Here is a 57,671-nt window from a genome sequence, read left to right as displayed (position 1 = left end):
CAGTGATTCGGACGCGGTCGGTTTGGCCTTGGCCAAAGCGCTCAAGCGTTCCGACAGCAAGCTGCGCAAGGTCGCCACTGCGGTGGCCGGCTCCTCGGTCATCACCAAGATCATTCAGATGCCCGCCGATATGCGCGAGCTGGAGATGGAGGAACAGATCAAGCTGGAAGCTGATCAGTACGTTCCTTACCCGATTGACGAAGTCAATCTGGATTTCCAGCTGCTTGGCCCGACCGCCAATTCAGCAGACACCGTCGATGTCTTGCTCGCGGCGTGCCGTACCGAAACAATTGACGAGCGCGTGCTTACGCTTGATCAGGTTGGCCTGGAGGCGGTGGTGGTCGACACCGAAGCCCAAGCCCTGGAGAACGCGTGCGCACTGCTTCACCCGCAGATGCCCAATAACGGAGAGAACTCCACCTGCGCAGTTATCGACGTTGGCGCGATCAACACGGTGTTTATGGTCATGCATGACCGCAAGGTCATTTACCGTCGCGAACAGGCCTTTGGCGGCCGCCAGCTGACTGAAGACATCATGCGCCACTACGGCATGTCCGAAGAAGAGGCCAACAACGCCAAGAAAATGGGCGGCTTGCCCGAAGACTACGACAGCGAAGTGCTGCCGTACTTCATTGATGACCTGACCCAGCAGATTGATCGCTCGCTGCAACTGTTCTTCGCCAACTCGCCCAAGTTCAGCGAGATTGACCAGATCATCCTGTCAGGCGGCACCGCGAATATTCCTCATCTCGCCGAGCGTGTGCAGGAGAAGCTGGGCGTAGCGACCGTCATCGCCAACCCATTCAAAGGCATTCCCGTTGCCAACAAAGCGCGCCCCCGCCAGCTTCAGCAGGATGAATCGTCCTTGCTTCTGGCCTTCGGTCTCGCCATGAGGGCCTTTGACTGATGATAAAAATTAACCTGCTTGATTGGCGCGAAACGCAGCGCCAGGAACGACAAAAGCAGTTTTTCATATCGCTTGCCGTCGCCGCGCTGATTGGCGCCGGTGTGGCGTATGCGATGAACGCCAAGGTCGTCGGCGACGTCGATTTCCAGAAGAGTCGCAATGAGCGCCTCAAGCAGGAAATCAGCTTGATGGACAAGCAGATCAAGGAGATCGACTCGCTAGAGAAGGTCAAAGCCGATTTGCTGGCGCGCATGCGCATCATCGAAGAACTCCAGCGCAGTCGCACTGAGATCGTGCACTTCTTTGATGAACTGGTGACCACCGCACCGGCCGGGCTGTACCTCAAGAGCCTGCAGCAGAAAGACCGCACCACGAGTGTGAATGGTGTCGCGGAATCCAACGGCCGCGTATCCACATACATCCGAAATCTGGACGGTTCGCCGTGGTTCGAAAAATCACGCCTGATCGTGATTCAGTCGCAAAAAGACAATCGACGTCGCCACAGCGATTTCCAGTTGCAGTTCCAGACGTCCAAGAAAAAAGAGGAGGACGGCCAGTGAATTTTCGTGAGGCCCTGGACGAACTCCAATCCCTTGATCCGAACAATGTCGGCGCATGGCCCGCATTCGTCTATATCGGCGCGTGCATCATCCTTGCCACAGTCATTATTGTCGGCTCTTACTACTACGTGGTCATTCCCAATCTCGATCTGCTAGAGCGGGAGCGACGCACGGAAGTCACACTCAAGCAGGACTTTGAGAAAAAGCAGAAGCGTGCAGCGAACCTGGATGCTTACCGCGCCCAACTAGAAGAAATGGAGCGTTCGTTTGGCAGCATGCTGCGCCAGCTGCCCAGCAAGAGCGAAGTCGCCAATCTGTTGAATGACATTTCGCAGACGCGTGTGGCCGCCGGCCTGGAAGAACAACTGTTTCGGCCGGAAAATGAGCGCCCGCGCGACTTCTACGCCATCCTGCCCAACCGGATTGTGGTCACCGGTAGCTACCACGAGATTGCTGAATTCGTGAGCCGCGTTGCTGCGCTACCGCGCATCGTGACGGTGAATGACGTGAAGCTTAGCGCCGAGGGCAACTCCAGCGATTTGCGTATGGAAGCCATCATCACCACCTACCGTTACCTTGACGAGTCGGAGGGCGAATGATGATGCGATCCAAAATACGCCTAGCATTGCCGCTGACTCTGCTCACAGCGAGCCTCGCTGTTGGTGGCTGCGCCCGTGACATGAGCGACCTTGACGCCTATATCGCTGATGTAAAGGCTCGCAAGGCCGGCCCGATTGACCCCATTCCGCAGATGACGCCGTACGAGCCCTTCGCTTACAGCCGTCATGGAGAACGCACGCCGTTTGAACCGTTCGACCAGGACGAACCGGAACAACTGGCGGCAAACAATCTGCCACTCAACACCCTGCGCCCGGATTTGACCCGCAACAAGGAACCTCTGGAAGAGTTCCCTCTGGATGGCATTCGACTGATGGGCACACTTGAAATCCGGCAGCAAACCTATGCGCTGCTGAGCGCACCGGACGGCATTGTGCACCGTGCGACCTATGGCGATCACCTTGGCCAGAACTACGGCAAGATCGTCAAAATCACCGACGCACAAATTCAATTGGAAGAAATCGTTCCGGACGGTTTTGGTGGCTATGTGAAACGGCCCGCTGTCGTGGCCATATCAGACGAAAGGTAATCATGTACTTGCGTATCACACATCAGACTGGCAGTACCGCAGGTACGGACTTTGGGGGGCACAAAGTGAGAAATAACATGGCGACGCACGTCAAAAACACCATGCGCGCAGGCGTCGGCCTGCTGCTGGCGATTGCCCTGCCAGCAAGCGCTCAAGCCGCGCAGCAACTGCTCGAAGTTAAAACTTCGCCGGCTGGTAAGAATCGACACTCCATCGAGCTGAAACTTGATGGCGCAGCGCCTCAACCTTCGGTATTTGCTCTGGAAACGCCGCCACGCATCTCCATTGACCTCGCCGACACCAAACTCGCGCTCGACAAACGGCGCATCCCTCTCAACGTCGGTCCCGTCCAGACGCTGACGGCGGTGGAAGCCAGCGGTCGCTCCCGCGTTGTTCTCAGCCTTAGCGAGCTGACTCCCTACACCGTGCGCGCCGAAGGCAACAGTGTTGTGGTCGAACTGGATGGCCCCTCTGGCGCCAGCGCACGCGTTAAGCAAGCTGCTGCAAGCAACATTGTTAAGACCAGCGCGCCGGCACCGGCTGCTGGACGCGCCACGCCCGGCCAATTCTCCGACATCGATTTCCGGCGCACGGAAACCGGTTCCGGGCGACTTGTGGTCGATTTGGGCGTTGACACCGCTGAAGTGGATGTTCGCAGCGAAGGCGGAAAAATCGTTGCCATCTTCCGCGGCATCGCGCCCAGCGATGACATGCTCGCGCGCATGGATGTGCTGGACTTCGCCACACCGTTCAAGTTCATTGATGTCTCACGCGATGGCGATGACGGTCGCATTGCGATCACGCCGGTCTCGGGTGCGCAGTTTGACCAGGTCGCCTATCAACTGGGTGGCAGCTTTACCCTGGAACTCCAGCCGCTGAGCCGGCAGGAGCAGGAAGAGCGCGCACGCGAGGAGCCGCAATTTCAGGGCGAACGCCTGAATGTGAACTTCCAGAACATTGAAGTGCGGGCGCTGCTGCAGATCATCGCCGACGTGGCCGGCAAGAACCTGGTGACGTCGGACTCGGTTTCCGGCTCCATCACCTTGCGCTTGGAAAATGTGCCGTGGGATCAAGCTCTGGACATCATCCTACGCACCAAGGGCCTGTCGAAAAGCGAAGCCGGCAACGTGATCTGGGTCGCCCCCACCTCGGAAGTTTCTGCGCAGCAAAAGCAGGAGCTCGAGGCCATGAAGCAAGCTGAAGAACTCGCACCGCTGGTGAGCGAAATCATTCAGATCAACTATGCCAAAGCCATTGATATTGCAGGCCTGCTTGCCTCGGAAAATTCCTCATTCATCAGCGACCGCGGCACGGTCACTGTGGACCAGCGCACCAACGTCCTGATCGTGAACGACACCCGCGAAAAGCTCGCGGGCATTCAGAGCCTGGTCCGTCGTCTCGACATCCCGGTCCGTCAGGTACTGATCGAGTCGCGCGTGGTTGTCGCCAACGATGACTTCAGCCGTTCGGTTGGTGCCAGCTTCGGCGCAACCTTCGGTGACGTGAACGGCGACACCGTCATTGGCGGCTCCGGTTCGCTGCTTGGCGCGGACATCGTCACACAGGGCTTGTCTGCCGGTATTCCGCTGCTTCCCACGGTGGGCAACCGCTTGGCGACCAATTTGCCTGCATCCACGGATGGCACCAACGTGCCGTCCTATGGCATCTCCATTCTCGGCTCGGATTTTCTGGTCGACCTTGAGCTGTCTGCCCTGCAGGCCGAAGGCAAAGGTGAAGTCGTCTCCAACCCGCGCGTGATCACCGCTAACGGCAAGGAAGCACTGATCGAGCAAGGTGAGGAAATTCCCTATATCAACACGGTCACCTCTGGCGGCGGCGCCGCTCAGCAGACTCAGTTCAAGAAAGCTGTGCTTTCTCTGCGAGTAACCCCGCAGATCACACCGGATAACCGCGTGATCATGGATCTGGAAGTGTCCAAGGACACCCGTGGCGCACTCGCAGCTCAAGGCCAGCCCGCCATCGATACCAGCAGCGTCAACACCCAGGTGCTGGTCAACAATGGCGAAACCGTTGTGCTGGGCGGGATTTTTGAGCAGTCCACTGAGGAAGGCGTGAACAAGGTGCCGTTGCTCGGAGACATTCCGATTCTCGGCGTGTTGTTCCGCAATACCATCCGCCGCAACGACAAACGTGAGCTGCTGATCTTCGTCACACCGAAGATTCTCAGCGACGGTATCAAGACCAACTGATCCGTAACCCCACCCCGAAAGGCCCCGATCGTTATAATCGGGGCCTTTTTATTTGCGCGGCTTGTGCCGCACCGGTTGTTTTGAACGACTCGCCACCCGTCTTTCTGGTTGGTCCCATGGGGGCCGGCAAAACCACAGTTGGTCGTCATCTCGCGCGTTTGCGCGGCATGCAATTCATCGACGCCGACCATGAACTCGAAGCCCGCACCGGCGTGGATATTCCGTATATCTTCGACAAGGAGGGTGAGGCTGGCTTTCGTGACCGCGAAGAGCAGCTGATCGACGACCTATCGCAAGAACGCGGAATCGTGCTCGCCACCGGCGGCGGCGTGGTCATGCGCGAAGCCAATCGCACGCATCTCAAAAACCGCGGCCGCGTGGTCTACCTCTATACTGAAGTCGAGCAGCAGTGGCGGCGCACGCGCAAAAGCAAGAACCGCCCGTTGCTGCAACAGGACAACCCGAAGAAAATCCTCAAGGAGCTGATGGCCTTGCGTGACCCCTGGTATCGCGAAGTCGCAGACCTGATCATTCCAAGCAAGGCCCAGTCAGCCCGCTCGCTGGCCATGCTGATCAACCAGAAACTGACGCAAATGGAGCCCAAGTCTTGAACCCCATGCGTGTGGATGTCGACATTCCGGGCAAGCACTACCCGATTCATCTGGGCCGCAACCTGATCGCCAATGCGCAGCTCTACCCCGAAGGCGCGCGCAATGGCCGTGCTTTCGTCATCACCAATGACACGGTGGCGCCGCTGTACCTGAATCAGGTTCAGGCCGCACTGGGCGATCAGCTACCGGTTCACGTCATGCCGGACGGCGAGCGCTTCAAATCGATGGAGCAGCTCAGCGCGGTGCTCGACAAGATGCTGGCGCTCAAGCTCGGCCGTGACACCACAATCATTGCTCTGGGCGGCGGCGTGGTTGGTGATCTGGCCGGCTTCGCTGCCGCGGTCTACCAGCGCGGCATTCCTCTGGTTCAGATTCCGACCACACTGCTGTCGCAGGTGGACTCGTCGGTGGGCGGCAAAACTGCGGTCAACCACCCGCTGGGCAAGAACATGATCGGTGCGTTTCACCAACCGGATTGTGTGCTCACCGACCTGAATACCCTGGATACCCTGCCCGCACGCGAGTTCAAGGCCGGGGTGGCCGAGGTCATCAAGTATGGCCTGCTCGGCGACATCGATTTCTTCACCTGGCTGGAAAGCCACATGGAGGCGCTGCTGGCGCGCGACGGCGAAACACTTAGCCATGCCATTGCCACATCCTGCCGCCATAAGGCCCAGGTCGTCTCGGCTGACGAAAAGGAAAAAGGCCAACGCGCCCTGCTCAACCTCGGACATACCTTCGGTCACGCCATTGAAGCCCATCTGGAATACCGCGACTGGTTGCACGGTGAAGCCGTCGCCACCGGCATGTGCATGGCGGCTGAGCTGTCGCAGCGCCATGGCTGGATCAGTCGCGCCGATTGCCAGCGCGTCGACGCCCTGATCAGCAAGGCCGGCCTGCCCACTGCGGTGCCCTCCGGGCTATCGGCGGAGCGCATGCGCGCCCTGATGCAGGGCGACAAGAAAACCGCAGCCGGTCGGGTTCGCCTGGTGCTGTTTCGAGCCCTGGGCGATGCCCTGCTCAGCGCCGACTATGACGATGCGCTGCTGATGCAGACCCTTCAGCACTACTGCCGCGACTGACATGAACCTCGCGCCTTACGCAGCCCACCCCGAACGAAGCCGCGGCCGCAGGCATCCCGAGGCGGCGCCGCAGATGCGCACCGAATATCAGCGCGACCGCGACCGTATCGTGCATTCCACGGCATTTCGCCGTCTGGTCTACAAAACACAGGTTTTCGTCAATCACGAAGGCGACCTGTTTCGTACCCGTCTGACCCATTCGCTGGAAGTGGCTCAGATCGCACGCACGATCGCGCGCAATCTGCAGCTCAACGAGGATCTGACCGAGACCATCTCACTGGCCCACGACCTCGGACATACGCCGTTCGGTCATGCCGGGCAGGATGCGCTCAATCATTGCATGCGCGATCACGGCGGTTTCGAGCACAACCTGCAGTCACTGCGTGTGGTCGACGAGCTGGAGGAAAAATACGCCAGCTTCCGCGGCCTCAACCTGTGCTTCGAATCGCGCGAGGGCATACTCAAGCACTGCTCGCGCAAGCATGCACGCGAGTTGGGTGACATCGGCGAACGTTTTCTGGCGCGCCAGCAACCGGGCGCTGAAGCGCAATTGGCCAATCTCGCTGATGAAATTGCCTACAACAATCATGATGTCGACGACGGCCTGCGCGCCGGTCTCTTGAGTATCGAAGGCCTGCGCGACACCGCACTGTTCCGGCGCGTGCACGACAAGGTGCTGGGTCAGTACCCGCAGGTCGGGGAGCGCGCGCTGCGCCATGAAATCATTCGCCGCATGATCAACGAGCTGGTGGTCGACCTGACCCGCGAAACCACCGCCCGGCTCAAGGCGCTGGCGCCGCAGCATATCCAGGACATCCGCGAGCACAGCCAGGCGGTGGTGGCCTATTCCGACAGCATGGCTGCGGAGTCACGCGAGCTTAAGAGCTACCTGCTCAAGCACCTGTATCAGCACTACCGGGTGCACCGCTCCGGGCGCAAAGCCCAGCAGGTCATAGGTGATCTGTTCCAGGCCTTTCACAGCGATCAACGTCTGCTTCCGCCCCGCCACCAGGACGCCGCCGAGCGTTATGGCCTGGCCCGCGCTGTGGCCGATTACATCGCCGGCATGACCGACCGCTTCGCGATCGAAGAACACGAACGCATGTTCAACCCGCGAAAGCTCTGAACACGGGCTTTCAACTGTACGCCGGCGTATGGAAACTGGCGCAAAATTTGCTGCGGCGCACATAGGTTTCTATAATTGATCGGCTCAGCGCGGAGAATTGCCGCCCAGCGGCCTTCGCCTTCAACCGATTGACGCTGCCGGACGACGGAGGCTTTGTCCGAGAGCGCAAAACAAATCAACACCTTGCGACCCGATCGCCGCCATGCTGGTGACGTCTCGGTTCGCCCCACCGATTGCTGGCAGGTGAGCATGATGCAGAGTGGTCTGTACCGCCCCGAATTCGAACACGACAGCTGCGGCTTTGGGCTGATTGCCCATATTCACAACAAACCCAGCCATTGGCTGGTCGAAACCGCGGTCACCGCCCTGGCGCGGCTGACTCACCGTGGTGCAGTGGCTGCCGACGGCAAATCCGGGGATGGCTGCGGCCTGCTCATGAAGCGCCCCGAAGCTTTCCTGCGCCAGGTTGGCCAGGATGCCGGCCTGCGCGTGGCCAAGAACTTCGCCGCGGGCAATGTGTTCCTCAACACCGACGATGCGCAGGCTGAACAGTCGCGCGCCGCCATGAAAGCCGCTGTCGAGGCCCAGGGCCTAGAGCTGGCCGGCTGGCGCGAAGTGCCGGTCGACACTGCCGCCTGTGGCGAGCAGGCTCTGCGCCTGCTGCCCAAGATCGAACAGGTCTTCGTCAACGCGCCGGACGACATGGAGGCCTTCGATTTCGAACGCAAGCTGTTCTTTGCCCGGCGCACCGCCGAGCGCGAAGTCGCCAAGTTCGACCATGAATTCTACGTGTGCACGCTGTCGTGTCGCGTGCTGCTGTACAAGGGTCTGGTCATGCCCGCCGCATTGCCGGCGTTCTACCTCGACCTGAACAATCCGGCGCTGGAATCGTCGATGTGCGTGTTTCACCAGCGCTTCTCGACCAACACCCTGCCGCAGTGGCGTCTGGCCCAGCCGTTCCGCTTCCTCGCCCACAACGGTGAGATCAACACGATTCAGGGCAACCGCTACTGGGCCAAGGCTCGCGCCAAGAAGTTCCAGACCAAGGACCTGCCCGACATCAGCGCCATTGAGCCGTTGGTTACGCAGAAGGGTTCTGACTCGCAAAGCCTGGACAACATGCTCGAAGTGCTGCTCGCGGGCGGCCTCGACGTGTTTTCAGCCATGCGCATGATGATTCCGCCGGCATGGCAGAACATCGAGCAGATGGACCCCGACCTGCGCGCCTTCCACGAATACAACTCCATGCACATGGAGCCGTGGGATGGTCCGGCCGGCATCGTGTTCACCGACGGTCGTTATGCGGCCTGCTCGACCGACCGCAACGGCCTGCGCCCGGCGCGCTACGTCATCACCGATGACGATCACATCACCTTGGCCTCAGAAGTCGGCGTATATGACTACAAGCCGGGCTCGGTGATTGCCAAGGGCAAGCTTGGTCCCAGTCAGATGATGGCGGTGGACACCGAGAAAGGCGAAGTGCTGACTTCGGACGAAATCGACCGCCGTCTGGCCGCGCGCCATCCGTACAAGAGCTGGCTCAAGCAGAACGTACGCCGTCTGGAATCGGTTCTCGCTGAAAGCGAGCACGAGACCATGGCGCCGGGCACCGTGCGCATTTTCGAAAAGCTCTTCCAGATCACCTACGAAGAGCGTGACCAAGTTTTGCGCGTGCTCGCCGAGGCCGGCCTGGAAGCGGTCGGCTCGATGGGTGACGACACCCCGCAGGCGGTGCTGTCGCACAAGGTGCGCCCGCTGTACGACTATTTCCGCCAGGTCTTTGCCCAGGTCACCAACCCGCCGATTGATCCGCTGCGCGAGCAGATCGTGATGTCGCTGGAGTGCTGTCTGGGTGCCGAACGCTCGGTGTTCGAAGAAACCCCGGAGCGGGCCTCACGCCTGCTGGTCGACTCGCCGATCCTGTCGGAAGGCAAGTTCCGCGATCTGCTGTCGATCGACAACCCGGCCTATGCGCACGAGATCATCGACCTCAACTACGACGCCAGCGGCTCCCTGCAGGACGCGCTGAACGCGATTTGCGATCAGGCCGAAACGGCCGTGCGCAATGGCAAGGTCGTACTGGTGCTGACCGACCGTCACATCGCCAAGGACAAGCTGCCGGTTCACGCCCTGCTTGCCACCGGCGCGGTGCAGCATCGCCTGGTCGCCAAGGGCCTGCGTTGCGATTGCAACCTGGTGGTGGAAACCGCCACCGCGCGCGATTCGCACCAGTTCGCTGTGCTGATCGGCTACGGCGCCAGCTGCGTATTCCCCTACCTGGCCTATGAAACCCTGCGTGACATGGCCCGGGTTGGCGAGATCAAGAACCGGACCGCGTCCGAGCTTGAGCGTGCCTACCGCAAGGGCATCAACAAGGGTCTGTACAAGATCATGTCCAAGATGGGCATCTCGTCGATCGCCAGTTACCGCGGCGCCCAGCTGTTCGAGATTGTCGGGCTCGCGGATGACGTGGTCGAGATGTGCTTCAAGGGCACCACCTCACGCATCGGTGGCGCCGAGTTTGTCGATCTGGAAGACGACACCCGCGTGCTCAACCAGCTGGCCTGGAACGCGCGCAAGAACATCGACCAGGGCGGCCTGCTCAAGTATGTGCATGGCGGCGAATACCACGCCTACAACCCGGATGTGATCCAGACGCTGCACACCGCAGTGAAAAGCGGTCGTTACGAAGACTTCAAGGCTTACGCCAAGCTGGTCAACGAGCGCGATCCGATGACCCTGCGCGACCTGATGGCGCTCAAGACCGACAACCCCATCGCGTTGGACGAGGTCGAAGGCATTGAAGACATCCTGCCGCGTTTCGATTCGGCCGGCATGTCGCTGGGCGCACTGTCGCCGGAAGCCCATGAGGCGCTGGCCCAGGCCATGAATCGTCTTGGTGGGCGCTCCAACTCGGGCGAAGGTGGCGAAGACATCCGCCGCTTCGGCACCGACAAGATGTCCAAGATCAAGCAGATCGCCTCCGGTCGCTTCGGTGTCACGCCGCATTACCTGGTCAATGCCGAAGTGCTGCAGATCAAGGTGGCTCAGGGCGCCAAGCCGGGCGAAGGTGGCCAGCTGCCCGGCCACAAGGTCAATGACTACATTGCCCAGCTGCGCTACTCCACCCCGGGCGTGGCGCTGATCAGCCCGCCGCCGCATCACGACATCTACTCGATCGAGGATCTGGCCCAGCTGATCTTCGACCTCAAGCAGGTCAATCCGCAGGCCCTGGTTTCGGTCAAGCTGGTGTCCGGTCCGGGTGTGGGCACGATCGCTGCCGGCGTGGCCAAGGCCTACGCCGACCTGATCACCATTTCCGGTTATGACGGCGGCACCGGCGCCAGCCCGCTGACCTCGGTGCGCTACTGTGGCACGCCGTGGGAACTGGGTCTGGCTGAAACCCATCAGACGCTGCGTCAGAATGACCTGCGCGGCAAAGTGCGGGTGCAGGCTGACGGCGGTCTCAAGACCGGCCTGGATGTGGTCAAGGCCGCGATCCTGGGCGCCGAGTCTTTCGGCTTCGGCACCGCGCCGATGGTCGCGCTGGGCTGCAAGTACCTGCGCATCTGCCATCTCAACAACTGCGCCACCGGCGTGGCCACGCAGAACGACACCCTGCGCGAGAAGCATTTCATCGGCGAAGCCGAAATGGTCATGAACTATTTCCGTTTCGTGGCCGAGGAATGCCGCGAGCTGCTGGCTCAGTTGGGCGTGCGCTCGCTGGGCGAGCTGATCGGTCGCACCGATCTGCTCGAGCTGTTGCCGGGCAAGACCAACAAGCAAGGCAAGCTCAACCTGCAGCCGATTCTGGATGCCGCAGGCATGGTCAGCGATGCGCCGCATCAGTGTGCCGAACCGCGCAACCTGCCGTTCGACAAGGGCGAGCTGGCCGAGGACATGGTCCGCGCCACCTTGCCGACGATTGAAAGCATGAGTGGCGGCGAGTTCGCCTTTGATGTGCACAACATCAACCGCTCGATCGGCGCACGTGTTTCCGGCGAAATCGCCAAACGCCACGGCAACCAGGGCATGGCCGGCAATCCGATCACGCTCAAGCTGACCGGCACCGCCGGCCAGAGCTTCGGCGTGTGGAATGCCGGCGGTTTGAATCTGGACCTCACCGGCGATGCCAACGACTATGTCGGCAAGGGCATGGCCGGTGGCCAGATCGTGATCCGCCCGCCTGCCGAATCACGCTTCACCGCCAAGGACGCCACCATCATCGGCAACACCTGCCTGTATGGCGCCACCGGCGGCAAGCTGTTCGCAGCCGGCCGCGCGGGCGAACGCTTCGCGGTGCGCAACTCCGGCGCCATCGCGGTGGTTGAAGGCGTGGGCGACCACGGCTGTGAATACATGACCGGCGGTGTGGTCACCGTGCTCGGCCCGGCCGGGGTCAACTTTGGCGCGGGCATGACCGGCGGTTTCGCCTATGTGCTCGACACCGATCGCCAGTTTGTCGATCAGTACAACCATGAGTTGATCGACATCCACCGCATCGCGGCGGAGCACATGGAAGCCTACCGTAATCACCTGCGTGGCCTGCTGATCCAGCATCAGGAAGCCACCGGCTCGGCCTGGACGGCACAGATTCTGGATGATTACCGCGACTTCCTGACCCGCTTCTGGCTGGTCAAACCCAAAGCCAGCGAAATCAATTCGCTCCTCGACACCATCCGTCAGGCGGCCTAAGGCCGGCCAGGACTGAACATGGCAAAGAACGCTCTGCAATTTCTCGATCTGCCCCGGCACGATCCGAAGAAAACCCAGGTGGAAGTGCGTATTCACGACTTCCGCGAAATTTACGGCCAGTTCGACAAGGAACAGGCGGCCAACCAGTCCGGTCGCTGCCTGTCCTGCGGCAACCCGTACTGCGAATGGAAGTGCCCGGTGCACAACTACATTCCGGACTGGTTGAAGCTGGTTTCGGAAGGCAACCTGTTCGAAGCGGCCGAACTGTCGCACCGTACCAACACCCTGCCGGAAATCTGCGGCCGGGTGTGCCCGCAGGACCGTCTGTGTGAAGGGGCTTGCACCCTCAACGACGGCTTCGGCGCGGTGACCATCGGCTCGGTCGAGAAGTACATCACCGACACCGCCCTGGAGCAGGGCTGGCGTCCGGACATGAGCGGCGTCACCCCAACCGGCAAGAAAGTCGCCATTATCGGCGCCGGCCCGGCCGGCCTGGGTTGCGCCGACATCCTGGTGCGCAATGGCGTCGAAGCCGTGGTGTTCGACAAATACGCCGAGATCGGCGGCCTGCTGACCTTCGGCATCCCGCCGTTCAAGCTGGAAAAGGACGTGGTCAAACGTCGCCGTGAGGTGATGGAAGGCATGGGCGTGGAATTCCGTCTGAACACCGAAATCGGCAAGGACATCCCCTTCCAACAGCTGGTGGATGACTACGACGCCGTGTTTCTGGGCATGGGCACCTATGCCTACATGAAGGGCGGCTTCCCGGGTGAAGACCTGCCCGGCGTCTACGATGCCCTGCCTTTCCTGATTTCCAACATCGACCGCGAACTGGGTCTGGAAAAGGACCCGGCCGACTTCATCGACATGCGCGATCAGCAGGTTGTGGTGCTGGGTGGTGGCGACACCGCCATGGACTGCAACCGCACCTCGATCCGTCAGCAAGCCGCACGCGTGACCTGCGCCTATCGTCGCGACGAAGAGAACATGCCGGGTTCGCGCCGCGAAGTGGCCAACGCCAAGGAAGAGGGCGTGCGCTTCCTGTTCAATCGTCAGCCGGTGGAAATCGTCGGCGACGGCAAGGTCGAGGGCGTCAAGCTGGTCAGCACCCGTCTGGGCGAAGCGGACGAGAACGGCCGCCGCCGCCCCGAGGTGATCGAGGGCAGCGAAGAAATCGTGCCTGCAGATCGTGTGCTGGTGGCCTTTGGCTTCCGTCCCAACCCGCCGCAGTGGCTGGCCGACCACGGCATCGAGGCCGATGATGGTGGGCGTATCAAAGCCAGCGGTGCGGCCACGATCAAATACCAGACCACCAATCCCAAAGTGTTCGCCGGTGGCGACATGGTGCGCGGCTCGGATCTGGTCGTTACCGCGGTATTTGAAGGACGCGAAGCGGCCGAAGGCATCCTCGACTACCTCGAGGTCTGAAAGGCCACCTCGCAATGTGCCCGGGCATCATCGATAATCCCCGGGCACTTACCAGCCGAGCCACGATGACCCGAGCGATACCTGAATCCGAGCGCCTGATATTCGCCCTGGATGTGCCCGATGCATCCGCCGCGATCAAACTCGTCAACGAACTGGGCGACACCGTCACGTTCTACAAGCTCGGCCTCGAACTGGCCATGAGCGACGACTACTGGCGGCTCATCGATTTCCTGCTGGAACGCGGCAAGAAGGTCTTTGCCGACCTCAAGTTTTTCGATATCCCGGCCACCACGGCCAGCGCGGTGCGTCAGCTGTCCGAGCGCGGGGTGCATCTGTGCACCGTGCACGGCAATCAGGGCATCATGCAGGCGGCAGCCGAAGCGCGCACCGGTGCGCTTAAGGTCCTCGCCGTAACCGCTCTGACCAGCCTGGATCGCGGCGATCTGGATGATCTGGGTTTCGACTGCGATGTCGAACAGTTGGTCTTGTCGCGCGCCAAGCGCGCCTTCGAAAGCGGCTGCGACGGCATCGTCTCGTCCGGTATGGAAGTGGCTGCGGTTCGCGCCAGCGGACTGGACAAACTGATTGTGGTCACCCCCGGCATTCGCCCGGTTGACAACCGACCAACGGATGACCAGAAACGGGTGCTCTCGCCCACCGATGCCATCCAGCTGGGCTCCGACTATCTGGTGGTGGGGCGGCCGATTCGCAACGCTTCCGATCCGCGCGCCGCTGCGGCGGCCATTCAGTATGAAATTTCCCAGGCGCTCAGCGCCTGACTGTGGCTGACACCATGAAGAATGATTTGCTGCTGCGGGCCCTGCAACGTCAGGCCGTGGAGCGCACGCCGGTGTGGATGATGCGCCAGGCCGGGCGCTATCTGCCGGAGTACCGTGCAACACGCGAAAGCGTGAACGGGTTCATGGGTCTGTGCCAGAACCCGGAACTGGCCTGCGAGGTCACGCTGCAACCGCTGCGCCGCTATGCGCTGGACGCGGCCATCCTGTTTTCCGACATCCTGACCGTGCCGGATGCGATGGGCCTGGGCCTGTACTTCAGCGCCGGCGAAGGCCCCAAATTCGAGCGTACGGTGCGCAGCGCGGCCGAAATCGATGCCCTGCCGCTGCCCGATCCGCACAAGGATCTGGGTTACGTGATGCAGGCGGTCAGCACCATCCGCCGAGAACTGAATGGCCAGGTGCCGTTGATCGGTTTTGCCGGCAGTCCATGGACCTTGGCCACCTACATGGTTGAAGGCGGCTCGTCGAAAACCTTCGGCACGATCAAAGCCCTGCTGTACACCGACCCGGCAGCCCTGGAGCGCCTGCTCAACAAGCTGGCTGATGCGGTGGCCGCCTATCTCAATGCCCAGATCGAAGCCGGCGCCCAGGCCCTGATGATCTTCGACACCTGGGGTGGCGTGCTGGCCCATCAGGCCTATCTGGATTTCTCCCTGGCGGCCGGGCAACGCATCCTGGAACAGCTGCAGCGCGAACGCGACGGACACAAGATTCCGGTGGTCTGGTTTACCAAGAACGGGGCCGGCTGGCTGGAACAGCAAGCCGATGCCGGTTTCGATGCGCTGGGTCTGGACTGGACCGTCAATCTGGCCGAGGCGCGACGCCGCGTCGGGCATCGCGTGGCGCTGCAAGGCAACCTGGACCCCTCGGTACTGCTCGGCAGCGAACAGATGATCCGTCAGCAGGTTCAGCGTGTACTTGGCGAATTCGGTCCGGGTGACGGCCATGTCTTCAACCTTGGCCACGGCATCACCCCCGAAGTCTCGCCACACAATGCGGGTGTCATGATTGACGCCGTGCACGAGTTCAGCCCCGCTTTTCACCGCTAACCCCGTAACAGGGACACCCCATGCTTGCCAAACTCTCCCGCCGGTTACTTATCATATCGGCTGCGCTGACGGCGGCGCCCGGCCTTGCTGAAGAAGGCTTGTGGACCCTGGACAACCTGCCCCGCAAAGCGCTGGCTGATGGGTACAATTTCGCGCCGGATCAGGCCTGGGTCGACAAACTCCAGCGTGCATCAGTGCGGCTGGCCGGCGGTTGCTCCGGGGCTTTCGTGTCCAACCAGGGGCTGGTGCTCACCAATCACCACTGCGTCAGCCGCTGCATCGCGCAGCTGTCCAGCCGTCAGGACAACCTGCTGGAAAAGGGTTTCGTAGCCCACAAGCGCGAAGACGAAGCGATCTGCCCGGAGATCGAGCTCAATCAGCTGGAAAGCATCACCGACGTCACCGGTGAGGTTGAAAAACCCGCCGAGGGGCTGTCCGACGCGCAAGCCAAGACCGCGCGCAAAGCGGCCATGGCCAGTCTGGAGTCAAACTGCGCACAGGGCGACGCCAACCAGCGCTGCGATGTGGTCAGCCTCTACGAAGGCGGCCGCTATCATCTTTACCGCTACCGGCGTTATCAGGACGTGCGCCTGGTGTTTGCCCCGGAAACGGCGATTGCCGCCTTTGGTGGTGATCCAGACAACTTCAGCTTCCCGCGTTATGCGCTCGACATGGCGCTGCTGCGCGCCTACCGCGACGGCCAGGCGGTCGAGCCCGAGGCATACTTCTCGATCAAGCCGGATGGCGCAGCGCAGGACGAACTGGTTTTCGTCACCGGTCATCCGGGCTCAACTCAGCGCAGCTACACGGTGGCCCAACTCACCGCATTGCGTGATGTGGTGCTGCCGCAGCGACTGACCTATCTGGCGGAACTGCGCGGCGTGCTGCGCCAGTTCATGCGCCAGGGCAGCGAGCAGACACGCATGGCGCAACGCGAATACTTCGCCATCGAAAACGCGCTCAAAGCCTACCGCGGGCGTCATGCCGCGCTCAGCGAAAGCGGCTTCATCCAGGCGGCCATGGCGCACGAAAACGCGCTGCGCGAGCGCGTGGCCGAGCACCGCCAGCTGCGCAAGACACCCACACCCGAGGCCTGGACCAAGATCGCCCAGGCGCAGGAGGTGTGGCGTGACATCTACACCGAATATTCCCTGCTCGAGAGCCTGCGCGGGTATCAGTCCGACCTGCTCTCCATCGCACGTCACCTGGTTCGCGCCGCGCAGGAACGCAGCAAGCCCAACGCAGAGCGTCTGCATGAATACACCGATGCCGCCCTGCCCCAGCTCACCCAGCGCCTGTTTTCCGCCGCCCCCATCCATGCCGAGCTGGAGATCCTGACGCTGGACTGGAGCCTGGAAAAGCTGCGCGAACAACTTGGACCAGACCACCCCGCCGTGGTCCAAAGTCTGGGCAATCAGTCACCGCGTGAACTGGCGCGCAGCCTGATCGAAAATACCCAGCTGAACGAGCTGGCCGTGCGCAAAGAACTTTGGGATGGTGGCGCCGCCGCCATTGCCGCCAGCAACGACCCGCTGATTGCCTTTGTGCGGCGTATCGACAGCAGCGCACGCGCTGTGCGAGCCCGTGTCGAGCGCGAAGTTGAAGCGGTGGTCGAAGCCAATGCCACACTGATCAGCCGCGCACGCTTTGAACTGGACGGCACCAACAGCTACCCGGACGTCACCTTCAGCCTGCGCCTGAGCTACGGCCAGGTCAAAGGCTGGAAAGAGGCTGGTCAGGACATCTTTCCGACCACCACGGTGGGCGGTCTGATTGCCCGCTCCACCGCCCAACCGCCGTTTGCCCTGCCGGCACTGTGGATCGACCGGCTGGCCGAGATCGACCTCGCCACCCCATTCAACTTCGTCACCACCCACGACATTATCGGAGGGAACTCGGGCAGTCCGATGCTCAATCGCCAGGGCCAGCTGGTGGGGCTGATCTTCGACGGCAACCTGCATTCCCTGGGCGGCGCCTACGCCTATGATGGCCGCTACAACCGCGCCGTGGCCGTGCACCCGGCGATCATGCAGCAGGCCCTGAGCGCGGTGTATCAGGCTCAGTCGTTGGTCGACGAGCTGTTCCCCGCGCTATGAGCCGTCATCCGCGCGAGGCCATCTGCAACTGGGCGCGCAAGACCGACATCGAGCACGCCTATCACGATGATGAATGGGGCGTGCCGGTCACCGATGATCGCAAGCTGTTCGAGTTCGTGATATTGGAAGGCGCGCAGGCCGGTCTGTCGTGGCTGACCATACTGCGCCGACGAGAAGGCTACCGACGGATCTTTCACGACTTTGACCCGCTGCGTGTTGCTCGCATGAGCGAGCAGGAACAAAGCGCCGCGCTGAGCGATGCCGGCATCATTCGCAACCGGGCCAAGGTACGCTCCGCAGTCAACAACGCGCAGGCGTTTCTCCGTGTGCAGGAAGAATTCGGCAGCTTCGCCCGCTACATTTGGGGGTTCGTCGACGGGCAACCGGTGCAGGGGCAGCGCCAGAGCATGAGTGACATCCCGGCGACCACTGCCTTGTCCGACAGCGTCGCCAAGGACCTCAAAGCACGCGGTTTCAGCTTCATGGGCTCGACCATTGTCTACGCCCACATGCAGGCCACCGGCATGGTTAACGACCACATTCTGAGTTGCCCCTGTCATGCCGAGGCCCAGCAACACGCGTTGCAACTGACGCTGGACTGATTATTCCAGCCGGCGGTACAGCGAGCGCACGCTGATACCGGCGATCTGCGCGGCGCGCGCCTTGTCACCCTGGCAGTGATCAAGCAACTGCTTGAGGTAGCGTCGTTCCTGGGTGTGCAAATCCACCCACGCAGCCTCTTCGTTGGCATGGTCACGGATTTCTGGCGCCTCACCGAGGCTGCGCTGCAGCACCTCATCGTCAATCAGCAATTCACGCGCGAAAATCGTGGCCCGCTCCAGAATGTTGCGCAGCTCACGCACATTGCCACTGAAAGCCAGCGCCTGCAGCCGGGCCAGCGCTCTGTCGCTCAGACGGTAGGTCCGCCCGGGGTGCAGCTTGTCGAGGATTGAGCGGGCCAGCAGCGGAATATCTTCGCGACGCTTGCGCAGAGGCGGCAGGATGATCGGAAAGGCATTGATGCGGAAGTACAGATCCTCGCGAAAGGCACCGCGCTGCACCTGCTCGCGTAGATCCTTGTGGGTGGCGCAGACCAGACGGAAATCTGCCCGCCTAAGCTGGGTATCCCCTACCGCGCGGTAGGTCCCGGTTTCCAGCAGACGCAGCAGCTTGACCTGCATGCCCACCGGCACGTCACCGATCTCATCGAGGAACAACGTGCCGCCCTGAGCCAACTCGAGCAGGCCACGCTTGTTGCTCACCGCGCCGGTGAAAGCGCCTTTGACATGACCGAAAAGCTCGCTCTCGAACAGCGTTTCGGTCAATCCGGCACATTCCACCGTGACCATGCTCTTGTGTGCGCGCAAGCTCGCTTCATGAATGGCGCTGGCGGCCAGTTCCTTGCCCGTGCCGGTTTCACCCAGCAGCAGCACCGAGGTTTCATGCGCGGCCACCAGATTGATCATTTCCAGCATCTGGTTGAACGCCGCACTGCGGCCCACCATGCGCGTGGCATTGGCCTGGGCGCTGGCTATGGGCACCGGTTTGAGGACCTCGACGAAGTAGCGTGCCACGCCGGCGTCGTCGAGCAAGGGCACCATCTCCACATCAATGTGCTCGCGACCACGGGGACTGTTGTGAATATGCAGCACCCGTTCGCGCCCCGCACTGCGCTTGCACGCCGCCATCGGGCAGCTCTCCCCGGCCTGATCGCAGGGATGCGCATAGCCGTGGGAGACTTCGTAGCAACGCGCAGACGGGGGCACGTCACCGAAGCGTTCGACATAACGACGATTGCTCGCGAGCACACGGTAATCGGCGCCCAGCAAGATGGCCGGGTACTCAATGACATCCAGCAAGGCGCGGGGCGGCAATGGTTCGGGCTTCATAGGTCTTGTCGATTCTGTCAGGGGCATTGACAGTTTCGACAATTCCAAGCCGTAAAGATAGCTTGATTTATTTTCTGTAATTTCAGAAAATATTGAATATTGTTTTATGTCAGTGTGTTATCGCCGAATTGAGCGCCCAACCAAGACTGGCACACGGATTGCTCTGAGCTTGCTGCTGTCCACGCCATTACAGGACATGTTCCATGGATCCCTTCGTACTCGCCCGCATTCAGTTTGCCACCAACATCAGCTTCCACATCCTGTTCCCGGCCATCACCATTGGTCTGGCCTGGATGCTGCTGTTCTTCCGTATCCGTTTTACCCAGACGGGCGACAAAGCCTGGGAATACGCCTATTTCTTCTGGGTCAAAATCTTCGCCCTGACTTTTGCCATGGGCGTGGTCAGCGGCATCACCATGAGCTTCCAGTTCGGCACCAACTGGCCGGGCTTCATGGAAAAGGCCGGCAACGTTGCCGGACCACTGCTGGGCTACGAAGTGCTGAGCGCATTTTTTCTTGAGGCCTCGTTTCTCGGCATCATGCTGTTCGGCAAGGATCGGGTGTCCAACCGCCTGCACTTGCTGAGCACTTTTCTGGTCGCCTTCGGCACCACCTTGTCGGCTTTCTGGATTCTCTCACTGAACTCATGGATGCAAACGCCTGCGGGTATCCAGATGGTTGACGGCGTGGTCATGGTCGAAGACTGGTGGGCGGTGATCTTCAACCCCTCATTCCCCTACCGCTTCTTCCACATGTTGATCGCCTCGTTCCTCACTGCCGCTTTCCTCATTGCCGGGGTCAGCGCCTGGCGGGCGCGCAGCGGTGTCGACGGCCCGGCCACCTGGAAAGTCATGCGCGCCGGCGTCGGCGTGGCGGCCATTTTAGCCCCGCTGCAGATCTTCATCGGTGATCTGCATGGTCTCAACACGCTGGAACATCAGCCGGCCAAGGTGGCCGCGATGGAAGCGGTGTGGGAGACCGAATCCGCAGTGCCGTTCAACCTGATTGCGTTTCCCGATGAACAGGCGCGCGAGAACCGCCTGGCCATTCAGATCCCCTACGCTGCCAGCCTGATCCTGACCCATGATCCGCAAGGTGAAGTTCAGGGCCTGAACGAATTTGTAGGCGAACATCCGCCAGTCGCCATGGTGTTCTGGTCATTCCGCGTGATGCTGGCCATTGGTGGACTGATGGTGCTGGTCAGCTGGTGGGCCAGCTGGCAGTTGCGCGGGGGGCGCGAGCCACATCGGGTGCTGCTGCTCACACTGTCCGCCATGACCTTCTCCGGCTGGATCGCCGTGCTGGCAGGCTGGTATGTCACCGAAATCGGCCGTCAGCCCTGGATCGTGCAGGACCTCATCAGCGTGCAGGAGGTCGTGGCTGACCACGCCAGCGCCACCATGACCGGCACGCTGCTTGGCTATGTGCTGCTCTACGCCTTCCTGCTGGTCAGCTACATCGGCGCGATGCGACATATGGCAACCAAGCCGGCCGCATCACAGGCGCTCGGTCCGGTGACCTTCACCACACAGCCCTCGGCCCAGCACTAAAGGAACGCACTATGGAATTCTGGCTTCCCATCATCTACATGGCCGCCATGGGCCTGGCCTTGCTGATCTACGTGATCCTCGATGGCTACGACCTCGGCGTAGGCATCCTGCTGCCACTGGCCGAGGAGTCCGAAAAGGACACCATGATCGCCTCCATTGGCCCCTTCTGGGATGCCAATGAGACCTGGATCGTGCTCGGTGTGGGCATACTGCTGATCGCCTTTCCGCTGGCCCACGGCATCGTGCTCACCCATCTGTACCTGCCCGTCACCATCATGCTGATGGGTCTGATCCTGCGTGGCGTGGCCTTTGATCTCAGGGTCAAAGCCGGCGATCACCGCCGTGCCCTGTGGAATCGGGCGTTCTTTGCCGGCTCGCTGATCAGTGCGATGGCCCAGGGCTGGATGCTCGGCGCCTACGTCACCGGTCTGCGTGACGGCACCACCAGCGTGCTGTTTTCCGTGCTCATCGCACTCACCCTGCCCGCGCTTTATGTGGTCCTGGGCTGCGGCTGGCTCAACATGAAAACCGAAGGCACGCTGCAACGTAAAAGCCACCTGTGGGGCGGGCGTGCAATCTGGCCCATGGGCCTGGGCCTGGGCCTGATCTCCATCGCCACCCCGCTGGTCAGCCCGGCCATTGCAGCCAAATGGTTCAGCCTGCCCAATGCACTGTGGCTGGCACCCATTCCATTGGTCACGCTGGCCAGCTTCGTCGGCATCGTGCTGACCCTGCGCACATCCAGTGAACAGCAGGCCGCCCAGCCGTGGCGTGTTTTCGGGCTGACCGTGCTGATCTGCCTGATGGCCAGTCTGGGGCTGGCTTACAGCCTGTTCCCCCACATCATCATCGGGCAGATGACGATCTGGGAAGCCTCCGCCTCGGTCAGCTCGCTGCTCTTCACCCTGGTTGGCGTGGCCCTGACCCTGCCCATGATTCTCGCCTACACCTTCGTGGTCTATCGCATTTTCCACGGTAAGGCGACGGCGCTCAGCTACGACTAGATCCAAGGAGATTCCATGTCGCGCATCCACGACGTGCTCATCGTCGGCGGCGGAGCCGCCGGCATCGCCACTGCGGCGAGCCTGAAAAAACGCCAGCCCGGGCTCGATATCGGCATCATCGACCCGGCCGACGTGCATTACTACCAGCCGGGCTGGACTCTGGTCGGCGGCGGCGTGTTCACCCCCGAGCAGACCGCCCGCGACATGGACACGCTGATCCCATCCGGCATCCGGCGCATCAAGGCCAGCGTGGTCGCGTTCGAGCCAGAAAGCAACGCGGTGGTCACCGACAGCCAGGAACGCCTGAACTACAAACGGCTGGTGGTGGCCCCGGGCCTTACGCTCAACTGGGACGGCATCGAAGGCCTGAGCGACACCCTGGGCAAGAACGGGGTGACCTCCAACTACCGATACGACCTGGCGCCCTATACCTGGGAACTGGTGCAGGCGCTCAAGGGTGGCCGCGCCATCTTCACCCAGCCGCCCATGCCCATCAAATGTGCCGGCGCGCCGCAGAAGGCCATGTATCTGTCCTGCGATCACTGGTTGCGCCAGGGCGTGCTGCAGGACATTCAGGTGGACTTCTGCAACGCTGGCGGCGTCCTGTTCGGGGTGGCCGATTATGTGCCCGCGCTGATGCAGTACGTCGACAAGTACGCCATCAATCTCAACTTCAACCACACCCTGACACGCATCGATGGGGGCGCCAAAACCGCCTGGTTCAATACCACCAATGAGAACGGCGACGCCATCGAAACAAGCCGCACATTCGACATGATTCACGTCTGCCCGCCACAGCAGGCACCGGCGTTCATTCGTGACAGCGCGCTGGCCGACAGCGCAGGCTGGGTCGATGTCGACCAAAGCACCCTGCGCCACAAACACTTCGACAACATCTGGGCCCTGGGCGATGTGATGAACGCACCGAATGCCAAAACCGCCGCTGCGGCCCGCAAGCAGGCGCCGATCGTGGCCAACAACATCATGGCCGACATCCACGGCAACAACCGCGGCATCGCACACTACGACGGCTACGGCTCATGTCCGCTGACGGTCGAGCGCGGCAAGATCGTACTCGCCGAATTCGGCTATGGCGGCAAGCTGTTGCCGAGTTTCCCCAGCTGGTTTCTGGACGGTCGCAAACCCCCCCGCCGCGCCTGGTTTTTGAAAGAAACCCTGCTGCCGCCAATCTACTGGAGCGGCATGCTCAAGGGCCGCGAGTGGCTGGTCAAACCGGTGGCCGAAGACGCTCCCTGAACGGCTTTCTCATCACCTAGGCATAAAAAAAACCCGGGGTGCTCGCCACCCCGGGTTGGTAATGCAAAGTACGGCTACGCTTAGCCGAGCAGCTCTTCCACCGCGGCACGCTCTTCGCGCAGTTCCTGCTCGGTGGCGTCCATGCGGGCCTGACTGAATGCGTTGATCTCCAGCCCCTGCACCACGGTGTAATCACCGTTTTCACACACACACGGGTAGGAGTAGACGATGCCTTCGGCCACGCCGTAGCTGCCGTCGGAGGCTACGCCCATCGACACCCAGCCACCATTGCTGCCCAGCGCCCAGCTGCGCATGTGATCAACGGCAGCGGATGCGGCCGATGCGGCCGAGGAGGCGCCGCGCGCCTTGATGATGGCTGCGCCACGCTGCTGCACCACCGGAATGAAGTCGTTTTCGTACCAGGCCTGATCAACCAGACCCAGCGCAGCCTCACCCGCCACCGTGGCATGGTGCAGGTCAGGGTACTGGGTCGCGCTGTGGTTACCCCACACGATCATCTTGTCGATGTCGGTGGTGTGCTTGCCGGTTTTTTCGGCCAGCTGGCTGAGAGCGCGGTTGTGGTCCAGACGCATCATGGCGGTGAACTGACGCGGGTTGAGATCCGGCGCGTTCTCACGCGCAATCAGCGCATTGGTGTTGGCCGGGTTGCCGACAACCAGCACCTTGACGTCACGGCTGGCGTGATCATTCAGTGCCTTGCCCTGAACCGAGAAGATCTGGGCATTGGCCTGCAGCAGGTCCTTGCGCTCCATGCCCGGGCCGCGCGGACGGGCGCCGACCAGCAGCGCGTAATCAGCATCCTTGAAGGCTACGTTGGGATCATCGGTGGCAACGATGCCGTGCACCAGCGGGAACGCACAGTCATTCAGTTCCATGACCACGCCTTCCAGGGCGCCCATGGCCGGCGGAATTTCCAGCAGCTGCAGAATGACCGGCTGGTCCGGACCGAGCATGTCACCCGAGGCGATACGGAACGCCAGGGAATAGGCAATCTGGCCGGCGCCACCTGTGATGGCTACACGTACCGGTGCTTTCATAATCCACTCCTGTTGAAACTGTGGTGGCCCGTCAGGCCGCGAAAAGACGGCGGATTATAGCGAACTCACCCTCACCCGACCACGCGCTACTCCGGCGGCAGGGTAAAGCGGAAACGAGCACCATCACCGGCGCTGGACTCGACCCGGATGGTGCCGCCGTGACGCTCGATGATCTTGCGCACCGTGGCCAGACCCATGCCGGTACCGGCGGTGTCCGGATCCAGGCGGCGAAACACCTCAAAGATCTGCTGATGGTGCTCGGGCGCAATACCGATACCGTTGTCGGCCACACAGAATTCCCACAGCCCACGCTGCCAGCGTGCACTGATGTGCACCTGCGGCGGAACCTGCGGGCGCGCGAATTTGAGGGCATTGTCGATCAGCTGCACGAAGATCTGCCGAATCTGTTCGGGGTCGGCCAGGATGCTGGGCAAATCGGTGGTGGTGATGTCGGCACCCTGCGCGCGAATGCTGGCATCCAGCTGCTGTCGCACCTCATCAATCACCGCACTCACCGAAACCGTACGACGCTCCAGCTCACCACCCCGCATCTGCTCGGCGTAAGCGACCAGATCATCCAGCAACGCCTGCATCCGCTTGACCCCGCTGACCGCCTGCTGGGCCAACTCGTGACCGCTCTCGCCCAGGGCGTCTTTGTAGCGCCGCGCGATCAGCTGCACCGAGCCACCAATCCCGCGCAATGGCTCACGCAGGTCATGACTGGCCAGGAAGGCAAAGCGTTTGAGTTCTTCGTTGCTGCGCAGCAGGTCCGCGTTGCTTTCGCGCAGATTCTGCTCAGCCTGACGCCGCGCGGTGATGTCCTGAACCTGGGCAATAAAGTGCTCCAGCTCGCCATCGTCGCGCCAGATTGGGGCCAGGTTGATGAGCAACCACAGGACCTGCCCATCGACCCGCTGAAAGCTCAATTCACGTTCGCGCACGTCATCATGTCGGCCGATCAGGGCCGTCACATCCTGCAACAGCTGATCATGCGCATCGCCGCCAACACGGGCGAACAGATTGCTGCCCAGCAGCTCCGACACCCAGCAGCCCAGCATTTCCGCCAGCGAACGGTTGGCTTCCACAACCTGCCCGTCGGCGGCCAGCAGCGCCTTGCCGATGGGCGAATAATCGAAAGCCCCGTGATAACGCTTTTCGCTCGCCTTGAGCGCGCGCGAAGCGTCCACTTCCAGCGTCACATCGTGACCGCTGATCACGATCACCTCACTGCTCTCATCCTCGCGGATACGCACGCCGCTGAGCTGCACGCGGCGCCAGCGCTGATCAGGCCCCAGACGCAGCTCGCAGACCTGGCGCTCGTGCACACGCTGAAAACCCTGCAGCCAGCTTGCCAGTATGCGCTGATCCTGCGGGTGACACAGGCTCTGCAAAGGTTGATCGATCAGCTGTTCAGCGCGACCGCGCCCCCACAGCCGTGCAGCCGGGTTGAGATAGCGGATCTGACCGGCCAGATCGATCACGCCAAGCACATCCTGGGCGTTCTCGACCAGGGCACGATACAGCGGCAGAAAAGGGGTTTGCTGAGCCACGGCGCGGGGGAGGCAAATTCGGCTTCAAGCATACCCAGTTTTCGCCGCGCGCTGGCAAACGGCGTCGGCGCTCAGCGGCGCGCGGGCAACAACGTCAGTACCGCCTGCGATGCGCGGAGGCGAACACGCTTGTTGCGCTGGGTATGGCCGTGGACAACCTCGACCGCGCCTCGCGGCAAACCCAGTTGAGCGGCCAGCAGACGCTCCACCGCCTGATTGGCCTTGCCCCGGTCGGGGGCGGCGGTGACGCTGATTTTAAGCCGCCCCTCGTGCCAGCCGTTGATGGCATTTCGCGAGGCCTTGGGCGAGACTCTTACCTCAAGCATCACTTCTTTTTGCGAGTTTTCAGACATTCATGCACAACTTCATCTGGCACAACCCGCGTTGCTCGAAAAGCCGGCAGACCCTGCAGCTGATCCAGGACGCGGGCATTGACATCGACATCGTCGAATACCTCAGCATCGCGCCCACTGTCGAACAACTGGGCGCGGCCTGCCAGGGCCTTGGGCTCAAGCCCAGCGCGATCATCCGCAGCAAGGAAGAGCAATTCAAGACGTTGGGCCTGTCGCTCAAAGATGAGCGCAGCGACGAACAATGGCTGAGCATCCTGGCGGACAACCCCAAGCTGATCGAGCGGCCGATCGTGTGCATCAACGGACGTTATGCACTGGGTCGACCACCCGAAAACGTTCAGGAACTGTTCTGATCCGGCTCACGTTTGCGCCGTTCGCCACGGCTCAGCAGACGCCGACCACGCTGCCCGGCCAGGCGGTTGACCAGTGAAATCGCGGCGTACACGTTGTCGCTGGTGAAATCATGCACCCCGCGCACCACTCGGGACGTGTCGCGGGTGGCCGGAATGGCCTCGAAAATGTCGAACGGAATGGCGGCGATGCCGCGATGAACGGCGCGCACGGCTGCCGTACCGCTGTCGATAGAGCTCTCCGTCACGCTTTGCCACTGGGCCAGGCGCTCGTTGGCTTCACGCATGCGTTGCGCCTCCGCACGCACCGCCGCCGTTCGGGCCAGCTGGGCCGCCAGCGCATTGATGTGCACATTGGTCCGCCACAGGCACAGCCCGGCCAGCACGCTCAAGACCAGGCACAACAGCGACAGCAGCGCGATCACTAAGCGCCCCGGTGCAGCGTTACCTGAGCCTGCACGCCCCACTTGGCAACTTCGCGATGGATGTTCTTGACCGCCTGGTCATACACGATGCGCCGGATCAGCGGCGCTGCCACGCTGCCAAAGCGATCGGCAAACCAGGACTGGCTGGCCGCCACCTCCATCGGATTGAGTATGTCCATGACGATCACGGTGCGCTTGCCGCGCCCCAGCAACTCATCCAGATCCAGCGACTGATCCTGGGGGACCTGGCGCAGCACTTTCAGCTCGGTATCGAGCAAAGCATTCAAGCGTGACAGCACCGCCAGGCGCCACAGCACCACGCCCAGTACAAGCAGATTCAGCGCCAGCAGCGCGACCAGCACAGCATTCATCAACACACCCCACAACGGTAGCGGGCAAAGTTTAGTCCACAGCAGCCCCAGCTGTCCCGACGAACGGCGCTTGCCTAATGAACAATGTTCATATAATTTCTGAACAACGCTCATTTAAGGAGATGCACATGCCCAGCCTGTGGAAACGCATGGAACAGATGCTGACGGCAAACAGCCATGCCCGTCTGGACCAGCTGGAAAACCCGGCACACATGAGTCAACAGATACTGCGCGACCTCGATGACGAGCTCGACGGTCTGCGCAAGCAGTTGCTCGCCTCGGTCAGCCGCGAACGCAAAATCAACGCCAGCCTCGGTGTTCTGCGCAAACAGTCCGAGGCGCACGATCAGCGCGCCCGTCAGACCCTGAGCGACGGCAATGAGGCCAACGCGCGCCATCATCTCAACCTCAAACTCAAACTTGAGCGCGAGATCGAGCAGTTGCAGCAGCTGTGCCAACAGCAGTCATGCTGGACCACCAGCCTGCGCGAGGAACGCGCCCATCTGCTGCGCGAACGCGAGGAACTGGGCAGCCAGGCCCGCGTGATTTCCCTGCGCAAAGCCTTGCAGATGGATGGCACGGACGTGTCTGGCGATCTGTACAGCAAATCCGTCCGGCGGCGTGAGCGCATGGCCCGCTATAGCGAACGGGTGGACGGCGGTCTGGACGAGCTGATCAGCGCCCAGGCGCTGCGCGCCGAAGAACTGGGCCAGGCTCAGGCAAGCGATGACCTGGCTCTGGAGGATGCGCTGAGCGCACTCAAACGTGATCTGGATCAGGAGAACGCGGCATGAACAGCCCATTTCAGAACGACAACTACGACGGCCTCAAGCTGGATTCACCCGGCTGGGTGTTCTTCGTCAAGACCTCATTCGGCTGCGCCCTGCTGGGCATGCTAGCCGGGGTGGTGATGATGCCGGTGGACCTGTGGATGCGCGGCTACATCGTTATGGGCACGCTGTTTCTGGTCGGTTCCAGCTTTACCCTAGCCAAAACCATGCGCGACCAGTTCGAATCCAACAAGATGATCAATCGCCTGTCGCAGGCGCGGGCCGAAAAGCTGCTCGAGGAATACCACCGCGAGTAGCCCATGCCGCACCACAACGCAGCCCTCCTCGCGAGGGCTTTTTTATGCCTATTTGAGAAAGCCGTCGACCAAGCGGTCGGTGAGCGCACCAAAGTCGGTGACACCACTCCAGTTCAGCTTGTTTGATTCGGCCAGCACCGCCACACCGTGAACGCCTGACCACAAGGCCGCTGCCTCGCACCGCAAGGTATCGGCATCAGCCTCGGGCGCCAAACATTGCAGGCGCTGCTGGACCAGACCGAACAAGCGCTGCACCTTCATCTGGTTGGCCTTGGGCACCTCGCTGCCAGCTGGCAAGCGATGCTCGAACAACAGCTGCCAGCGGTTCGGATGGCGCTGGGCAAAGCGCACGTAAACGCGGGCCGCAGCGCGTATCGCCTCAGCCGGGTCGTTCAGCGTTTCGGTTTCATCCAACAAGGCGCTGTAGATGGCGTCCGCTGTGCGCTCGTTGAGCACGGTAAACAACTCATCCTGATTCTTGAACAGCAGATACAGCTGGCCCACCGTGTAACCGATGGCACGCGCAACCTTGCGCATGGAAAAACCAGCCATGCCTTCACGCACGATGAGCAGCTCAGCCGCACTCAGCACCATCTCGCGCAGCTGCTCGCGCGTGTGATCGTTGCGTCGCCCCATCAGGGCCGATGCCGCAACGCTGCGACAGCCTCACGCAAACCATCTGCGGTTGCCTGCTCGGGCGCAACCGGCGTGCCCACATCCAGATGAATGCGCGACCAGAAGCGGCGCGGCAGACTGCCCATCGCGGCGCCACGGGCCCGCGAGAAGAAACTGCCCCAAAGTCCCGACAAGGCCATCGGCACCACCGGTACGGCGCGCCGCTCCAGAATCCGCGCGACCCCGCCCTTGAACTCGCCAATCTGACCATCTGCGGTCAAACCACCTTCCGGGAACACGCACACCAGATTGCCTTCGCCCAGCTCCCGGTCGATCTCATCCATGGCCTTGGCCAGCAGCGCTTCATCCTCTTTGGCCGGTGCGATGGGAATGGCTTTGACGGTGCGGAAAAACCAGCTGAGTACAGGGATGTCGAAAATCCGGTGGTACATCACGAAACGCACCGGACGCCGCACACAGCCGCCCAGCACCAGAGCATCGACAAAGCTGACGTGGTTACACACCAGTATGGCCGGGCCTTCCTCGGGAATCCGCTCAAGGCCGTTTTTCTTCATCCGATACAAGGTGTGAACCAGTATCCAGGCGACAAATCGAACCAGGAATTCCGGCACCAGACCGTAGATGAAGGCGGCCACGGCAAGGTTCATCAGAGCGGTCACCGCGAACAGCTGGGGAATGCTCAGCCCGGCCGCCAGAGACCCGGCGGCAACAATCGCCGATAGCACCATCAGCAACGCATTGAGGATGTTATTGCCAGCGATCACGCGTGAGCGGTGCGCCGGACTGGCGCGCATCTGAATCAGTGCATACAGCGGCACGATATACAGGCCACCAAACGCCCCCAACAGCACCACATCGACGATGACCCGCCAGGCCCCGGGCTGGCCCAGAAAGGCTGCAGCGCCGATCAACTCGCCACTGACCGGCGCGCCGACCGCAAAATACATGTCCAGCGCAAACACCGTCAGCCCAATCGAACCGAACGGCACCAGGCCAATCTCAACCTTGCCGCCGGAAAGTTTCTCGCAGGCCAGCGAACCAACCCCGATACCCAGCGAGAACAAGGTCAGCAACAGGGTCACGACCTGCTCGTTGCCGCCCAGCGTCAGCCGCGTGTAGTTAGGCAGCTGGGTCAGGTAGATCGCCCCGAAGAACCAGAACCAGGACACCCCGAGACAGGCCAGAAACACGGTACGGTCGCTGCGCAGGAATTTCAGGTTGGCCCAGGTTTCGGCCAGTGGATTGCGGCTGATGCGCAGCTTGGCGTCAGCCGGCTCGGCCTCGGGCACGCCGCGACTGGCCACATAACCCACGCAGGCCAGCACCACCACCGTCCCCGCAACCCAGTGCGTGCCAACCTCGTCAATGCCGATCAGCAGGCCACCCAGCAAAGTGCCAACCAGAATCGCCACGAAGGTGCCCATCTCGACCATGCCATTGCCGCCGACCAGCTCTTCGGGCTTGAGATGCTGCGGCAGGATGCCGTACTTGACCGGCCCGAATAGCGACGACTGCGCCCCCATCAGAAACAGCAAGGCCATCAGGGCGGTGATGTTGCGGGTCACCAGGGCGACCGCCGCCATGCACATGATGGCGATCTCCATCAGCTTGATACCGCGAATCAGCCGCGACTTCTCATACTTGTCGGCGATCTGGCCAGCTGTTGCCGAGAACAGAAAGAACGGCAGGATGAACAGCGCAGCAGCCAGATTGATCAGCGTGTTGGAGGTGGATGGATCACCCAGCTGAAAGGCGATCAGGATGATCAAGGCGTTCTTGTAGACGTTGTCGTTGAACGCGCCGAAGAATTGGGTCAGGAAAAAGGGTCCGAAGCGCTTTTCCCCGACCAGTCGGAACTGACTGCTCATGACCACCCCTGCGGAGGCTTAAATGAATGGTGTTTATTTAAGCCCAGAGAGCACACAAATGCAAGCCCGTACGCTCAGGCCGCTTCGTTGTTGTGAGCCTCGGCCCCGGCTGCGCTGAGCGCATCGTTCTCGGCAATCAGATCCTCACCGCTGAGCTGTGTGGCATTGCGCCCGCCCAGGAAGGTGGCCAAGCCGGCCTTTTCATAATGCTGCTTGATGCGGTCACTCATCAGCCCGATGTATTCAAGGTTGGGGATCAGCCGCTGGAACATGACCTGACGAAACGCCTTCATGCCCGGCGCTTCGCTGACCACCTCGTTCCAGTCACGCAGCGACAGGCGCGCGCCGCCGCCAAACCACTCGTGATAGATCTCATGGCTCATGAAACGGTTGCGCATCAGCAAAGCCAGCTCAAACGCCCAGTCTTCGCGTTCGCGCCGCTCGCGCGGGCTCAGATGCTCGGTGATCTGTTCGCGCAAGGCGAGCACGCCGTAGTGCACATGCCGCGCTTCATCCTGGATCACGTAACGCAGCAAATTTTTCAGCAGGGGCTCGCGGGTGTAGTTGTACATGGTTGAAAACGCCCCCAGCGCAAGGCCCTCAACCATGATCTGCATGCCCAGAAACTTCACATCCCAGCGCGAGTCGGTCAGCAGATCGTCAAGAATCACGAACAGGTTGTCGTTGACCTGATACACCTTGTTCATCTTGCTATCGAGATAGCGGTAGAAGACTTCAAGATGGCGCCCCTCGTCCATCACCTGGGTGGCGCCATAAAATTTGCCGTCCAGCCACTGCACGCTTTCGGTGACCTGCGCCGCAGCGTACAGCGCACCCTGTTCGCCGTGCATGAACTGCGCCAGGGTCCAGGCCGCCATGTCGGCCTGAAAACGCTGTTTCTCCTGCGCATTGAAACGCACGCCCTTGGCCGCAAGACCTTCAAATGGTGCGTATTCCTCCGGCAGGATGCAGTTTTCCGGATTCATCGGATCAACATCGGTGCTCCAGTCCAGATCACGCTCGCCATCCCACTGATTGGCCACGGCGCGCCGGTACAGCTCCCACATTTCGGGAAAATCGGTGCCGTAGTTCAGGTCAAAATGCACAGCATGGCCGCTGTGCATCTTGACCGCGTCGCTGCCCTTGCCCTTTTTCATGACCATGCCGCGCATGGCCGAGGGGGCCATGGACATGGCCACCTTGGGGTTCTTGATCGACAGCATCAGACCAATATTGTCCAGCGTATTGGTCACGCTGTTGCGCATACCCATGGGCATGCCGTCGAGCATCTTGTCCATTGCGCTCATGCGGTGTCTCCTTTTTGCTGCTGTGTAATTTGCTGCAGGAACTGTCTCAGGCGGCGCTCATGCAGCAGAGCGAAGGCCCGGTTGATGTTGGGAATGATCCGGTCCAGCACGCGCCCCAGCTCGTCGTCGTCCATGTCGTTCAAGCGCGCGGTGAAAATGTCGATCTCACTGGCCAGCAGAACATCAACCGCGCGTTGAATCGAAGCCATATCGGCCGGACCAAAGCCGCGCTCCGGGGTCAGGCCCTCATTGCGCATGGCGGCCCAGATTCGCACCAGCTCCTCATCGGCAGGACCGAGCGAGCCATCATCATTGACAAAGCCCAGTTCGCGCGCGGCCTGCTGCTCTTCATCGGTCAGCCCCAGCTCGCTGGCCACCGCGCTGAAACGCTTGCGCACCTCGCCGACATGTCCGGCCGCCTCACGCCGACGCAGCACCTCGAACTGACGCAATTGCTGCGCGGAAAACTGGTCCGCGCCGTGACCATCGAGCACCGCGCGTATGGCCTTCAAAGGCAAGTAATGCTGTTCCTGCAGCGCACGGATGTAGCGCACCCGGCTGACATGTTCCTGCGAGTACCAGGCCATGTTGCGCGAGGTCCGCCGCGGCTCGGGCAACAGCCCTTCATTAATGTAATAGCGGATCGCCTCGCGGCTGGCGCCTGTCTGGGCCACCAGATCCTTCATGCGCAAACCGCTCACGCGTCAATCTCCACAGGCCCCAGGGCATAGGCTGAACAGGCCAGGGTGTAGCCCGCAGCACGCTCGCTATCGGACAGACAGTTCGGCTCATCCATCAGCGTTTCACCCTTGATCACACGCAGCTTGCACGCCGCACAGCCACCCACCGTGCAGGAATAATCCACAGCCACGCCGTGAGCCAAGGCGGCATCGAGTATCGACTGCCCGGGTGCCTGCACAACGGATTGGCCGCTGCGCGCAAAATGCACGGTCTGCGGCGCGCCAGGGTGAGCCTGAACGGCGCGCGCGGCTGGCGTGAAGGCTTCACTCTGCACCGCCTCGGCCGACATCCCCATCCCGAGCAGCGTCTCGCGGAGGCCCTGCATCATGGCCTGCGGCCCGCACAGATAGGCTCGGGTATCTGACCCCAACGTAACGAGCCCGGCCAGCTTCTGATCGTTAAGGCGCCCACACGGCCCATCCCAGCCGGCCTGCGGGCGGCTCAGCACGTGCGTCAGCTGAAAGCTGCCGTGCTGCCGGGTCAAAGCTTCGAGGCGATCGGAAAACATGATCGATTGCTGATCGCGGTTGGCATAAATCAGCTGAACAGCGCGCTGTGGATCACGCGCCAGTGCCGTCTCAATCAGACTCATGATCGGGGTAATCCCACACCCCGCTGCAATGAACAGCAAGGGGCCCGGCGCATCATCCAGCGTGAAGCTGCCGCTGGGGCCGCGCACACTGTACTCATCGCCTACAGCCAGCTCATCACACACAAAGGCAGATACGCGGCCGCCGTCCACCCGCTTGCAGGCAAACCACAGCGCTCTCGCCCCCTCAGCGACGCAGATCGAGTAGGGGCGCCGCTGTGTCTGACCGTCGATGTCAAAGCAGTGGGTGAGATATTGCCCGGCGCGATAGATCCAGTCTCCGCCATCCACAGGCTCGATACACACACGCACCGCAGACTCGGTTTCGCGTTCGATGCACACCACCCGCACACGCCGATCCGGCGAGGGCATGACCGCGGCCCAGCGAGAAGATGCGCGCGAACTGCGCTGAATCGTTGGGGCAGTCTGGGTCGGCTTACGTCCTAACAATCGCTTGAGCATGCGTAACCACGTAGTGCGTACCTTTACTACGCACATTGCGCGCTAATCTGACAGGTGTCAACTAACCCCCGCCCTCCTCGCTTGGCAAGACTCCGCTTTGCTACTACATTGCGGCGGATGCAACGGTTTCTGCCCATTCCCATTTTCATCGCCCTGTTGCTGGGCGGCATGTCCTTGGTACTGGGCCTGACCCTGTTTCAAACAGCCCAGACAGCCAAAGCGCGCGAACACCTGGTTTTGCTCACCGAGCAGGACCTTGCCATGCAGGAAGTCAGCCAAACCCTGCGGCAGAATCTCACCGATCTGCAGAGTGCAGCGCGGCAGTACGCGAGCCTGGGAGAGCGCAAGCAGCTGCGCACCCACGAGAACCTGCTCAAGGGCTTTCGCGACCTCCGTAACCTGCTGAGCGACCCTGCCGCGCATTTGCACAATACCGCCAAGCGGCCCAGTGACACCCCGGCGGCACTTTTCGTTGACCATCTCAGTCAGGCCATGATCGAGGACAGCGAACTTGCCTCGTTACGGCGTGCCCTCGACACCATCATCGACATGGGGCTGCTGCAGGCAGAATTGCTCAAAGGTGTCATTCCCGGGAAGGCATCACCACAGGTTCTGCTCTCGCTCAGCCAACCCGCGCGCGAAAGTCTCGCGCGTCAACTCGATCACCATATTGCACAGACCCAAAAAGCCGTTGAAGCACGCTTAAGCAGCGCCAAGGCGCAGCAGCATGCACGGGTCCAACGCATCCAGTCGCAACAGGTCTTTTTGCTCGTTTGCCTCGGCCTGCTGATCATCCTGACCTTGCTCCTGGCTCAGCGTTACATGGTCAGCCCGCTCCGCCATCTGGTCGAAGCAGGCACCGCCATTGGCAGCGGCAAATATCACACCCGCGCCGAAATTTTCGGCGTTCGCGAAATTGCCGAGTTGGCCGGCACGCTCAACTGGATGGCGGATTCATTTCAGTCGGATCTCAAAGCTCGCGAGCGCGCTGAGCAACGCGCGCAGCAGACCGAACGCCGCCTGCGCCAGATCAACGAAGCCTCGCCAGGCGTCCTCTGGGAATTCCAGATCGACGACACTGGCCACGTGCAGTTGTCATTTGTCGGCGGCGCCTTTGAGCAGCTGTATTCGGTGCCGCGCGTGGCGGCGATGAGCGACGTGCGCGCGGTGCTTCAAAGCGTCCACCCGGATGAACGCCAGCGCGTTGTACAGGGCCTCAGGAAGGCCGCCGACGAGGACGCCGACTTCACCAGCGAACACCGCTCGCTGCGCCCCGACGGCAGCTACCGCTGGGTCCGCGCATACGGCAAATTTCACGAGCGCAGTGATCAGTTGCGGACCTGGACCGGCTTTTCGGTCGACATACAGGAACTGGTCGAGCTGCGCGCTCAACTGGAAACCGCGCTGGCAGCGGCGGAAGCAGGCAACCGCAGCAAGAGCGAGTTTCTGGCCACACTCAGCCACGAAATCCGCACACCAATGAATGCCATCCTGGGCATGACGCATCTGGCCCTGCAGAACGAACTGCCGCCGCGCCAGGAAGAGTATCTGCACCGTATAGATTCCTCGTCGCGGCTGCTCTTGCGCATCATCAACGACATCCTGGATGTATCCAAGATCGATGCCGGCCGCATGGATCTTGAACATCTGGAATTTTCTCTCGAGCAGCTGCTGGACAGCGTGAACGACGTCATCGCCGTCCGCGCGCAAGAGCAGAATCTACGCCTCAAACTGGACATTGCAGACGACGTGCCGCGCCTGCTGCTGGGCGATTCGCTGCGCCTGGGCCAGGTGCTGATCAACCTGCTGGGCAACGCCATCAAGTTCACCGAGCACGGCTACGTCAAATTGATCATTCGCTGCGTCGATTACACCGAAGGACGCGCCCGCCTGTACTTCGCTGTTGAAGATTCTGGCATCGGCATTGAGCCGGAAGCTCAAGCTCACCTGTTCGATGCCTTCACCCAGGCGGACAGCTCAACCACACGCCAGTACGGCGGCACAGGCCTGGGCTTGACCATCGCCCGTCAGCTGGTCCGCCTGATGGGCGGCGAGATTGCCGTCGACAGCACCCCTGGCGAGGGCAGCACCTTCTCATTCGAAGCGGATCTGGATGTCCCTGAGGACACCTTGCGCGCCATGGCAGAGCATGCCAGCTCACTGGGCGCCCTGAATTGTCTGGTGGTCGACGACAGTCGCTCGGCGCGCAAAGTGATTGTCTCGGCACTCAAACATTTTGGCTTTCGCGCTGAAGAAGCCCGCAACGGCGCCCAAGCCTTGCAGGCGGTGACCGAACGCGCCTTCGATATTGTTCTGCTCGATTGGCGCATGCCGGACATGGACGGACTGGAGACCGCGCGCCGCATCCAGGCCATTCCCGCCTTCAAAGGTCGGGTGATCATGATCACCAGCTACGGGCGCGAAGAACTCATGCGCGAACTGGAAGGTGACAGCGACGTCGACGCAGTGCTGCTCAAACCGATCAGCTCGCCAATACTGCTGGACACCATAGCCGCTGCACGTGATCCAAGCCGCCAGAAACTCTCGCAGCCCAATGACTTCGTTCCCATGCGCATACCGGAACTGGCCGGCAAGCACATCCTGCTGGCCGAGGACAATGCGATCGGGCGCGAATTGATGCAGGAGTTGCTCGACGCAACGCATGCCCGCCTGAGCATTGTTGCCAGCGGCGAAGAGGCCCTGGCCGCGTTCTCCGAAGATGATATCGATCTGGTCCTGCTGGACCTGCAACTGCCCGGAATGAGCGGCTGGGACACGGCCAAGGTCATCCGGGAAGAGCTTGAACGACGTGATGTTCCGCTCCTTGCGATGAGCGCAGACCCACGCCCGGAGACACGCAATCGCTGCCTCAATGAAGGCCTCAACGACTTCATCGCCAAACCGGTGGATGTCGGCCTGCTGTATGACAAGCTCGCAGAGTGGCTGGATGTTCATCCGACGGAAGACACCCTGATCGCCCGACCGCGTCGCCGGATTCCCAGCCTGCCCGGTGTCAACCTGGACGCCGGCCTGGCCCGGGCCAGTTTTAACGGCGAACTCTACCTGCGCCTGCTGAACGAACTGTGCGCGCGATTCGCAGCACTGCCGAACGAGCTCAGCCAGCTTATAGAAGGTGCTCAGTGGGCCGAGGTCAAAGCGCGGGTTCACGCGCTCAAAGGCGCCTCCGGCAATCTTGGCGCAAGCACGATCCGCAAGCATTGTGAAGCCGCCGAGCAGTACGCTGAGCGTGAAGACCGCAACGGCTGCCTGAGCATGATCCAAAAGCTGGACAGCGCACTCAACACCCTGCGCGAGGCCCTGCCCCAACCGGATGAGGAGCACAGCATTGTTGAGCCTCCGCCGCGCCCGGTGCTCGACCCGCAAGCGCTCGCATCGCTGCGTCAGCTTGTCGTTGCAGGTGACGCCACCGCCCGCCAGCGGGCCAAATCCTTCAGCGCTCCGCCCGGCCAGGACAAGCGCCTGCGCCAAATCCAGGAGCACCTGGACGCCTTTGCCTTTGAAGAAGCCGCCCAGCAACTCGACGAACTGGCCTCACATCTGTCATGACCAGCGATCAGAAAAAGCACACGGTGCTTGTTGTTGACGACACACCGCAGAACATCGAACTGCTGGTCGAGGTCCTGAAGGGCGACTATCGCGTCCAGGTCGCACGCAACGGCGAACGCGCACTCAGCCTGGCTGCCGGGGACGATCCTCCGCATCTGATTTTGCTGGACGTGATGATGCCCGGCATGGATGGCCAGGAGGTCTGCAAACGGCTCAAGGACAATCCCAAGACACGCGCCATCCCGGTGATCTTCATCACCGCGCGCAGCGAGGTCGAGGATGAGATCAACGGCTTCCGCCTCGGTGCCGTGGACTACATCACCAAACCGATCAGCCCACCAACGGTGCTGGCCCGGGTTAAAACACATTTGCTGCTGGCCCAGACCAAGTCGATGCTGGAACACGCCGTGCGCCAGCGCACTCTGCAGCTCAAGCGCACCAATGAAGCATTGCAGCAGGAAATCGGCAAACGCGAAGACGCCATAAAACGCGCCGAGCATCTGACCCTGTTCGATCAGCTCACGGCCCTGCCCAACCGACGCCAATTGCAGGAACGCATGCGTCATGAACTGGACGTGGCTCAACGCCAGGGCTTGCAGCTGTGCGTCGCACGGATCAATTTTGACCGTATGCAGATGCTCAACAATACGTTTGGCCCCAGCGTTGGCGATGCCGCGCTGGCGCTGGGCTGCCGTCGCCTCAAAGGGGTTCTTCAGCCCAACGATTTTCTGGCCCGCGACGAAGGCGACAGCTTCATAGCCATACTCAACCATGGCTGGACTGCGGCCGATCACGCACGCGACGATGGCCAACGCTTTGTGGCCGACATGCTGGCCCAGCTTGAGCGACCGATCAATCTAGGCGAACACCAGACCTCACTGAGCGCCAGTGTCGGCATGGTGGTGTTTCCGGATGATGCCTCCACGGCGGAGAAACTGCTGGCCCGGGCCCAGGCCGCAACCACGGTGGCCAAGTCACGCGCCCGCGGCAGTGTGGTGCCCTACGCACCACGCTATGGCGAAGACATCGCCAGCAAGTACAGCCTGGAAGGCAGCTTGCGCGATGCCTTGCGCAACGAGGATCTGGATATCCACCTGCAGCCGCAGGTTGAACTTAGCCGCAACCGCATGACCGGTGCAGAAGCCCTGGTGCGCTGGCCCGATGGTGAAGGCGGATTTGTCTCCAACGCCAAGTTCATCCCGATCGCCGAGGACGGCGGCCTGATTGTGCAGCTGGATCACTATGTCCTGCGCACCCTGTGCGCCCATGCGGTGAGCTGGGGCGCGGATCTGCCGCCAGGCTTTCGCCTCAGCTTCAACATGTCCGCGATCGGGTTTCAGGATCCGTACTGCGCCGAGAAGATCATGGAGATCATCGGTGATTCCGGTCTCGCACCCCATCGCTTCGAGCTTGAGGTCACCGAGCAAGCGGTGATGACCGATTTCTCCGCATCCATCGAGAAACTGATCCGCCTGCGTGATTACGGCATCGCCGTCTCGCTGGATGATTTCGGCACGGGCTACTCGTCACTGGCTTACCTGCAGCAGATGCCGCTGGACCGACTCAAAGTCGACCGCACCTTCATCCGCGAAGTCGAGACCAATGCCAAATCGGCAAGCATTGCGCGCGCCATTATCAAGCTGGCGCGCACACTCGGCCTGGACTGTTTGATGGAAGGGGTGGAAACCCAGGGCCAGCTGGAGTTTTGTCGCCTCAATGGCTGCCAGCACGTGCAGGGTTACCACCTATACCGCCCGGTTGCACCGGATGAGTTGATCAAGGTGGTGCACAACCACGCCAGCCGACGCTAGAGCCCGCCGTCTATAGGCCCAGCCCGGTGCGCTGCTCGGAAACCTCCCAAAGCCTTGCCGCGATATCACGGTTACGCGAGCGTCGATTCGAGCCCACCTTACGTGGGTAACCACGGGTTTGCTGAAAACCATCCGGGCCGATGTAATCACCACTGATCACGTCGGCGGCGGTGGCCGCATACATGCTGGGCAATGCGCCCCGGTCAGCCGGCTGGGCGAACAAGGTGTTTCCCAACCACATCACCGCGCGTTCGAGCGTGCTGTTCTTACGCTCAGCAGCAACGTATTGCAGGTGCGTATCGGAATACCCCGGGTGAGCCGCAGCAACCGTCACCGTGCTACCGGCCAGTCGCCGACCCAGTTCAAAGCTGAAGTACAGGTTGGCGATCTTGCTGTCGCCATACGCCTGCCAACGCCGGTACTTGCGCCGGGTCCAATCCAGGTCATCGAAGTCGAGCCCCGGAGTCCAGTTGTGGGCCATGCTGGATACGCTAACCACACGCGCTGCCGGGGCTTTGTTCAAGAGCGGCAGCAACCCGAGCGTCAACGCGAAATGGCCAAAATGGTTGGTGCCAATCTGCATCTCAAACCCATCCTCAGTCTGAGCGTAGGGCACCGCCATGATGCCGGCGTTGTTGATCAAGGTATCGAGTTGATCGGTACTGTCGAGAACCAGTTGCGTACAGGCCTTGACGCTGGCCAGTGAGGCGAGATCTAGACTCAGGATCTGCAAATCGGCTTGCGGAACATGCTGCAGGATCTGAGCCCGTGCGGCTTGCGCCTTGTCGGCGCTGCGACAGGCCATGAGCACGCGCGCGCCTGCAGCAGCCAGTGCCCGGCTGGTATGAAAACCCAGCCCGCTGTTGGCACCGGTCACCAGGATCGTCTTACCCTGCTGATTGGGAATATCGTGTTCGGTCCAGGCCATCACCCGCTCCTTCGCAAAAGGTCGTTATACCGGTTTCAACGAATCCGTGCAGTACACTGGCGCCCCTACTCGCAGACTGCTTTTCGTCAAAACCTGTGGCCATTCCTGAAAATTTTTTAATCCCTCTGCTCGCAGCTGGCGCCCTGCTCGGGCTAGGACTTCTGCTCCTCTGCCTGGTCTTGATCAAACGCCTGTTGAGCGCCCACGCGCAGGCCGCTGAGCGCACACGCCAGGTCGAAGAGCGACTGGTACAGACCTTGACCGTGCTGGAACATGGTGAGAAAAGCCAGAACCATCAAAACGAGCAACTCAGGGAGTTTCTGCTGCAACAGCTGGATCGCGCGCGCGGCCAGGCCCACGATGACATGAACAAGCTGTCGGAGCGCTTCGCCGACCTACGCACCGGTCTGGAACGGCGCATGGGCGACCTGCAGACGCAAGTGCTCGAACGCCTGGCCAGCGGAACGCAAAGCATGGGCAAGCAGGTTGCAGAGTCGCTGACCAATAGCACCGAACAGCTCACCAAGCAGGTCGAGAAGCTCACCCTGACGACCGACAATCGGCTCAAAGACATCAGCAATCAGGTCGATGAGCGGCTCAAGCAGGGCTTTGAAAAGACCACCTCGACGTTCACCGAAGTGGTCAAACGGCTGGCCTTGATTGATGAAGCCCAGAAACGCATCACCGAGCTGTCCACCAATGTGGTCAGCCTGCAGGAGATTCTCTCGGACAAACGCTCGCGCGGCGCCTTTGGTGAGGTTCAGCTCGAAGCTCTGGTCCGCAACGCCCTGCCCGATCAGCATGTGGAGTGGCAGTACACCCTGAGTAACGGTACCCGGGTGGACTGCCTGCTGCGCCTTCCGCCCCCCACAGGCGATGTGTGCATCGACGCCAAGTTCCCGCTGGAAAACTTCCAGGCCATGACTGACCCACAACGCGGCGAGCGTGATCGTCTGGAATCATCGCGCCGCTTCAAGCAGGACATCAAGAAGCACCTCAACGATATCGCTGATAAGTACATCATTCCCGATGAAACAGCGATTGGCGCCATCATGTTCGTGCCGGCCGAATCGATCTTCGCCGAAATCCACGCCCACCATGCCGATCTGGTCAAGCAGGCTCACGACCGTGGCGTCTGGATCTGCTCACCCAGCACGCTGATGGCGGTGCTGACCACCGCACGCGCGGTCCTGCGCGACGATGCGCTGCGCAAACAGGCCGGCAAGCTGCGCCAGTACCTGATCGAACTCAACACCGAGTTCGACCGCTTCCGCACCCGCATGGACAAGCTCTCACGGCACATCGAAAGTGCTCACGAAGAAACCCGTAAGGTGCACATCACAGCGGACAAGATCAGCAAGCGCTTCGCCGCCATTGAGCAGGTCCAGACCGACGCACCCGACGCCCTGCCCACTCACACCGGTGACGACTGAGCGGGTTTGAATCAGGTCACAAGCAAGCATAAAAAAAGCCCCGCATTGCGGGGCTTTTTTGAATCGAATCGTGCTTAGCGAATGTTCGCTGCCACACGCGGCATGTTAGAGGTGCGGAAGTGCTCCTCGCCAAAACTCTTGGTCGAGAACTCAGGCTCTTCGTTACTGCACTCCATGACCAGGTAGCGGCCGGACTGCAGGTCATACACCGTGCCAGCGGCCGGGCCGACGGCCTTGGTCCATGGCACCGTCACCTGATGGTATTCCTGAACCCGCCACAGATTGTCGCGGTTGTCGTAGATGTCCGCCTGCAGCGCCGTCCAGCTGTCTTCGTCAACGTAGAAAGTACGCCGTTTGTACAGGTGGCTGGTGTCATCCTTGACTTCGCTGTCGAGCACCCAGACGCGGTGCTTCTCGTAACGCGTATGCTCAGGATTGAGATGCCCCACCATGGTCATGTCTTCGTACTTCAGACGGCTGTCGCTGAGTTTGTGCGCGTTGTAAGGCACCAACATTTCGCGTTTGCCGACCAGCTTCCAGTTGTAGCGGTCGGTTGCACCGTTGAACATATCCAGCTGGTCATTGGTACGCAGACCATCCGCCCCGGTACCCGGGTTGTCATACGCCACATTGGGTGCGCGGCGGGTACGACGCTGACCTGGGTTGTACAACCAGGCACGACGGGCTTCAGCCACCTGGTCCATGGTTTCGTGAACCAGCAAGACCTGACCAGCCTGACGCGGCGGTGCTGTCGTCACCTGCAGGAAGTAGACGATCACATTGTTGAGATCTTCCGTTTTGATGCCGTCCTGCGAATACGAGAAGTACACGTCTTCACGCAGCTTGTAGGGCACGAAACTGCCGCTGGTCTGAACCGCAAGCTGGGTGTTGTAACGGGTCACACTCTGACCGCGATAACGCGTCTTGTGGTTCCAGATCACTTCCTTGCCGGACTGAGGAATCGGGAACGGAATACCCGTCACCGCATTGACCAGGCTTTCACCACCGTTGGCCAATTCGGCGTTCACGGCGTTGCGTTTGGTTGCGGCGTAGACAAAATCCGGAGCCAGCGCGGTACGGCGCGACGGATAGACCGGCATTTTGAAAGTCTCGGGGTACTGCTTGAACATGGCTTTCATGCCAGGCGTCAACAGCTCGGCATATTGGTCCATGTTGTCTGCGGTGATCACGTACAGCGGTTTGTCCGCACCACCCACATCTTTATACGTTTCAGAATGGCGCTGGGTGCCATCAAGCTTGACCTCGATGTTCATGCCCCCATCCCAGGCCGGGATCGAGCCATCTGCATTGCCAGCTTTTTCACCCCCAAGCGGCATCAGATCCTTGCCCAGCCGATCGGCTTCGCTGGCCGATACCTTGGCCTGCGCAGACAGGCTCAAACTGCCGCAAACTGCGGCGATGGTGACGGCCGCCAGACCGATTCGGGCTCTGGTCATAATGTGTCTCCTGTGTCTCTCACATCAAAGTGCGTATTGTGGCGCAAGACTAAAACAAACAGTAGTCGAATTCAGCCTTTACGCCTCAAAAGTCGTCATTGTCGTAACCCAGACGCTCAAGCAGGCCGTCAAGTTCCTCAAAAGTGTGGAATTTGATGGTCATGTCGCCACGCCCGCGCGCATCGCCGCGCAGCTCGACCTTATTGCCCAGCAACTCGGTCAATCGTCGCCCCAAGCGCTTCCACTCGGCATCATTGCCCTCATGCAATGGCTGTGCCGTGCGCTGACGCAAACGCGCTTCGAGCGTGCGCACCGACCACTGATGGCGAGCTGTTTCAGCCGCCCAATGAGATTGATCACGCGCTGGCAGCGTTGCCAGAGCACGCGCATGCCCCATGCTTAGCTCACCTGCGTTTACACGCTCCTGCACCGCCTCGCACAAATTCAGCAGACGCAGGAAATTGGTCACATACACACGCGATTTGCCAATACGGTCCGCCGCCGCCGCGTGGGTCAGCTCCAACCGCGCCGACAATTCCTTAAGACCGTGGGCGGTTTCCATCGGGGTCAGCGATTCACGCTGCAGGTTCTCGATCAGACCGAGTACCACCGCCTCCTGGTCGTCCACATCGTCGCGGACAATCGCCGGAATATCGTGCAGCCCCGCACGTTGCGCGGCGCGCCAGCGACGCTCACCGGCCAGCAGCTCATAAAGCCCGTCGCCGATGCCGCGCACCACCACCGGCTGAATCAAGCCGGCCGAACGAATCGATTCGGCCAGATCATCCAGCGCATCCGGGTTGAAGATTCGCCGCATCTGAGCCTTGCCGGGGCGAATCAGATCGAGCGGCAGCCGGACGACTTGGCTACCGGCCGCTGTGTCATAATTCATCGTTTCAATTATGCGTTACAACGCCGACGTGGAACACCAATATCTCGAGATTCTCAAGGCTCTGGGCGAAGACCCTGAACGCGACGGCCTGCGCGACACGCCCAAGCGGGCGGCCGCCGCCATGCAGTTCCTGACCAGCGGTTACACCCAAAAGCTGGAAGACATCGTCAATGACGCCATTTTCGAATCCGAAATGGACGAAATGGTCATCGTGCGCGACATCGAGATGTATTCGCTGTGCGAGCACCACCTGTTGCCATTCACCGGCCGCTGCCACGTCGCTTATCTGCCAGCCGGCAAGGTCATTGGCCTGTCCAAAATCCCACGCATCGTTGATATGTTCGCCCGACGACTGCAGATTCAGGAAGGCCTGACGCGCGATATCGCATTGGCTGTTGAGCAGGTCACCGGCGCCCGCGGTGTCGGCGTGGTGATCGAGTCACGCCATATGTGCATGATGATGCGCGGCGTGGAAAAGCAGAACTCAAGCATGATGACATCCATGATGCTGGGCGCATTCCGCGAAGACCCGCGCACCCGCGGCGAATTTCTGAACCTGCTTAATTGCGGCCAGCGCTAATACACAACGCTGGGTAACCAGGTTGCCAGCGCCGGCCAAAGCGCGAGCAGGATCAGCATAGCGACCTGAATCGCGATAAACGGCACAACCCCGCGATACAGCTGTGTGGTGGTCAGTTCCGCCGGTGCCACACCGCGCAGGTAGAACAAAGCAAAACCGAACGGCGGGGTCAGAAACGAAGTCTGCAGGTTGATGGCCATCATGACACCCAACCACACCGGATCCAGACCCAGCTGCAACAGCACGGGCCCGACGATCGGCACCACCACGAAGGTGATCTCGATAAAGTCGAGAATAAAGCCGAGCAGGAACATCAGCAGCATCACGCACAGCATGGCGCCGAAAGCACCACCCGGCAGCGATGTCAGCAAGGTGTGCACGTGCTCATCCCCACCATAGGCGTTGAAGACCATGGAAAACAGGGATGCGCCGATGAAAATCAGAAACACCATGCTGGTGATCTTTGCCGTTTGCTCCCCGGCGCTCTTCATGGCCTGCAGATTGAGCTGACCACGCAGCGCAGCCAGCAGCAGGGCTCCGCAAGCGCCAACGGCAGCGGCCTCGGTCGGGGTGGCGAAACCCAGCATGATCGAACCCAGAACCGCGATAATCAGCATCAAGGGCGGCACCAGCCCGCGCATCATTTGCGACCACAAGGCCGCTCCGCGCACACAGTCTTGCGCTGCCGGCGCAGGCATCAGCTGCGGCTTCACGGCGGCCAGAATAAACAGGTAGACCACATAAGCGCTGACCAACAGCAACCCTGGGACCAGCGCACCGACGAAAAGATCGCCCACCGAGACCGTTTGCAGGCTGAAAATGCCTTGGGCCAGCTGTGCCTGCTGATAGGCCGATGACAGCACGTCGCCAAGCAGCACCAGGATGATCGAAGGCGGAATGATCTGACCCAGCGTCCCGGCGGCAGCAATCGTGCCACTGGCCACGGCGGGGGAATAACCACGCTTGAGCATGGTCGGCAGCGAGAGCAGGCCCATGGTCACCACCGTGGCGCCGACAATACCCGTAGACGCCGCGAGCAAGGCCCCGACCAGAACCACGGACACGCCCAGCCCACCCCGCAGACGCCCGGCCAAAGCTGCCATGGAATCCAACAGTTCTTCAGCCAGCTTGGCCTTTTCCAGCACCACGCCCATCAGCACGAACAGCGGCACCGCAACCAGGGTCTGATTGTTCATGATGCCGAACAGGCGGCTGGGAAAGGCCAGCAGCTCACTCGATTCGATCAAACCCAGCGTGGTGCCGAACAGTGCAAACCACAAGGCCACGCCCGCCAGCGTCAGGGCCACCGGGTAGCCCAGCAGCAAAACACCACAGACCGCCAAGAACATAAGCAGGGCGATCATGCCGGGGCATCCTCAGCGTTGCCGCGCCAGCTCTGCCATGCCAGCGCGGCCTGCAAAACACCTTGCAAAATCATCTGCAGCGCAAACAGCAGGATCAGGCTTTTCAACAGGTAGACCGCGGCAAGACCACCGGGCTCGGCGGAGGCCTCACGCCGCAACCAGGCCTGACCGACGTACTCCCAGCTGATCAACAGCACGAACAACATCACGGGCAACAGCAGCAAAAGGCTGCCCGCCAGATTGACCAGGGCCCGGCGACGCGCCGACCAGCGTGAGTAGAAGATATCGACACGAACATGGCCATCGGCGGCCAATGTGGTGGCCGCAGCGCAGAGCAGGACAAAGGCATGCAGATAGACCACCAGCTCCTGCGCGGCAATCGACCCTGTCGAAAAGCCGTAACGCGCAACCACGATGGCAAAACCGAGCAGGGCCATCAGCAAGCAAGCCCAGGCGGCCAAGGTAAAGAGCACGCGGTTGCCACGCTCCAGCACCCGTAACACGCTCAACAGCGCTGTCATCCCGGCCACTGCGGCGTGCGCTGCCGGTGCGCAAGCAAAATGCGCTCAAATTCAGCCGGGTCCTTGCTGTACGTCAGCTCGCCAGCCCGAGGGAAATGCCAATCCAGCAATCTCGAGACCCAAAAGCGCAGTGCTGCGCGACGTAACTGCCCTGGCCAAGCCTGGCATTCCGCCTCCGAAAACGCCCGCTCCTGCGCATAGGCGCCAACCAGCGCATCGTAGACCGACGCGTTGAAGCACCCTTCGGCGTTGATCGCCCAGTCGTTAACGCACACCGCCACATCGTAGGCCCAGGCATCGTTGCAGGCGTAGTAGAAGTCGATAAGTCCGGTCAGGCGCGGGCCATCAAACAACGCGTTGTCGCGAAAAAGGTCCGCATGAACCACACCGCCAGGTAAGGCGGACTGGTCCACGCGAGCCTGGTAGGCCACTTCATCCTGCAACAATGCGAGCTGCTCTTGCGGCAGCTTGTCGTGCAGCTCCTTGAGCGCGGGCGTCCACCAGGATGGACCGCGGCAGTTAGGCCGCTGGGCAGGGAAATCAGCCGCAGCTTTGTGCATTTTGGCCAGCACCGTACCCAGCGCAGCAGCCTGCTCCGGGCTGGGTTGATCCACCCCGCGCCCTGACAGACGTTCGACGATGGCCGTAGCACGACCATTCAGCGTACCGAGCACCTCGCCATCACGTCGCGGCATTGGGCGCGCACTGGGAATACCGGCACGCGAAAGGTGGTCCATAACGCCAAGAAAGTAAGGCAGGTCAGCAGCCGGCGTGCGTTCAAACAGGGTCAGTACAAACTCGCCGTGGCTGGTGGTGAGAAAGAAATTGGTGTTCTCAATTCCTTCTTCAATTCCCTTGTAACCGACGAGTTCACCGAGCTCATATGCATTGAGATAACTGCGTAACTCGGATTCGGAGACGGGCGTAAAGACGCTCATTCGGCCTGCCAGGCGGTGAAAAACGCGCAATGATAGCGCAGCGTCAACGCGCCCCGCACGGCGGGGTGGTCAGCGGCGCCAGAAGGCCGGTGTAAACAGCACCAGTAACGTGAAGATTTCCAGACGGCCAAGCAACATGGCAAAAACCAACACCCATTTGGCCGGATCCGGCACGCTGGCGAAGTTTTCAGCCACCTCGCCAAGACCAGGCCCAAGGTTGTTCAAACAGGCTGCCACCGCCGAAAACGCGGTGACCTGATCCAGGCCGAAAGCCATCAGCAGCAACAGCATCATGGCGAACAGGGCAACGTAGATCGAGAAAAACCCCCAGACAGCTTCGACCACATGCCCAGACACGGCACGGTGCCCGAGCTTGACCGGATACTCCGCCGCCGGATGAATCAGGCGCGCAACCTCGCGTTGCCCTTGCTTGACCAGCAACAGCACCCGAATGACTTTCATGCCCCCAGCCGTGGAAGCGGCGCAACCGCCAATGAAACTGATAAAGATCAACAGCACTGGCAAAAACGAAGGCCATAGCGAAAACGGCGCGGACGAAAAGCCCGTGGTTGTCCCTGTCGAAACCACCTGGAACACCGCCTTGAGCACGGTGGTGTCAAAGCTTGCGTAAGTCCCCGCCAACCACAAGGTCACAATGGCAATAACGCTGACCAGGGCCAGAATCAACACCATGCCAACGGCTTCCGGATCACGCAGGTAAACCATCAGACTGGTGCTGCGCCAGGCCGCAAAATGCAAGGCGAAGTTGCACGCCGAAAGCACCATGAAGGCCACCGCAAGGGCCTCGATCAGCGGATTGTTGAACCACGCGATACTCGCATCGTGGGTCGAAAAACCACCGATGGCGACCGTTGAAAACGCATGCCCGATGGCATCAAAGACCGACATGCCTGCCAGCCAGTAGGCCAGACCACAGAGCAGAGTCAGGCCAAGGTAAATGAACCACAAGGCCTTGGCCGTCTCGGTGATACGCGGGGTCAGCTTGTTGTCCTTGACCGGACCGGGCATTTCAGCACGATACAACTGCATGCCCCCGACCCCGAGCATGGGCAGAATGGCCACGGCCAGGACCACGATCCCCATGCCGCCCAGCCACTGCAACTGCTGACGGTAGTACAACAAGCCGCGTGGCATGGCGTCGAGGCCGCTGAGCACAGTCGAACCGGTCGTGGTCAGCCCGGACATGGATTCGAACACCGCGTCAGTCCACGACAGACCAAAGCTGTCGCCGACCAGAAATGGCACGCAGCCGAACATCCCCAGCACCACCCAGAATGAGCAGACGATGAGAAACCCGTCGCGCAGACGCAGATCGGCGCGCTGACGGCGCACCGGCAGCCAGATCAGCAAACCGGTGATGATAGTGACCGCAAAAGCGTCAACAAAACGGTGCACCGGCTCATGCGAGAGCAATGCCACGGGCACCGGGGTGAGCATGGTCACCGAAAACATCATCAGCAAGATGCCCAGCACGCGCTGAACCGCGACGTAGGGATGACGCCACTGCCAGTGGCGCACGGCTGACAGCAACGGGTTGCTCACAGAAAGGTGATACCGACCTGAAACAGGCGTTCGACCTGCGGCGTGTAGCGCTTATCAACCATGAACACAATGACGTGATCTTCGGATTCGATCACCGTGTCATGGTGCGCAATGATGACCTTATCCCTGCGCACGATGGCGCCCACGCTGGCCCCCTGTGGCCACTTGATCTCATCGATGCGCCGCCCCACCACCTTGGAGGAACGCTGGTCACCATGGGCCACGGCCTCAATCGCCTCCGCCGCACCGCGACGCAGACTGTGCACGCGCACCACGTCTCCGCGACGCACATGTGACAGCAAAGCACTGACCGTTGACTGCTGCGGCGAAATCGCGATGTCCACGTCGCGATCTTCAACCAGGTCAAGATAAGCCGGTCGATTGATCAGCGAGAGCACGCGGGTCGCGCCCAACCGTTTGGCCAGCATCGCCGAGAGAATGTTGGCCTCGTCATCGTTGGTGACCGCGCAGAACACATCGGCATGCTCAATGTTCTCTTCGATCAACAGGTTTTCGTTGGCCGCATCACCGGCCAGCACGATGGTGTTGTTAAGACGCTCGGACAAATACCGCGCGCGTTCACGGTCGCGCTCGATCAAACGCACCCGGCAGCGCGACTCCAGCGCCTTGGCCAGGCGCAGGCCGATGTTGCCGCCGCCAGCCAGCAACACCCGCTTGACCGGCTTGTCGATGCGACGCATCTCCGACATCACCTTGGAGATGTCCTCACGCGCGGCCACGAAAAACACTTCATCGCCGGCCTCAACCACGGTGTCGCCTTCCGGCATGATCGGCTTTCCACGCCGATAAATCGCCGCCACGCGGCTGTCCACATTGGGGATGTGTGCAGCCAGTTCACGCAGCTCCTGCCCGACCAGCGGCCCACCAAACAAGGCCTTAACGCCCACCAGACGAACCCGGCCATGCGCGAAATCCACCACCTGCAGGGCACCGGGGTATTCGATCAGGCGGGTGATGTAGTCGGTCACCAGCTGCTCGGGGCTGATCTGCATGTCCACCGGCATCGCGTCCGGCGCAAACAGCATGCCGCCATTACGCTGATATTCCGCCGCACGCACACGCGCAATCTTGGTCGGCGTGTGGAACATGGAGTACGCGACCTGACAGGCCACCAGATTGGTTTCGTCCGAGTCGGTCACGGCGATCACCATGTCCGCATCATCAGCGCCGGCTCGCGCCAGCACATCCGGGTACGAGGCAAAGCCAGCAACCGTGCGGATGTCGAGCCGATCCTGCAGCTCCTGCAACAAGGCGCTGTTGGTGTCGACAACGGTAACGTCGTTGTTCTCACCCGCAAGGTTTTCCGCCAGTGTGGAACCCACTTGGCCGGCCCCGAGAATAATAATTTTCATAGTGCTGACGGCCGGCGCGACACCAGCCTCGGGCAACTTTTGACTAGCAATGCTGCGTTCACGATGCCGTCAGGGGTCCTTGATCAAACGCGCAAAGTAAAAACCTTCGTAAGGCGCCTGCGGCGCCACGCGCCAACCATACTCGCTTGCCTGACCGAACGGTAGGCTCAAGGCCTGCAAGCGCGCCTCTGGCTGCTCATTAAGGAACCCGGCGACAACCGCATCATTTTCCTCGCTCAAAATGGAGCAGGTGCAGTACAGCAGCACGCCGCCCGGCGCCAGCCACGACCAGGCACGCTGCAACATCTTGAGCTGACGTGCGGCGAGCTGCGCCACGTCCTGCTCACGCCGTAACCATTTGATGTCCGGGTGGCGGGCAATCACACCCGTGCCAGAGCACGGCACGTCCAACAGGACGCGGTCATACTCGCCGGCCCAATCGCCCGGTTCCAGCATATCGCCGCTCATACAACGCGCCTGCAATCCAAGACGCTTGAGGTTGTCTTCAATCCGCGCCACGCGCGCCGGCTCGATATCCAGCGCCGTGCACACGATGTCAGGACACAGCTCAAGCATGTGCGCGGTTTTGCCACCGGGCGCAGCACAGGCATCAAGCACGCGTTGCCCGGACTGCAGCTGCATCAAATGCGCGGCCGCCTGTGCCGAGGGCCCCTGCACAGAAAGCCCACCATCGGCATAACCCGGCAGTTCGGCCAGTTCACGCGACTGCGCCAGCACAACGCCATCGGATTGCACGACATCGCTGCCCAGCGACTGTGCGCTGTCATCAGACAATGCCGTCAACCACTGCGCTCGCGACGATTTCTGCCGGTTGATCCGCAGACACAAGGCCGGATCCTGATTCAACTGATCGAGAATTTCGCCCGCACGATCACCCCAGTCGCGAGTGATCCGCGCCACCATCCAACCCGGAAAAGAGTGCTGCTCGGCCAAGCCCTGCGGCGCGGCGGGCGCTTCGCGCAGGCGACGGCGCAAGATGGCATTGACCAAACCACGCAGGCGCTTGGGTGCGACCTCGACCGTTGAATTGACCGCTGCGTGCGTTGCCACATCGGCCAAGTCAATCTGCGCAGCGCCCAGCCACAAGAGATCCAGCACGCCGCGGTCTTTGGTCGGGCGTTGCAGATAAGCCTGGATCTGTTGTTCGAGTCGCCGTCGGTGGCGCACCGCATGAACGGCCAGGCGACGCGCAAAAGCGCGATCACGTGGCGAAAGCTTACTGATACCCGCCTGACTCAGTGCATCGGGCAGGTTACGCCCTGTATTGAGCAGCGACAGGGCTTTGAGCACCACCTGGCGGGAGTCAGTCAAAACAGCGCTCCGACAGATCGCGACCACGCGCAGCTTCAGCCACGCTCATGCGCCGGGCGCCAGGAAACTGAATCTGATTGAGGCGCAAGGCACCCTGGGCACAGGCAATCGTCATCGTGTCTGAAACCTCAACAATCGTGCCTGGCGCGGCCTCACTGTGCGCCAGCACCTCAACCAGGCCGGCCAGCTTGACGGCCTGGCCATCGAGCGCCGCAAAGCAGCCGGGCCAGGGATCAAAAGCCCGCAGCTTGAGGGCCAGTTCGGTCGCCGGGCGGGAAAAATCCAGCCGGCCGTCATCCTTACTCAATTTGTGCGCATAGGTGGCCAGCGCATCGTCCTGCTCCTGGGCTTGCAGCTGATCCAGGGTTGCCAACCAGCCGGGCAAGCACTGCGCCCCGCGCGCCATCAGCGCATCGTGCAGCAGGCCACCGGTCATGTGCGCATCGATTTCCAGGGACTCGCAGGCCAGAACCGGTCCGGTATCCAGCCCGGCTTCCATCTGCATCAGGCACAGCCCGGTGCGCGTGTCACCGGCTTCAATGGCGCGCTGTATCGGCGCCGCACCGCGCCAGCGCGGCAGCAGCGAAGCATGCAGGTTGACGCAGCCGCGGGCCGGAATATCCAGCACCGCCTGGGGCAAAATCAGCCCATAGGCGATGACCACCATCAGATCGGGCTTAAGCGCCGCGAGTTCGGCCTGGGCCTCAGCCTGCTTGAGCGAAGGCGGCTGATACACCGGCAAATCATGCGCCAGCGCCACCTGCTTGACCGGACTGGGGCTCAGCTTGCGTCCACGCCCGGCCGGTCGATCCGGCTGGGTGTAGACCGCCACCACATCCAGATCGTCATGCCCCAGCAAGGCCTGCAACGGGCGGGCGGCGAACTCCGGCGTGCCGGCAAAAACAATACGCATGGGGGTGCCTTCAGACGCGACCAGCGCGCAGATCTTTTTCGAGCTTCTTGCGGATACGTTCGCGCTTCAGGCGCGACAGATAGTCGACGAACAGCTTGCCATCCAGGTGATCGATTTCATGCTGTATGCATTGCGCGAACAGACCGTCCACTTCCATCTCGATCGGTTTGCCATCCTTGTCCAGAGCGCGGAAGCGCACCACGTCGTAGCGTTTGACCTTCTCGTACGCACCCGGCACCGACAGGCAACCTTCCTCGACATCACAAAGGTTCTCGCCACCGATGATTTCCGGGTTGATCAGCACCAGCGGCTGATCATGATTGGCGGACACGTCGACCACGGTAAAACGGTGCGGAATTCCAACCTGCGTTGCAGCCAGACCTACGCCCGGCGCAGCGTACATGGTCTCGAACATGTCATCGAAGGTTTTCCACAATTCACGATCCACGCGATCCAGCGGTTTGGCAATCTCGCGCAGGCGAGGATCAGGGAACTTCAGAATCGGCATTTGCGACATGAGCGCTGACTCTTTGATTTTTCGGTAATGCTGATAAAGTTAGCCCCGGACTTTGGGGGCATCAGCGAGAGGGGAACCGTGGGAAAGTATAAAGGCTTAGCGCAATATCGGCTGACGTTGGTTTTGCTGGCCGTTTGTGCCTTGCTGGCGCCCGCTGCCGTGGTTCACGCTCAGGAAGGCCCTGAACTCAACCCGGACGTGCCCCTGGAATATGTCGTCAAGCGTGGCGACACGCTGTGGGACATCGCCGAATATTTTCTGCGCGACCCGTGGCTGTGGCCGGAGTTGTGGAACGCCAACCCGCAGGTTGAAAACCCGCATCTGATCTTCCCCGGCGAGGTGCTCTATCTGGTCTGGGTGGATGGTCGCCCACGTCTGCAGCGCGAGCCGCCGGAACCGCGCAACCTGGTGCGCGTCCGCCCGCAGATTCGCAGCACCCCACTGGAAGCGGCAATTCCAACCATTCCTCTGGACGAGATCCTGGCCTTCCTCAAAGGGCCACGCGTCATCGATTCAGACACCTATGAAGATGCACCGCATATCGTGGCCTTTGGCGACAATCGCTTGCTCGGCAGCGACGAAGCGGATGCCTACGTGCGCCACGCCGACGAAGCCAACGGCTATCAGTACGCCGTGGTACGCAAGGGGCAGGTTTACCGTGACCCTGACACCGGCAAGTTGCTCGGTTACGAAGCTATCCCGGTGGCCACGGCCGACATCCAGCGCTTCGAAAAGGTTTCGCATGCGCGCTTGAGCGAAAGCAATCTGGAAGTGCGCGAACTCGACCGCCTGATGCCGCAGGCCTACAGCGATTTCCGCACTGATTTCTATCCACATGCGCCGACTGAAAACATCGAAGGGCGGATTATTGCGGTGTATGACGGCGTCAGTCAGATCGGTCAGTACCAGATCGTGACGCTGAATCGCGGCAGCAAGCACGGCATTGAAGCCGGCCATGTGCTGCGCGTCATGCAGGCTGGGGAAAAGATCCGTGACCCCAAGAGCTCGCGTCTGGCACCCAAGATTCAACTGCCCGACGTCGATGCTGGTCACCTGATGGTGTTTTTGACCTATGAAGACCTCAGCTATGGCCTGATCATGCGCGCCACACGGCCCATTCACATTCTGGACAAGGTTGTAAACCCTGTCCCGGGCGCCTGACCGACAGGAACTCGAAGCCTGGCTCAGGCTGCTGACCTCGCCGGGCCTGGGCCCGGCTCATCTGCGCCGCCTGTGTGACACCTTCGGCGGCGCACAAGCCATACTCGCGGCCCCGCGCAGCCGGCTTGAGAGCTTGCGCCTCAAGGCCGAAACGCTCGACTACTGGCGTGCACCTGACCCAGCCCCCTTGCGCCACGCCCAGAGTTGGCTGGATCAGCCAGGTCACCAGCTGATCCTGGATGCTGACCCGCGCTACCCTGCTCGCCTGCGCGATTTGAATGACGCGCCACCAGCGCTTTTCTATCTGGGCGATCCTGATCTGTTCAACGTGCCGCAGCTGGCCATGGTTGGCAGCCGCAACCCCACTCCCGCAGGGCTGCGCCATGCTCGCCAGTTTGCCCAGCACCTTGCCGGGCAAGGCCTGGGCATCACCAGCGGCTTGGCTCTTGGCGTTGACGCCGCGGCACACCAAGGCGCACTGGAGGCACAGGGCATGACCTTGGCCATTACCGGCACCGGCCTGGATCGCGTCTACCCGGCCAGCAATCAGGCCTTGGCCGAGCGCATTCGCGATCATGGTTTGATCATCAGCGAGTTTCCACCAGGCACCCCGGCGCGGCGCGATCATTTCCCACGGCGCAATCGTCTGATTGCCGCGCTCAGCCTGGGCACCCTGGTTATCGAAGCAGCCCTGCGCAGCGGCTCCCTGATCACCGCACGGCTGGCTGGCGAGCTCGGCCGCGAGGTCTTCGCCATGCCCGGCTCAGTCGACAACCCGCTGGCGCGCGGCTGCCATCGGCTGATCCGCCAGGGCGCCAAACTGGTCGAAACCGCTGACGACATCCTGGAAGAATTGGGCCCATTGTTGGATAATGTCAGCAAGGTCCCGTCGAGTTCGCCTCGCGAGGCCCCACCTGATGTTCACGACAAGGACTATCAGCACTTGCTGAAGCACCTCGACAATGCACCACGAAGCATTGATGAGCTGGTCGAACACACTGGCCTGGCCGTGGACGCCGTTTCCTCCATGCTGCTAATCCTGGAACTGCGCGGTGACGTCGCTATGGCGCCCGGCGGCGGTTACCAGAAATGCCGGCCCTGAATGCAACCCAAAGAATCCATACTCGACGTTCTGCTGTATCTGTTCGAAAACTACTTCGACGATGATCTGGAACCGGTCACCGACCAGACCACGCTGGAAACCGAGCTGGAAGCCGCTGGCTTCCCGCGCGAGGAAATCGAGCACGCCTTTGATTGGCTGGCTGATCTGGAAGAGCACCGCGAGCGCAGCCACTTCACGGCCCAGGATTCGATTCGCGTGTTTGCCGATTCGGAAATGCTGCGCCTGAACACCGACTGTCGCGGTTTTCTGTTGCATGTGGAACGCCTGGGCATCCTCAGCGCCGAAGCCCGCGAAACCGTCATCGACCGCCTGCTTGCCCTCAACGACGAGGACATCGGCGAAGATCAGGCCAAGTGGGTCATTCTGATGGTTTTGTTCGCCCAGCCCGGCGAGGAAGACGCCTTCCAGCGCATGGAAGACCTGGTCTACGACCCACAGGGTCAGTGGATGCACTGAGCCTGCTCGCAGGCCACACGCACAGCCTCACCAAGCGGTCAAAGCGGCCTGTTGCGCAGTCGCAAGCGCACTCATCGGCGGGCCGATGCGGCGACGAAAAGATTTGACTTGTCCGGGCGGCTTTGTTCAAGTTGCGCCCCTTCAGCCCATTCTTACGAGCAGCCCAACCCGGCATGAGCCGCAATCTTGTCATCGTCGAGTCGCCGGCCAAGGCGACCACCATCAAGAAATACCTGGGACCGGATTACGAGGTTCTGGCGTCCTACGGACATGTCCGCGATCTGGTGCCCAAAGAAGGCGCGGTTGATCCCAGCCACGACTTTGCGATGCGCTACGAGGTCATCGAGCGCAACGAAAAGCATGTGCGCAAGATCTCCGACACGCTGAAAAAGGCAGACCAGCTGCTGCTCGCAACTGACCCTGATCGCGAAGGCGAAGCGATCTCCTGGCATCTGCTGGAACTGTTGCGCGAGCGCGGCCTGCTCGACAACAAATCAGTCAAACGCGTGGTCTTTCACGAGATCACCAAATCGGCCGTGCAGGATGCCGTAGCCCACCCGCGTGATGTGTCGTCCGACCTGGTCGATGCCCAGCAGGCCCGCCGCGCACTCGACTATCTGGTCGGCTTCAACCTCTCGCCGCTGCTGTGGCGCAAGGTGCAGCGCGGGCTTTCGGCAGGTCGCGTGCAGAGCCCGGCGCTGCGCTTGATCGTCGAGCGCGAGCAGGAAATCGATGCGTTCGTACCGCGTGAGTACTGGAAGATCATCGCCGAGCTGAGCAAGGCACAGCAGACCTTTGAAGCCAAGCTGAGCCAGCTGGATGGCGACAAGGTCGAGCAGTTCACCATCACCGATGGCGAGACCGCACGCAGCGCGCGCGACCGCTTGCTCAGCGCGGCCAACGGTGCCCTGAGCGTTCGCGATGTCGAGCGCAAGCAGCGCCGCCGCAACCCGGCGCCGCCGTTCACCACCTCCACCCTGCAGCAGGAAGCCGCGCGCAAGCTGGGCTTTTCCGCCAAGCGCACCATGCAGACCGCGCAGCAGCTCTACGAGGGCGGTATCCAGATTGATGGCGAGCGGGTCGGCCTGATCAGCTACATGCGTACCGACTCGGTCAATCTATCCAACGATGCGATTGCCGACATCCGCGAGCTGATCGGCAAACAGTTCGGCGACAAGGCCCTGCCTGACGAGCCGCGCCGCTACAAATCAAAATCCAAGAATGCCCAGGAGGCGCACGAGGCGATTCGCCCGACCTCGGCCGCACGCCATCCTGACCAGGTCACCAGCCAGCTGACACCCGACCAGGCCAAGCTGTACCGCCTGATCTGGCAGCGCGCCGTGGCCTCACAGATGATGCACGCGGTGTACGACATGGTCGGCGCCAACCTGGCTGCGGGCGACGTTGGGGTGTTCCGCGCCACCGGCTCCACCCTGGTCGAGCCCGGCTTCATCGCGGTCTATCTGGAAGGTCGCGATGATGCCGATGACGACGACAAGGACACCAAGCTGCCCGAGCTCAAGGAAGGCGAGCG

At 61.3% G+C, this 57,671-nt stretch carries 50 protein-coding genes (2 of these 50 only partly in view); 28 read left to right on the top strand and 22 right to left on the bottom strand.

Annotated features, from left to right (window positions below; genetic code table 11):
- From ATO7_RS15170 to ATO7_RS15105, 14 genes are all read left to right on the top strand, one after another.
- Positions 1–907, top strand: the 3' portion of a protein-coding gene (locus ATO7_RS15170; RefSeq protein ID WP_146680389.1) for a pilus assembly protein PilM. It extends 161 nt beyond the left edge of the window; 907 of the gene's 1,068 nt are visible here — the last part of the coding sequence; the start codon falls outside the window, past its left edge; it ends in the stop codon at positions 905–907.
- A complete protein-coding gene (locus ATO7_RS15165) occupies positions 907–1,467 on the top strand; it encodes a PilN domain-containing protein (protein ID WP_083563219.1) in 561 nt (186 codons plus the stop codon). The genes ATO7_RS15170 and ATO7_RS15165 overlap by 1 nt, the downstream gene beginning before the upstream one ends.
- Positions 1,464–2,066, top strand: coding sequence for a type IV pilus inner membrane component PilO (locus ATO7_RS15160; RefSeq protein WP_083563217.1), 603 nt, complete (start codon positions 1,464–1,466; stop codon positions 2,064–2,066). The genes ATO7_RS15165 and ATO7_RS15160 overlap by 4 nt, the downstream gene beginning before the upstream one ends.
- Positions 2,066–2,614 carry a pilus assembly protein PilP gene (locus ATO7_RS15155; RefSeq protein WP_206044952.1) on the top strand — a complete coding sequence of 183 codons (549 nt, stop codon included), beginning with the start codon at positions 2,066–2,068 and terminating at the stop codon, positions 2,612–2,614. The genes ATO7_RS15160 and ATO7_RS15155 overlap by 1 nt, the downstream gene beginning before the upstream one ends.
- A 77-nt stretch (positions 2,615–2,691) precedes the next feature.
- Positions 2,692–4,824, top strand: a complete 2,133-nt coding sequence (gene pilQ / locus ATO7_RS15150; RefSeq protein ID WP_083563215.1) for a type IV pilus secretin PilQ — start codon at positions 2,692–2,694, stop codon at positions 4,822–4,824.
- An 80-nt stretch (positions 4,825–4,904) separates the two neighbouring features.
- Positions 4,905–5,435, top strand: coding sequence for a shikimate kinase AroK (gene aroK, locus ATO7_RS15145; protein ID WP_240499497.1), 531 nt, complete (start codon positions 4,905–4,907; stop codon positions 5,433–5,435).
- A 5-nt stretch (positions 5,436–5,440) separates the two neighbouring features.
- Positions 5,441–6,517 carry a 3-dehydroquinate synthase gene (gene aroB / locus ATO7_RS15140; RefSeq protein WP_083563210.1) on the top strand — a complete coding sequence of 359 codons (1,077 nt, stop codon included), beginning with the start codon at positions 5,441–5,443 and terminating at the stop codon, positions 6,515–6,517.
- A 1-nt stretch (position 6,518) separates the two neighbouring features.
- Entirely contained in the window at positions 6,519–7,643 is a 1,125-nt protein-coding gene (locus ATO7_RS15135) for a deoxyguanosinetriphosphate triphosphohydrolase (RefSeq protein WP_083563208.1), read from the top strand.
- 249 nt (positions 7,644–7,892) lie between these two features.
- On the top strand, positions 7,893–12,338 hold the full coding sequence (gltB, locus tag ATO7_RS15130) for a glutamate synthase large subunit (protein WP_083563293.1): 4,446 nt from the start codon (positions 7,893–7,895) through the stop codon (positions 12,336–12,338).
- A gap of 18 nt (positions 12,339–12,356) precedes the next feature.
- Positions 12,357–13,766, top strand: a complete 1,410-nt coding sequence (locus ATO7_RS15125; RefSeq protein ID WP_083563207.1) for an FAD-dependent oxidoreductase — start codon at positions 12,357–12,359, stop codon at positions 13,764–13,766.
- Positions 13,767–13,831: 65 nt separating this feature from the next.
- Positions 13,832–14,545: an orotidine-5'-phosphate decarboxylase gene (gene pyrF / locus ATO7_RS15120; RefSeq protein ID WP_083563206.1), complete on the top strand. Its 714-nt coding sequence runs from the start codon at positions 13,832–13,834 to the stop codon at positions 14,543–14,545.
- Positions 14,546–14,559: 14 nt separating this feature from the next.
- Positions 14,560–15,615 carry a uroporphyrinogen decarboxylase gene (hemE, locus tag ATO7_RS15115; protein WP_083563292.1) on the top strand — a complete coding sequence of 352 codons (1,056 nt, stop codon included), beginning with the start codon at positions 14,560–14,562 and terminating at the stop codon, positions 15,613–15,615.
- Positions 15,616–15,635: 20 nt separating this feature from the next.
- Entirely contained in the window at positions 15,636–17,711 is a 2,076-nt protein-coding gene (locus ATO7_RS15110; RefSeq protein WP_083563204.1) for a S46 family peptidase, read from the top strand.
- Positions 17,708–18,313, top strand: coding sequence for a DNA-3-methyladenine glycosylase I (locus tag ATO7_RS15105; RefSeq protein WP_083563202.1), 606 nt, complete (start codon positions 17,708–17,710; stop codon positions 18,311–18,313). Before ATO7_RS15110 ends, ATO7_RS15105 begins: the two co-directional genes overlap by 4 nt.
- Here ATO7_RS15105 and ATO7_RS15100 read toward each other — a convergent pair whose 3' ends face one another.
- Positions 18,314–19,600, bottom strand: a complete 1,287-nt coding sequence (locus ATO7_RS15100; protein WP_146680388.1) for a sigma-54 interaction domain-containing protein — start codon at positions 19,598–19,600, stop codon at positions 18,314–18,316. It abuts the gene before it with no gap.
- 203 nt (positions 19,601–19,803) lie between these two features.
- Here ATO7_RS15100 and ATO7_RS15095 point away from each other — a divergent pair, with 203 nt between their 5' ends.
- Genes ATO7_RS15095 through ATO7_RS15085 form a run of 3 tightly spaced genes read left to right on the top strand, consistent with a single transcriptional unit; the run spans position 19,804 to position 23,411 of the window.
- Positions 19,804–21,150 carry a cytochrome ubiquinol oxidase subunit I gene (locus ATO7_RS15095; RefSeq protein WP_083563198.1) on the top strand — a complete coding sequence of 449 codons (1,347 nt, stop codon included), beginning with the start codon at positions 19,804–19,806 and terminating at the stop codon, positions 21,148–21,150.
- Between the two features lie 11 nt (positions 21,151–21,161).
- Positions 21,162–22,154 (top strand): cytochrome d ubiquinol oxidase subunit II, encoded by a 993-nt coding sequence (locus tag ATO7_RS15090; RefSeq protein WP_083563196.1) that lies wholly within the window; start codon positions 21,162–21,164, stop codon positions 22,152–22,154.
- Between the two features lie 15 nt (positions 22,155–22,169).
- Positions 22,170–23,411 carry an NAD(P)/FAD-dependent oxidoreductase gene (locus tag ATO7_RS15085; protein WP_083563194.1) on the top strand — a complete coding sequence of 414 codons (1,242 nt, stop codon included), beginning with the start codon at positions 22,170–22,172 and terminating at the stop codon, positions 23,409–23,411.
- Between the two features lie 80 nt (positions 23,412–23,491).
- Here ATO7_RS15085 and ATO7_RS15080 read toward each other — a convergent pair whose 3' ends face one another.
- The 3 genes from ATO7_RS15080 to ATO7_RS15070 all read right to left on the bottom strand — a co-directional run bounded on the left by ATO7_RS15080 (position 23,492) and on the right by ATO7_RS15070 (position 26,345).
- Positions 23,492–24,469 carry a malate dehydrogenase gene (locus ATO7_RS15080; RefSeq protein WP_083563192.1) on the bottom strand — a complete coding sequence of 326 codons (978 nt, stop codon included), beginning with the start codon at positions 24,467–24,469 and terminating at the stop codon, positions 23,492–23,494.
- A gap of 86 nt (positions 24,470–24,555) precedes the next feature.
- The gene (locus ATO7_RS15075; protein ID WP_083563190.1) at positions 24,556–26,019 is read right to left on the bottom strand and encodes a sensor histidine kinase; all 1,464 of its coding nucleotides are present in this window, start codon (positions 26,017–26,019) and stop codon (positions 24,556–24,558) included.
- 71 nt (positions 26,020–26,090) lie between these two features.
- The gene (locus ATO7_RS15070) at positions 26,091–26,345 is read right to left on the bottom strand and encodes a DUF167 domain-containing protein (protein WP_083563291.1); all 255 of its coding nucleotides are present in this window, start codon (positions 26,343–26,345) and stop codon (positions 26,091–26,093) included.
- Positions 26,346–26,374: 29 nt separating this feature from the next.
- Here ATO7_RS15070 and arsC point away from each other — a divergent pair, with 29 nt between their 5' ends.
- Positions 26,375–26,725, top strand: coding sequence for an arsenate reductase (glutaredoxin) (gene arsC / locus ATO7_RS15065; RefSeq protein ID WP_083563188.1), 351 nt, complete (start codon positions 26,375–26,377; stop codon positions 26,723–26,725).
- Here arsC and ATO7_RS15060 read toward each other — a convergent pair.
- Together ATO7_RS15060 and ATO7_RS15055 are read right to left on the bottom strand one after the other, a co-directional pair.
- Entirely contained in the window at positions 26,710–27,147 is a 438-nt protein-coding gene (locus ATO7_RS15060) for a hypothetical protein (RefSeq protein ID WP_083563186.1), read from the bottom strand. The genes arsC and ATO7_RS15060 overlap by 16 nt on opposite strands.
- Positions 27,147–27,518: a hypothetical protein gene (locus ATO7_RS15055; protein WP_083563185.1), complete on the bottom strand. Its 372-nt coding sequence runs from the start codon at positions 27,516–27,518 to the stop codon at positions 27,147–27,149. The genes ATO7_RS15060 and ATO7_RS15055 overlap by 1 nt, the downstream gene beginning before the upstream one ends.
- Before the next feature lie 128 nt (positions 27,519–27,646).
- Between ATO7_RS15055 and ATO7_RS15050 the strand changes: the two genes are divergently transcribed.
- Both ATO7_RS15050 and ATO7_RS15045 read left to right on the top strand, forming a co-directional pair.
- On the top strand, positions 27,647–28,312 hold the full coding sequence (locus tag ATO7_RS15050; protein ID WP_158523231.1) for a PspA/IM30 family protein: 666 nt from the start codon (positions 27,647–27,649) through the stop codon (positions 28,310–28,312).
- Positions 28,309–28,605 (top strand): YiaA/YiaB family inner membrane protein, encoded by a 297-nt coding sequence (locus tag ATO7_RS15045; RefSeq protein WP_083563181.1) that lies wholly within the window; start codon positions 28,309–28,311, stop codon positions 28,603–28,605. Before ATO7_RS15050 ends, ATO7_RS15045 begins: the two co-directional genes overlap by 4 nt.
- A gap of 48 nt (positions 28,606–28,653) precedes the next feature.
- On the opposite strand, the gene ATO7_RS15040 is transcribed toward ATO7_RS15045, so the two are convergent.
- The 5 genes from ATO7_RS15040 to ATO7_RS15020 all read right to left on the bottom strand — a co-directional run bounded on the left by ATO7_RS15040 (position 28,654) and on the right by ATO7_RS15020 (position 34,118).
- Positions 28,654–29,241: a TetR/AcrR family transcriptional regulator gene (locus ATO7_RS15040; protein ID WP_083563179.1), complete on the bottom strand. Its 588-nt coding sequence runs from the start codon at positions 29,239–29,241 to the stop codon at positions 28,654–28,656.
- A complete protein-coding gene (locus ATO7_RS15035) occupies positions 29,241–31,109 on the bottom strand; it encodes an MFS transporter (protein ID WP_083563177.1) in 1,869 nt (622 codons plus the stop codon). The genes ATO7_RS15040 and ATO7_RS15035 overlap by 1 nt, the downstream gene beginning before the upstream one ends.
- A 74-nt stretch (positions 31,110–31,183) precedes the next feature.
- Positions 31,184–32,416, bottom strand: a complete 1,233-nt coding sequence (locus ATO7_RS15030; protein WP_083563174.1) for a ferritin-like domain-containing protein — start codon at positions 32,414–32,416, stop codon at positions 31,184–31,186.
- Positions 32,413–33,117: a MerR family transcriptional regulator gene (locus ATO7_RS15025; protein WP_083563172.1), complete on the bottom strand. Its 705-nt coding sequence runs from the start codon at positions 33,115–33,117 to the stop codon at positions 32,413–32,415. The genes ATO7_RS15030 and ATO7_RS15025 overlap by 4 nt, the downstream gene beginning before the upstream one ends.
- Complete coding sequence (locus tag ATO7_RS15020; protein WP_206044950.1) at positions 33,114–34,118, bottom strand: ferredoxin--NADP reductase; 1,005 nt, start codon at positions 34,116–34,118, stop codon at positions 33,114–33,116. Before ATO7_RS15020 ends, ATO7_RS15025 begins: the two co-directional genes overlap by 4 nt.
- A 207-nt stretch (positions 34,119–34,325) precedes the next feature.
- Between ATO7_RS15020 and ATO7_RS15015 the strand changes: the two genes are divergently transcribed.
- Together ATO7_RS15015 and ATO7_RS15010 are read left to right on the top strand one after the other, a co-directional pair.
- Positions 34,326–37,775, top strand: a complete 3,450-nt coding sequence (locus ATO7_RS15015; protein ID WP_083563168.1) for a hybrid sensor histidine kinase/response regulator — start codon at positions 34,326–34,328, stop codon at positions 37,773–37,775.
- A complete protein-coding gene (locus ATO7_RS15010) occupies positions 37,772–39,586 on the top strand; it encodes a putative bifunctional diguanylate cyclase/phosphodiesterase (RefSeq protein ID WP_083563166.1) in 1,815 nt (604 codons plus the stop codon). Before ATO7_RS15015 ends, ATO7_RS15010 begins: the two co-directional genes overlap by 4 nt.
- A gap of 10 nt (positions 39,587–39,596) precedes the next feature.
- Here ATO7_RS15010 and ATO7_RS15005 read toward each other — a convergent pair whose 3' ends face one another.
- Positions 39,597–40,514 carry an oxidoreductase gene (locus tag ATO7_RS15005; RefSeq protein WP_083563165.1) on the bottom strand — a complete coding sequence of 306 codons (918 nt, stop codon included), beginning with the start codon at positions 40,512–40,514 and terminating at the stop codon, positions 39,597–39,599.
- A gap of 194 nt (positions 40,515–40,708) precedes the next feature.
- Here ATO7_RS15005 and ATO7_RS15000 point away from each other — a divergent pair, with 194 nt between their 5' ends.
- A complete protein-coding gene (locus ATO7_RS15000; RefSeq protein ID WP_146680387.1) occupies positions 40,709–41,947 on the top strand; it encodes a DNA recombination protein RmuC in 1,239 nt (412 codons plus the stop codon).
- Positions 41,948–42,021: 74 nt separating this feature from the next.
- On the opposite strand, the gene ATO7_RS14995 is transcribed toward ATO7_RS15000, so the two are convergent.
- Positions 42,022–43,404: a DUF1329 domain-containing protein gene (locus ATO7_RS14995; protein ID WP_083563161.1), complete on the bottom strand. Its 1,383-nt coding sequence runs from the start codon at positions 43,402–43,404 to the stop codon at positions 42,022–42,024.
- A gap of 85 nt (positions 43,405–43,489) precedes the next feature.
- Positions 43,490–44,296, bottom strand: a complete 807-nt coding sequence (locus ATO7_RS14990; RefSeq protein WP_083563160.1) for a ParB/RepB/Spo0J family partition protein — start codon at positions 44,294–44,296, stop codon at positions 43,490–43,492.
- A 10-nt stretch (positions 44,297–44,306) separates the two neighbouring features.
- Here ATO7_RS14990 and folE point away from each other — a divergent pair, with 10 nt between their 5' ends.
- Positions 44,307–44,876 (top strand): GTP cyclohydrolase I FolE, encoded by a 570-nt coding sequence (folE, locus tag ATO7_RS14985; RefSeq protein WP_083563158.1) that lies wholly within the window; start codon positions 44,307–44,309, stop codon positions 44,874–44,876.
- Here folE and ATO7_RS14980 read toward each other — a convergent pair.
- From ATO7_RS14980 to def, 8 genes are all read right to left on the bottom strand, one after another.
- Positions 44,873–46,240 carry a TRAP transporter large permease gene (locus ATO7_RS14980; RefSeq protein ID WP_083563156.1) on the bottom strand — a complete coding sequence of 456 codons (1,368 nt, stop codon included), beginning with the start codon at positions 46,238–46,240 and terminating at the stop codon, positions 44,873–44,875. The genes folE and ATO7_RS14980 overlap by 4 nt on opposite strands.
- On the bottom strand, positions 46,237–46,761 hold the full coding sequence (locus tag ATO7_RS14975; protein ID WP_146680386.1) for a TRAP transporter small permease subunit: 525 nt from the start codon (positions 46,759–46,761) through the stop codon (positions 46,237–46,239). The genes ATO7_RS14980 and ATO7_RS14975 overlap by 4 nt, the downstream gene beginning before the upstream one ends.
- Positions 46,758–47,699, bottom strand: a complete 942-nt coding sequence (locus ATO7_RS14970) for a homoserine kinase (protein ID WP_083563152.1) — start codon at positions 47,697–47,699, stop codon at positions 46,758–46,760. Before ATO7_RS14970 ends, ATO7_RS14975 begins: the two co-directional genes overlap by 4 nt.
- Positions 47,700–47,768: 69 nt before the next feature.
- Entirely contained in the window at positions 47,769–49,175 is a 1,407-nt protein-coding gene (locus ATO7_RS14965; RefSeq protein WP_083563290.1) for a TrkH family potassium uptake protein, read from the bottom strand.
- Between the two features lie 83 nt (positions 49,176–49,258).
- Positions 49,259–50,671 (bottom strand): Trk system potassium transporter TrkA, encoded by a 1,413-nt coding sequence (gene trkA / locus ATO7_RS14960; protein ID WP_330395411.1) that lies wholly within the window; start codon positions 50,669–50,671, stop codon positions 49,259–49,261.
- 33 nt (positions 50,672–50,704) lie between these two features.
- Positions 50,705–51,967, bottom strand: a complete 1,263-nt coding sequence (gene rsmB, locus ATO7_RS14955) for a 16S rRNA (cytosine(967)-C(5))-methyltransferase RsmB (RefSeq protein ID WP_158523229.1) — start codon at positions 51,965–51,967, stop codon at positions 50,705–50,707.
- A complete protein-coding gene (gene fmt / locus ATO7_RS14950; protein WP_083563146.1) occupies positions 51,960–52,880 on the bottom strand; it encodes a methionyl-tRNA formyltransferase in 921 nt (306 codons plus the stop codon). Before fmt ends, rsmB begins: the two co-directional genes overlap by 8 nt.
- Before the next feature lie 10 nt (positions 52,881–52,890).
- The gene (gene def / locus ATO7_RS14945) at positions 52,891–53,397 is read right to left on the bottom strand and encodes a peptide deformylase (protein WP_083563144.1); all 507 of its coding nucleotides are present in this window, start codon (positions 53,395–53,397) and stop codon (positions 52,891–52,893) included.
- Between the two features lie 78 nt (positions 53,398–53,475).
- Here def and ATO7_RS14940 point away from each other — a divergent pair, with 78 nt between their 5' ends.
- From ATO7_RS14940 to ATO7_RS14925, 4 genes are all read left to right on the top strand, one after another.
- Positions 53,476–54,558, top strand: coding sequence for a LysM peptidoglycan-binding domain-containing protein (locus ATO7_RS14940; RefSeq protein WP_158523228.1), 1,083 nt, complete (start codon positions 53,476–53,478; stop codon positions 54,556–54,558).
- Complete coding sequence (dprA, locus tag ATO7_RS14935) at positions 54,542–55,660, top strand: DNA-processing protein DprA (protein WP_083563140.1); 1,119 nt, start codon at positions 54,542–54,544, stop codon at positions 55,658–55,660. Before ATO7_RS14940 ends, dprA begins: the two co-directional genes overlap by 17 nt.
- Positions 55,661–56,137, top strand: a complete 477-nt coding sequence (locus ATO7_RS14930) for a DUF494 family protein (RefSeq protein WP_083563138.1) — start codon at positions 55,661–55,663, stop codon at positions 56,135–56,137.
- A 173-nt stretch (positions 56,138–56,310) separates the two neighbouring features.
- Positions 56,311–57,671: the 5' portion of a DNA topoisomerase I gene (locus tag ATO7_RS14925; protein ID WP_083563137.1), read on the top strand. 1,009 nt of this gene lie beyond the right edge of the window; the window shows 1,361 of its 2,370 coding nt (coding positions 1–1,361); its start codon is at positions 56,311–56,313; its stop codon lies off the right edge, out of view.

It is taken from the genome of Oceanococcus atlanticus (genome assembly GCF_002088235.1).
In the GTDB taxonomy this organism is placed as follows: domain Bacteria; phylum Pseudomonadota; class Gammaproteobacteria; order Nevskiales; family Oceanococcaceae; genus Oceanococcus; species Oceanococcus atlanticus.
Note: the sequence above shows the minus strand (reverse complement) of the source record. Positions and strands in the feature narration are given on the sequence as shown.

Excerpts from the sequence above, each read along its gene's own strand:
- ATO7_RS15080 (WP_083563192.1), bottom strand. The coding sequence starts at position 24,469 with ATGAAAGCACCGGTACGTGTAGCCATCACAGGTGGCGCCGGCCAGATT.
- gltB (WP_083563293.1), top strand. The coding sequence starts at position 7,893 with ATGATGCAGAGTGGTCTGTACCGCCCCGAATTCGAACACGACAGCTGC.
- ATO7_RS15040 (WP_083563179.1), bottom strand. The coding sequence starts at position 29,241 with ATGGGGCGACGCAACGATCACACGCGCGAGCAGCTGCGCGAGATGGTG.
- ATO7_RS14970 (WP_083563152.1), bottom strand. The coding sequence starts at position 47,699 with ATGAGCGTCTTTACGCCCGTCTCCGAATCCGAGTTACGCAGTTATCTC.
- pyrF (WP_083563206.1), top strand. The coding sequence starts at position 13,832 with ATGACCCGAGCGATACCTGAATCCGAGCGCCTGATATTCGCCCTGGAT.
- ATO7_RS15035 (WP_083563177.1), bottom strand. The coding sequence starts at position 31,109 with ATGAGCAGTCAGTTCCGACTGGTCGGGGAAAAGCGCTTCGGACCCTTT.
- ATO7_RS14980 (WP_083563156.1), bottom strand. The coding sequence starts at position 46,240 with ATGATCGCCCTGCTTATGTTCTTGGCGGTCTGTGGTGTTTTGCTGCTG.
- ATO7_RS14930 (WP_083563138.1), top strand. The coding sequence starts at position 55,661 with ATGCAACCCAAAGAATCCATACTCGACGTTCTGCTGTATCTGTTCGAA.
- ATO7_RS15005 (WP_083563165.1), bottom strand. The coding sequence starts at position 40,514 with ATGGCCTGGACCGAACACGATATTCCCAATCAGCAGGGTAAGACGATC.
- ATO7_RS14990 (WP_083563160.1), bottom strand. The coding sequence starts at position 44,296 with ATGAATTATGACACAGCGGCCGGTAGCCAAGTCGTCCGGCTGCCGCTC.
- fmt (WP_083563146.1), bottom strand. The coding sequence starts at position 52,880 with ATGCGTATTGTTTTTGCCGGCACGCCGGAGTTCGCCGCCCGCCCGTTG.
- ATO7_RS15070 (WP_083563291.1), bottom strand. The coding sequence starts at position 26,345 with ATGCTTGAGGTAAGAGTCTCGCCCAAGGCCTCGCGAAATGCCATCAAC.
- hemE (WP_083563292.1), top strand. The coding sequence starts at position 14,560 with ATGAAGAATGATTTGCTGCTGCGGGCCCTGCAACGTCAGGCCGTGGAG.
- ATO7_RS15135 (WP_083563208.1), top strand. The coding sequence starts at position 6,519 with ATGAACCTCGCGCCTTACGCAGCCCACCCCGAACGAAGCCGCGGCCGC.
- def (WP_083563144.1), bottom strand. The coding sequence starts at position 53,397 with ATGTCGCAAATGCCGATTCTGAAGTTCCCTGATCCTCGCCTGCGCGAG.
- ATO7_RS14975 (WP_146680386.1), bottom strand. The coding sequence starts at position 46,761 with ATGACAGCGCTGTTGAGCGTGTTACGGGTGCTGGAGCGTGGCAACCGC.
- ATO7_RS15050 (WP_158523231.1), top strand. The coding sequence starts at position 27,647 with ATGCCCAGCCTGTGGAAACGCATGGAACAGATGCTGACGGCAAACAGC.
- ATO7_RS15125 (WP_083563207.1), top strand. The coding sequence starts at position 12,357 with ATGGCAAAGAACGCTCTGCAATTTCTCGATCTGCCCCGGCACGATCCG.
- ATO7_RS15085 (WP_083563194.1), top strand. The coding sequence starts at position 22,170 with ATGTCGCGCATCCACGACGTGCTCATCGTCGGCGGCGGAGCCGCCGGC.
- ATO7_RS15110 (WP_083563204.1), top strand. The coding sequence starts at position 15,636 with ATGCTTGCCAAACTCTCCCGCCGGTTACTTATCATATCGGCTGCGCTG.
- ATO7_RS15095 (WP_083563198.1), top strand. The coding sequence starts at position 19,804 with ATGGATCCCTTCGTACTCGCCCGCATTCAGTTTGCCACCAACATCAGC.
- ATO7_RS15015 (WP_083563168.1), top strand. The coding sequence starts at position 34,326 with ATGCAACGGTTTCTGCCCATTCCCATTTTCATCGCCCTGTTGCTGGGC.
- ATO7_RS15020 (WP_206044950.1), bottom strand. The coding sequence starts at position 34,118 with ATGCCCTCGCCGGATCGGCGTGTGCGGGTGGTGTGCATCGAACGCGAA.
- ATO7_RS15155 (WP_206044952.1), top strand. The coding sequence starts at position 2,066 with ATGATGCGATCCAAAATACGCCTAGCATTGCCGCTGACTCTGCTCACA.
- ATO7_RS15055 (WP_083563185.1), bottom strand. The coding sequence starts at position 27,518 with ATGAATGCTGTGCTGGTCGCGCTGCTGGCGCTGAATCTGCTTGTACTG.
- folE (WP_083563158.1), top strand. The coding sequence starts at position 44,307 with ATGCGTTACAACGCCGACGTGGAACACCAATATCTCGAGATTCTCAAG.
- ATO7_RS15030 (WP_083563174.1), bottom strand. The coding sequence starts at position 32,416 with ATGAGCGCAATGGACAAGATGCTCGACGGCATGCCCATGGGTATGCGC.
- arsC (WP_083563188.1), top strand. The coding sequence starts at position 26,375 with ATGCACAACTTCATCTGGCACAACCCGCGTTGCTCGAAAAGCCGGCAG.
- ATO7_RS15165 (WP_083563219.1), top strand. The coding sequence starts at position 907 with ATGATAAAAATTAACCTGCTTGATTGGCGCGAAACGCAGCGCCAGGAA.
- ATO7_RS14995 (WP_083563161.1), bottom strand. The coding sequence starts at position 43,404 with ATGACCAGAGCCCGAATCGGTCTGGCGGCCGTCACCATCGCCGCAGTT.
- ATO7_RS15010 (WP_083563166.1), top strand. The coding sequence starts at position 37,772 with ATGACCAGCGATCAGAAAAAGCACACGGTGCTTGTTGTTGACGACACA.
- ATO7_RS15105 (WP_083563202.1), top strand. The coding sequence starts at position 17,708 with ATGAGCCGTCATCCGCGCGAGGCCATCTGCAACTGGGCGCGCAAGACC.
- aroB (WP_083563210.1), top strand. The coding sequence starts at position 5,441 with ATGCGTGTGGATGTCGACATTCCGGGCAAGCACTACCCGATTCATCTG.
- ATO7_RS15045 (WP_083563181.1), top strand. The coding sequence starts at position 28,309 with ATGAACAGCCCATTTCAGAACGACAACTACGACGGCCTCAAGCTGGAT.
- ATO7_RS15100 (WP_146680388.1), bottom strand. The coding sequence starts at position 19,600 with ATGAAGCCCGAACCATTGCCGCCCCGCGCCTTGCTGGATGTCATTGAG.
- ATO7_RS15090 (WP_083563196.1), top strand. The coding sequence starts at position 21,162 with ATGGAATTCTGGCTTCCCATCATCTACATGGCCGCCATGGGCCTGGCC.
- ATO7_RS14965 (WP_083563290.1), bottom strand. The coding sequence starts at position 49,175 with ATGATGTTTTCGGTGACCATGCTCACCCCGGTGCCCGTGGCATTGCTC.
- pilQ (WP_083563215.1), top strand. The coding sequence starts at position 2,692 with ATGGCGACGCACGTCAAAAACACCATGCGCGCAGGCGTCGGCCTGCTG.